Origin of the sequence: Paenibacillus sp. 2TAB23 (genome assembly GCF_052115165.1) — a bacterium.
Classification (GTDB): domain Bacteria; phylum Bacillota; class Bacilli; order Paenibacillales; family Paenibacillaceae; genus Pristimantibacillus.
Window position 1 is genome coordinate 173,015 of sequence record NZ_JBFRGD010000014.1, and the last position, 46,171, is coordinate 219,185.

Consider the following 46,171-nt stretch of genomic DNA (forward strand, 5'->3'; position numbering starts at 1 on the left):
TCGACCGCGATTATTTTTGTTCTTGAGCAAGCTGAAAGAGCGATCAATACCGTTGATTCGTTCAGCAGATATTATCATGAAATGTCATTCATCCGTATGGCGGAGCCTTGGGTTGAACATTTATATACGTTAGTTTCGGAGCTGACGCCAGCTGAGATGGAGCCGCGGGAAGAGGATTGGGCGGATGCTTTGATTGCTCACGTCAAGCTATGGGCATCCAGCACGGAACGGCAGCTTTTTGATTGGGAATACATGTATTTGGCTTTTTGCGAGAAGCTTGCTGAAAACCGAAGCTGGTTTGAAGGAGAACTTTCGGCGATGGTGCAGCAGTCGAGGGGGGAAGCCCCGGAGAGTGTGAACAAAGCATTTTTGCACACCGCGATTGGAATTATGTACTTTTTGGATAGGCAGGACAAAGAGGCAATCGAGCATTTCTCATTAACAGCCTTTGAGCGTTCACAGAAAGTGATGTATCCTTGCGCGGCACAGCGTATGGAAGAGGGGCGTTGGGAGCTTGTAGCGGATTGGATGAGCTTTCTCTTCGAACGTGTGAACAAAGGCAAAAACGGAAGGTCAGTGGGGCCTTTCGTAACCTTATGCCGCAGAGCGGATCTTGATCGTCCGGATATGCCGATCTGGTCCGAGTATATGACGCAGCTGCTGCCCCATTCCTATTCTGAATTGTCGGATCATTGGCTGGATCAGAAGCGGTATGAGGAGTGGGCGGATTTGCAAATGCTGGTAGGCTCGCGCCCTGAGGACGTTGGCGCGCATGCGCTAAGGGAAATTGCCAAGCTTGCGCCGCGTGCGTTAATGCCGCTGTATCACCAGTCCGTAGAGGCATCGATTCAAACGCGCAACCGCCAGGGCTACCGGGTAGCCGTTAAACAGCTCAAGAAGCTTGAAAAGCTCTACAAAGCCGATAAGGATGCAGCGCGGTGGGAGCAGTATATTGGCGGGCTTGTACACAAGCATCAGCGGCTTAGAGCGTTCCAAGAAGAGTTGTGGAAAGGGAAAATTGTTACATGAAAACATATATTGGCGCACGCAAATTGACGGTAGACGGATTTTGGAACGAGGATGAGAGCGGCGCCTCCGTTTTATTAAGCGCTGTTGACCGAAAGGATGCGGCAGACGGGAAGCTGCGAACGCTATTGTTCGCATGGCATAAGGCTTCGTGGTACGGGGCAGATGTCGAGGAAATCAGCGTTGGCGAACGGAAGCTGTTGAAGGTTCCTCCACTGCTCGCCATGGACTACTTGTCTTCGCCTCAACATGTCAGGCTGCTTCAGGTGGATTGGACGGATCGTTTAGGCGTTTTGATGCAAATGGCTGAACAAATAAGAACAGCGCTGCTGAACGGCTGGTTTGCGCCGGATTGGGAACGCTGGAACGACGAGAAACGAGCATGGCGGATGTCAATTCCGGAGAAAGAGCAAGCGTTCTCCCTACAATGGATCAATAATATGCAAGCTGCCCATCGGAATGGCGATATCGGCGTCGAGCATTGGATTAGCGGAGCCGTTGAACAAATGATAGAAGAAAACGAGCAGGCGATGAGTGCTTGGAAGGCGATCAGCTCAGCCTCGGGCGAAGCTGTTCTGAGACGGAAAGCTGCGGATGAGGAAGATTGGCTCATCGCGATCGGACTTCGGAAGGATGTGCTTCCGTTTCGGATCGCGCTGCAGCTTGTCGAGCCTGTGGAGTCAGCGGTTTGGCGGCTGCGCCCGGCATTGCAAGATAGGGACGGGGGCCCTTGGCTTCCTATTCGGTTCAATGAGAGGGATGGCAGCTGGGAGTCGGATACAGAGGATGAACGTGAAATTCAGACCGATTGGCTGCCGCATCTGGAGGGCAAGCTTGCTAAAGAACAGCTGAAATGGATAAATGCTCTTCCTGAGCTGAAGTCTATCGGGAATGAAAACGAGCTGAAGGATAGATTGTCCGACAACGAGGCGTGGAATTTCCTGGAGCATGCGAGCGTGCAGCTGTTGGAAGCTGGCTGCCCAGTACTTCTGCCTAGCTGGTGGGAAGCGGTACGTACGCGCAAGCTGAGGCTGAAAGCGAAGATGAAATCCTCGGTAGGCTCAGCATCGCAGCCTATGTTCGGTCTTGACCAAATTGTACAGTTTGATTGGAAGCTGGCGCTTGGCGATGTCAATTTGTCTGAAGCGGAGTTTATGCAGCTTGCTGAGCAGAACCGCCGGCTCTTCCATATAGGCGGAGAATGGGTTCATTTGGATCCGCAGGATGTCACGCAGATCAAGCAGTGGTTGAAACGAATGGGAAAACGCAAAGGCTTGTCGTTCCGTGACGTGCTTGAGATGCATCTAAGAGGCGGCATCCCGCTGGATGACAGCGGGGAGCTGGAATCGGAACTGGAAGCGGAGGTCGAGCTGAATGAGCATATGACCTCATGGCTCACGCAGCTGCAGCAAATCTCGGAAATACCGTCTGCTGAGATTCCGCCTTCTTTTTTAGGCGAGCTTCGCCCGTATCAGCAGCAAGGTGTCTCTTGGCTTCTTTTTCTAAGAAAATTCGGACTTGGCGGCGTGCTTGCAGATGATATGGGACTCGGGAAAACCATTCAATTTATGGCTTATCTCGTATATATAAAGGAGCGTAAGCTCCAGTCGAACGGACCTTCCCTGCTGATTTGCCCGACATCGGTCATCGGAAACTGGGAGAAGGAGCTTGAGAAATTTGCACCGTCGCTTCGCGTCATGCTTCACTATGGCAACAAGCGGGAGAAGGGTGAGCATTTCCGTGACTCCGTTTCTGAAGCAGATCTGGTCATAACCTCTTACTCGCTTGCACAGCTGGATGAAGAGGACTTGAGTCTGGTCGATTGGGATGCATTATGCTTGGATGAAGCGCAAAACATTAAAAACGTTTATACGAAGCAGTCAACGGCTATCAGGCGTTTGCCTGCCCAGCATCGCATCGCATTAACCGGAACGCCGATGGAGAATAGGCTGACGGAGCTTTGGTCGATCTATGATTTCATTAATCCAGGTTATTTAGGCAATATGAACGAATTCCGGAAGGAAGTCGTTGCGCCGATCGAGAAAACGCGGGACGAAAAAATGATTGCCGGCCTTCAGCGCTGGGTGAAGCCTTTTATGCTGCGCCGCGTGAAAAAGGATCCGAATATCCAGCTCTCGCTGCCTGATAAGAATGAATTCAAAACCTATATGACATTGACAGCCGAGCAAGGCGTCCTTTACGAGAATTTGGTTGCAGACCTGCTCGAAAATCTCGATAAGCTGGGCCCGATGCAGCGTAGAGGTCTTATTCTAGCGGCATTAACGAAGCTTAAGCAGCTTTGCGACCATCCTTCCTTGCTTAGCAGCGAAGAGAAACCCACTGCGTGGGAAATCGAGCGCTCCAATAAAGTGGCTAGGCTGCTTGAGATGTGCGAGGAAATTGCAGCAGAGGGTGAACGCTGCCTTATTTTCACGCAGTACATCGATATGGGGCATCAGCTTAAGCAAATGCTGGAGGAGAAGCTCGGCCTGCCTGTTCCGTATTTGCATGGCGGTGTGCCAAAGGTAAAACGTGACCAGATGATTGACCAGTTCCAGAATGCAGATGAGCCTTGCTGCGCTTTTGTCCTTTCGCTGAAAGCAGGGGGAACGGGCCTGAATCTTACTGCAGCGAACCATGTATTCCATTTCGATCGTTGGTGGAATCCCGCTGTAGAGAATCAAGCGACCGACCGTGCGTTCCGCATCGGGCAGACGAAGCAGGTTCAGGTGCACAAGTTTATTACTCTCGGCACGCTGGAAGAGAAGATTGACGAGATGATCGATCGGAAGCAATCGCTTAACGATCAAGTTGTCGGCCAGTCGGAGCAATGGATTACTGAAATGACAACCGAGGATCTGCGAGAGCTGTTTGCGCTTCGGAAAGGCTGGTTAAAGGGATGAGGGATCTAAATGATTGAAGGAAGCTTGCGGGCAAAGCAGGAGAAGCTGCAGCTTGACACCCAAAAAGCCAATCAAGCTGAGCAAACCTCACAAGATATTGAGCAATTGCCTGCTGAGGACCGAAGCCATGAGGGAGCAAATCTCGAATGGCAGCAGTTCTATGAGGTTATCAAGGGCATTACGAAGGATATGCGTTACTAAAATACAATGAACATTGACATAGCCTGTCGGGAATAATAACCCGGCAGGCTATTCATTTTTATCCCTCTTGCGAAAAATAAGAGAATTGTATCCCTAACTTATCGTTTTTTGGACCTCCTGCCCTAGGAGCAGACCCGACTATAATAAAGGTGCGAGGCAAACAAGTACGACCATAAACGAGGAGGTCTTCCGAATGAGAAAAAGATCTACAGTAATTGCGACTTTATTGGTTTCGATCATGTTGGTTGCATCGGCATGCGGCTCTAACGGAAATGCAGAGACGAACACAAACACGGGTACTAATAACAGCACGAATACGCCGGCCGAAGCGACTGATCCGCCAGTAGAAGCTAAGGACGTAACGTTGTCGCTCCGACATACGCAAATTAAAGAAACGAGCAAGACCCGTTTGAAAATTCTTGAGGATGTCGTAGCCAAAACGCAGGATGAAAACAAAGGCTTGACCTTCAAGCTTGAAGGCATCGACGAGATCGTTAACCGCGATCAGAAGCTGAAGGCTGAAATGGCTGCCGGCAACCCTCCCGATATATTTGAAGTATTCGGCGGTGCAGACCTTAACCTCTATGTGAAAGCAAATCGCATGCTCGACCTGACTCCAATCATTGATGAGCTTGGTCTTAAAGACAAATTCGCAAGCTTGGATGAGTTCACGGTAGATGGCAAAGTGTACGGCCTGCCTTTCGGCGGCTATAGCGAAGCGATTTTCTACAACAAAAAAATCTTCTCCGAGCTTGGTTTGGAAATTCCGACCACTTGGGCGCAATTGCTTGAAGTGTCCGAGAAAATTAAAGCAGCAGGCTACACGCCGTTCGGACTTGCGGCCAAAGACGGCTGGGTAAACGGCATGCTTTGGAACACGGTGATGGAACGCAACGTAGGCATTGACGCCTTCAGCAAAGTCGTATCCGGCGAAGCGAAATGGACGGATGAAAACTTCGTCAAAGGTTTTGCTTCCTACGCAGAGCTTGTGAATAAGGATTACTTCACGAAAGGCGCTCTAGGCCTTGCCTATGCTGACCAAGGCGCGCAATTGCTTTCTGGCAAAGCGGCAATGGTATTTACGGGTACTTGGGACGCTAACCGGTTCTCCGGTGACGAGGCAGGCGAGCTTAAAGGACAAATCGGCTACTTCGCATTCCCGTCCATCGATGGCGGAGCAGGCGACCAAACGTCCATTAACGCATCGTATTCGAATGGATTCGGCTTCTCTGCCAATTTGAACGAGGATCAAGTTGCGGCGGCTAAGAAGTTCATCGCGAACTTCTTCACGGAAGAAGTTCAAAAACGCACGCTGGTTGAAGATAAATTGCTGCCTTCCATGAAGCTTAGCGATTTGTCCGGCGTTGATCCGCTTACAACTGAAATTTTGACGGTCATGGCAGATGCTTCGACTTCATGGAAGGCTTATGATGCAATCGTTCAGCCGGCAGTAGGCGCGGATGTGAACGTTGGCATTCAGGAGCTTATCGGCAAAGTGAGCACGCCAGAGAAAGTAGCGGCAAAAATTCAAGCGTCGCAAGACAAAGCTAACGCAGCGAAGTAATCGCGAGACATTACAATCGATCCTGTGACGGGCGAGAGGGTGTCCTTCCTTCCAGGAGGACACTCTCTTTTCACGCCAGGGTAAAAGGAGGACATTATGAACAGAGCACTCAGAAATCCGATTACTTACGTGGCGTTCATTATTCCGACGCTTGCATTATACGCCTTGTTTTTCGTATACCCTGTTATCGTATCCTTCTTCTACGGTTTCTTTCGCTGGGATGGCATTACCGAAAAAGTGTTTATCGGCTTCGATAATTTCACGAGACTTTGGCAGGATGCGGTTTTTAGAAAAGCACTGGTCAACAACTTTTATTTCATGGCGTTTTCCTTAATCGTGAACATTCCGCTCGTCTTTCTGATTTCTATCGTTATTAGTAAAGTTAGACGGATGCGTGACTTTTACAAATCGGCCGTGTTCGTACCGGTCGTCATATCGACGGCAACGGTTGCGATTTTGTTCGGCGTGCTCTACAACTATGATTCAGGTATGATCAATCAATTTATTCGCCTCGTTGCGCCGGATGATTGGGCCCGTGAATGGTTGTCTGATCCGAAGCTTGCGATGCTTTCGATCTTGATCGCCAATGCCTGGCAAAATATCGGCTTCTTCATTGTGCTTTGTTTGGCAGCAATTCTAAACATTCCGAAAGAGATTGTCGAAGCATCCAAGCTGGACGGGGTAAACGGCTGGCAGGAAACATGGTCCATAACGCTGCCGCTCGTTAGGCCGATCCTGTTCGTCATGCTGCTGCTCACGGTTTCGGGAACGATGAAGGTGCTCGATATCGTGCAAATCATGACGAATGGCGGGCCATTCCAATCTACGGAGGTCATGTCGACCTATATGCTTAAAGTAGGCTTCCGCTCGCTGGAGCTTGGTTATGGAAGCGCGATTGGAGTTGCGATGTTCCTTATTATTTTGGTGTTGACCGGCATTCTGCAGCGCATCACGAAAAGCGAAGAGGTGCAATACTAATGGGAAAAACACGGAATTCGCAGTGGTGGATGCATACCTTTCTGTTCGGTTACGTGATCGTGTTGCTCTTCCCGCTGCTATGGCTGTTCATGTCTTCGTTCAAAACGAACCGCGAAATAACGGTCAATACATGGTCGCTGCCTACAAGCTTTAACTTTGATAATTACGCTGCTGCATGGCAAACGGCGAATATCGGCAAATATGCATGGAATAGTACGTTCGTAACGGTCATTGCATGCGTGCTTACGCTGCTGTTCGCGGCGATGACTTCCTTTGCGATCGCTCGCATGAAATACAAAAAATCGAATAAAGCGATTTATCAGTTCATATTGCTTGGCCTGATCGTGCCGCCAGGCGCGCTATTTATCCCTTTGTACCGTTTGGTACAAGGCATTAAAGTATTCGGACAGCCTTTATACGATACGCATTGGTCATTAATTTTGGTATACTGCACATATGCATTGCCTATAACCGTGTTTATCATTTATGCCTTTATGCTCTCGATCCCGAATGAGCTGGAGGAAGCGGGCATTGTGGATGGCTTGGGTGCAGTAGGCCTGTTCTTCAAGGTAATCATTCCGATTTCGCTGCCCGCACTCGTTACCGTCTTCATTCTGAACTTCATATCCAATTGGAACGAATATATATTATCGCAGCTGTTTATTACGTCCGAATCGCTCAAAACGCTTCCAACCGGCATGGCTACCTTCAATGACGGCTATCGCACGAACTTTGCGTCGCTGTCGGCTGCGGTCATTATCAGCATTATACCCGTGCTTGCCGTGTACGTGTTTTTACAGCGGCAGATTATTGAAGGCATGACGGCGGGAAGCGTGAAGGGGTAAACAAGAAGGAGCCTGCCAGATGAACCTGAGACCGAAATTGATGCTTGCTTTCATATGCCTGATCGTGATCCCGATGATTGGCCTCGGCATCTTCTCCTTCCTTAATTCAGAGACGCTGCTTGAGAAAAAATATAGCGAGCAAACGGAAATTTCGCTCAGGGCGGTTGGCGGGAACATCCGCTATTTCTTCCGCGAGCTGGATCAGCTATCTGATGGCAATCTTACGAGCTCCGAGGTTCAGGATACGCTGAAATACAGCACTTACACATCGAATGACGCCAGTACGCTCATTGCGATTAACCAAGCCGAGAAAGAAATGAAAAGAATCCTGTTTCAGCATCCAGCCGTTAGCTTCGTAGTTCTCTATGCGAAGGACGGTACGATGTTTCGCTCCTATCGCAACGATCCAACAACGTTCAAGCCGATTTCCTTCGATATGCTGAAAGCCCATTCGACGTATGATCAGGTATTAAAACTTGGGGGGCGACCGCTTTGGATTGGCCCGTATGAGCAGAGGGAGCTGACAGGCGTTGATCCGCCTCTGTTCACGCAGATGCGCGTGGTGAAGGATATCGAGACGTTCAATGATCTAGGCGTTATGATTACGCAGTACAAAACGGAAGAAGTTTCGGCGATGCTCAAAGCGTTTCAGAATCCGCAGGCGGATGCCGCCGAGACCAGATATTTGATCGTTAATAAATCAGGGCTCATCATGCTAGACAGCAAGAGCGAATTCGATGGCCGCAATATTAATGAACAGACTGATTCGCTGCCGCAGCAGACGAGCAACTACAACAGCTCCAGGGTAAAGTTCGAAGGCGTAGACAGCCTGGTGTCCTCTTATCAATTGGATCGCAACGAATGGATTCTGGTCTCTGTTAAGCCTTGGAACTCGCTAACGAACGAGAATGTTAGATTCGTGCAATGGATTGGCATGATAACGGTGCTCGGCTTATTGTCCGCAGTTTTATTTAATATCTTCTTCGTTAACCGCGTAGCCAAATCGATTATTAAAGTGGTGCGCAAGATGAGGCTTGTCGAGCAAGGCTTGCTTGATATCCGCGTGACCGCCCAAGGCAAGGACGAAACGGTGCTTCTCGCCAATAGCTTCAACAGCATGGTTGAACGGATCGGCAACCTGCTTAGCGAGGTCAGACGGGAGCAGGCTCGCAAGCAGCATGCCGAGATGATGCTGATGCAGGCGCAGATCAAGCCCCATTTCCTATTTAATACGTTGGAGTCGATTAACGCGCTTGCCGCTCAGAATGAAGGCGCCAAAATCATGCTGATGGTGCGCAGGCTAAGCAATTTGCTGCGTACGAGCATGCATCATACGGAAGAAATCAGGCTTAATCAAGAGATTGAGCATGTGCGCAGTTACTTGGAAATTCAGAAGTACCGTTTCGAGGAGCTGTTCTCTTATGAGCTGAATGTGCCGGCAGAGGCGTTGGATTTCTCCATTTTGAAGCTCACGCTGCAGCCATTGGTGGAAAACAGCATTCAGCACGGATTTGACGGCTATGAGGATGGTCAAGGTAAAATTGTGATCGATGTGTTGACCGAGCCTTATCAAATAGTCATTTTGGTCCGTGATAACGGGCTTGGCATGAGCGCAAATGTGCTCAAGAAGCTCGCGGCAGAGCAAGGCTCGTCAAACGGCCCGACAAATGCCGTTGAGGTCGGTGAGCGCAGAGGACTGGGCCTTCGCAATGTTGCCGATCGCTTGCGCATTCATTACGGCCCTGCTTTTGGCTTGTGGGTATGCAGCCAAGAGGGCAGCGGTACCGTTATTCGCTGTGTAATTCCGAAGAGCAGAGGTGATCAGCTATGACAGGTAAAGTGCTCTTAGTCGACGATGAAGCACATATAACGAGAAATTTAGAAAAGGTTATTCCCTGGGAAATGCTTGGCCTAACTGTTGGCGGGACGGCAAAAAACGGCATGGAAGCGCTGGAGCTTATGGAGCAGCATTCCTTTGATTTATTGCTATGCGATATCCGGATGCCGGTAATGGACGGGTTGGAGCTGGTACGGCATATCCGGGATAAAGCGATGCCGTGCGATATTATTATGCTCTCGGGTTATCAGGACTTTGCTTATACGCGCACAGCCATTCAGTTCGGCGTCAATGATTACGTGCTGAAGCCCATTCCGTACGATGAGCTTACCGGCGTGATCGCGCGCGTGATGTCCAGTCAGCGTAACAAACTGAAGCAGCTGCAGGAAGAGAAGCAGAAGCTAGGCCGCATGATAGATCTAGCCAGTGAAAAAATTCTATATGACATTATTATGGATTATACCGATGTGACTGCAGACAACTGGCTGCTGACCGGAGACGAACAGCAGCTGAAGCAGCAGCAGTTCGTCTTAATCGTGCTCGATCTGGATGTTAGCTCAGAGTCGACGAAGGATTGGCGGGACTGGTCGGATAAGGAAAGAAAGCTATGGAACTTTGCCGTCTGCAATGTGCTTCGCGAACGACTGCAGCAGAACGGGCTGCATTATGCAGTCATTCAAATCCGCGATGGCGAATGGTGCGTGCTTATTGAAACGGATAAGGAGGCAGCCTTTGACCTATCGGAAATTAAAGGCTGGGCGGAAATGCTGATGTCCGCCATCAAAAACCATGTAAAGCTGTCTTTGTTTGCGGGGATATTCCGGGAATTTGCTGCCGTGGCTGACTTGTCGCAAGCCTATAAGCTGGTGCAGCAAGGGATGCAGCTAACGCCGGAGCACGATAGCATTGCGGTGTATCCGTCCGAGCAGCAGAAATCATCGCAGGCCGATCAAGCTTTCTGGGATACCGCCGAGAAAATGATCGGTGCAGTCAAACGCGGTGATTCTATCGGCGTAGACAACGAGCTGCAGGGCATTACGACGCTGTTGCAGCGTATGAACGAGCCTTCTCTTAATCGCGTCAAGCCGCTGCTGCACTTCTTTGTGCTCCACCTGATGCGGGAGATGAAGGAAATGGGGATTTTCTCGCGCGAGCAGGAGGATATGCTGTGGCGAAGATTGGACCGGCGATTTGGCATTAAGGATTTGCTGTCGGTCATCCGTCAGGTTACGAATGCCGTATCGGAAAAGTCGACGGATAAGAAAAAACAATCCGAGCGTTCGATGTCGGAGGCGAAATCGTTTCTGGATCGCAATCTATATCGTGATTTAAGCGTAGAGGAGACAGCGACGCATGTCGGGCTGAGCACCTCTTATTTCAGCTTATTGTTTAAGCAAACATTCGGAGAAACGTTTATTGAATATGTTACTCGTCAGCGAATGGAGCGAGCGAAGGCGATGCTGGGTGAAACGGCCAAGAGCATAGCCCAAATTGCCAAGGAAGTCGGGTATGCGGAGCGGCGATATTTTACCAAGGTGTTCATGAAATATACGGGAGAGAACCCGACTGACTATCGAAGCAGAAGGCAGGGCGGCAATCCAGAGCATGCAACATGGAACGAATAGCCGGTTTGCGTTTCGAAAAACGAGAGGATGGGGAAATATTGACGAACGGACGAGAATGGCAAAGCTGGGGCTTGAAGAAGAAAATCGGACAATTGTTTGTATTCGGGTTTCATGGCTATGAGCCGTCTGAGCCGATCAAACAGCTGATTGAAGCAAATGGCATCGGCGGGACGATTTATTTCACCCGCAACGTGAAGGATGCGGAGCAGGTTCATCGGCTAAGCACAGAGCTTCAAAGCATTGCGAAGCAAGCAGGCAATCCGCCATTGTTCATCGCAATCGACCAAGAGGGCGGCATGGTGGCGCGGTTGGTTGAAGGAGTGACGCTTATGCCGGGCAATATGGCGCTGGGAGCGGCAGGGCTTGCTGAAGGAGCGATGGAAACGGCGCGAGTCTGCGGAGAGGAGCTCCGTCAGCTCGGCATCACGATGAATTACGCGCCATGCATTGACGTTAACAATAATCCTGACAATCCGGTCATTAATGTCCGTTCCTATAGCGATCGCTCGTCTGTCGTAGCAGAGCTCGGAGCCGCTGCGGTAGCGGGGTATCAAGCAGCAGGAGTATCCGCAACGGTTAAGCATTTTCCAGGTCACGGCGATACTGCGGTTGATTCGCATCATGCGCTGCCTATTCTGCAGCATGGCCGCGAGCGCTTGGAAGCGATTGAGCTGAAGCCGTTCAGAGCCGCCATTGAAGCGGGAACAGATTGTATCATGACCGCTCATGTATGCTTGCCTGCGCTTGATGCTACCGGCGTACCTTCTACGTTGTCCAAGCCGGTCTTGACCGGCCTGCTGCGCAAAGAGCTGGGCTATAACGGGGTTGTCGTGACAGATTGCCTAGAGATGGATGCCATTGACAAAACGTATGGACCGGAGCAAGGCGCAATCAAGGCACTACAAGCGGGAGCAGATATGGTGCTCATCAGCCACACCTTCGAGAAGCAGCGGTTAGCTCTGGAAGCGGTTGCTGCGGCAGTAGAGAGCGGAGAGCTTGACGAGGCTCGTATCAATGAAGCGCTTGACAGGGTTATGACGCTGAAAGAAAAGCGGAAGCTGGATGAAGCCCTGCAGCCTTGGTCGCAGGTTGAATCGATGATCGGTACGGAAGCGAATAAAGCGGTAGCGAGAAAATGGAGCGAGGCATCGGTCACTTTGGTGACAAATGACGACGGGCTGCTACCATTAAGCAGAGGTGAAAGCACGCTGGTGCTTTGGCCTGAGATCGTTCCCGTTTCCGTTGCGGATGAGATGCTGTCGGGCGATGGTTCACTCGGATATTTTCTGCAAGAGCTTGGCGCGAACGTCGTTGAGCGCCACATGAATGAACCGGGTCCGCTAGCCGATTTGGACCAGTTCAGCCAAATCGTTGTTGTAACCTATGATGCATCGAAGCATCCGGTGGAGCGCGATGTCGCGCGCGAGGCTGTACGCTTAGCGCCTGAACGAACAGTAGCGGTCTCGGTAAGGAATCCGCTTGATCTATTGCTATATCCTCAAGTGAAAGGGTATATCGCTGTTTACGAATGCAGACCTTTAGCGCTTGCCGCCGCAGCCAAAGCACTGCTCGGCGATCTCGTGCCGAAGGGGAAGCTGCCACTAGAAATATCGGCGGCTTATCCGTTCGGTTGGAGCGCGGAAGGCAGCAGCTAGCAGAAGCCGTTTTTCGTGCAAGGAATGCGGATGTGAATGTAAAAAGCAGACTGTCGAGGAAACTCGGCAATCTGCTTTTTTGTATTCCGACATTTCTTATTCCAACACAAGGGCTGCGTGATCTAGCTCTACGCGATCTGCCACACTTGCAGCAAGGCGACAGTCGCTATTGTCCAATTAAATTGGAGTAGGTGAGGTCATGCAGAGTATAGGCAAGAAAAAAAATAACGCAGGGATTCTCATACCGATGCTGGACTTTCAACAATTGATTATAGTAAGTGTCCGCATAATGAGGATTGTTGCGCATCTCTAAGCTCGCTTTGATCAAGGCGTCCAGCTTGTCTGCGATATCGACCATTTCACCGACATAGTCATCCGATTTGCTGTGCGCGATAAATTCGAGCATGTCCGCGTGAAACAGCTCGGGCAGCTTATTGATCATGAACAACGCGGTTTCTTTCTCATATTGCTCGAATGCGAGCTTGATATCCGGATTGTTATGCTTGAAATTCGAGACGACATCGCCAGACAGCGCCTCAGGCAAGTCGTGTAGGGTGGCTTTGGCCAGCAGCTTGTACAAATCAATGCTTTTATTGCCGAAACGCTCCCGCTCAAGCAGTCCATTGAACAAGGCAAGCGAAGCCACTCGGAACGAATGCGTTGCATCATTATCGGGTACGAGATTATAGCTGCCATTCCATCTTTGAACGGTATCCAGCGCAACGATATATTGAACAAACTCATAGAGGCCGGATTGTTTTTTGTATTCATCGAGCAGCCAAGTAACCGACGCCAGTCCAGTATCTGCAAGCGTCTGCTCCAGCTCCTTGTGCTTGGCATGAAAGAACGGGTTGGAATCGTAACGGGATTCCCGGTGGCAATACAGGTAGGCATCCAGCGTATCGATCGCATCGACCAAACGGCCGATGTACGTATCATCCTGCGCTTTTACGATATAGTCGAATGCCTGCTCCTGCAACGATTTCGACAAATAAGAAACGATCTCCTTACTAAGCTCCTGCTCATAGCTGCGAATATGATTCATGACAAGCGATTCTTTCTTGGTCACATGCTTGATGGAGCCGGTGCCCGTGTTGTTCAAATCGCCCCAAAGGCATCTGCCTAGCAGCTTGAGCTTATCGAGCGGGTTGCTGTAGACCTTCTCCTCGATAATCCCAATCATAATGGATAAAGCGGCGCATCTAAAGCTATGGGCGGATGCATTATCCTCGAAACGAGGCGCATGCTCGCTCCACCTTGGCACATATTGCATGCGAATAATCGTATTGGTGAATTTACCGTTCTTCATCTATCGGCTCCTTCGCGCGTGAAGTTCAAGAGATTCCGTTCATGTGCGGGTTGACTATGCTATTATATAGCTTATGTACAAAATCGACTAGACGAGGTAAACGAGGGATTAATTATGCGTGAATTCGGTTTGGCTTTTAATCGTCATTTTGAAAAATGGATGTTTATTATTATTCCAGGCTCCTTAGTGCTTGGTTTTATTTTTGCTGATCAGCTGCAATCCTATATTCCGTCCGTTCCTTATCTATTTGCTTACGTAACGCTGACGATGGCGATCGGCTGCGGCTTAGGCCAATTGCGGGTAGTCATGAGGCGTCCAGGCATCATGGTGCTGACCTTCCTCATTGCCCATGTGCTCTCGCCTTTAGTGGCATATGGACTTGGCATATTGGCTTTTGGAGCTGACTCTCCGTATGTGGTTGGACTCGTATTGTTTACGATCATACCGATTGGCGTTTCCACGGTGCTTTGGGTCGGCATGTCGGGAGGCAGCGTTCCGCTTATGCTGGCGATGGTTGTGCTGGACTCGGCGCTTAGTCCTCTTGTTGTTCCCGCAGGCATTCAGCTCTTTTTCAAATCGGCCGTCGAGGTGGAAGCTGGACCGATTGTGCTGGATTTACTCGTTATTATTGTGCTTCCTACTATTATAGGCGTTGCGCTGAACCAGTTCAGCCGCGGGCGCATCCAGCATGCCGTTGCGCCGTACACGTCGCCCCTCTCGAAGCTATGCTTCGTAGCGGTTGTTTCCTTGAATGCATCCGCGATCGCGCCGCATTTGGACAAGCTGAAGCAGGACATGGCGGTGCTTGTTCCATTGGTTGTTTTGCTTGTCGGTTTATGCTATGCCTTCGGATATATCGGAACAGCCTCGCTGCGCAATGACGAGCAGCAGATAACGGTTTCCTACGCAACGGGAATGCGCAATATCTCCCTTGGCATTGTGCTCGCGCTAGGCTATTTCAGCCCGCTCGCTGCGGTGCCTGTCGTTTTATCGATTCTAATCCAGCAGCCGCTCGCTACGCTTCATCATTATGTTTTACAAAAACTTAACAAAGGCAAGGGTGGCGAAAGCGCGGCGACCCATGTACGATAAACGTTGTATGTTAGGGTTAGCAGCAGACAGCGAAAGCGTTCCGTACTTGAATAAACGTAGGGAGTGAATTGGATGAACAGCTTTCGAACCAGGCTGACGCTCATTATGATCGCGATGATTGCCTTGTCGGTCATAGCAGCAGGGTTATTCATGGTCAAAACATTCAAAGAAAACCACATTAATGCGCTGGAAGACAATATGGTGCGCGAGATGCAGATCATTTCGGCCAAAATGGAGTGGAAATCCGGCGAAATATCACAGCTTCATAATTATTACTCGAAGGAAGCGAAGGAGCTTAAGCGTTATACAGGAGCAAGGGTTACTTTCATACGTAATGACGGGGCCGTGCTAGGCGATTCAGATGGCGATCCGGCGGATATGGATAATCACTTGGACCGGACCGAGGTCAAGGAAGCGCTGAACGCAGGAACGGGCAGAGCGATTCGGGCAAGCGATACGATTAAGCAAAATATGATGTACGTAGCCATTCCGGTAAAAGTCGTTCCGAATCAAGCGCCGGATGTCATAAGGCTGGCAATGAGCTTGAAAGAGGTAGACGAGAGCATCAATCAACTAACGTTGCTCTTGTTCGCAGGCTTGCTTGTGCTGTTTCTCATCGCCGCTCTAATCAGCTATCGACTAGCGCTTAGCTTGACTCGCCCGCTTGAGCAGATTACAAGAGTAGCCAAACGGATAAAAAATATGGATTATAAAGCTAGAGTAAAAGTGACGAAGCAGGATGAAATTGGCGAGCTTGGCAACGCTATTAATGCGATGGCAGATAGCTTGCAGGTTCAGATGACAAGAATTCAGCAGAACGAGAATCAGCTGGAGAGCGTGCTCGACAACATGATTAACGGAATTGTGATGATTGACCGCAGCGGGAAAATCGTGCTCATGAACAGACGCGCCGAGGAAGTACTCGGATTCTCCGCACGTGAGCTCGTTGGGCGGCATTATGCCGAAGCGAAGCAGCAGTACGAGCTATCCCAAATGATTCAAGAGGGCCTGAACAGCAAAGAGCATCTGCGCGAGGAGATTACGTTCTACTTTCCGGAGGAGAGGCTGCTTGAGCTTAATTTAGTGCCGATTCATCCAGAAGGCAATGAGTTCTCTGGCGTGCTGCTCGTCCTGCAGGACGTCTCGGCGATTCGCAGGCTGGAGCGGATGAGGAGCGAGTTCGTTGCAAACGTATCCCATGAGCTGAAAACGCCGATAACCGCTGTAAAAGGCTTTGCGGAGACGCTGCTCGGCGGTGCGGTGAATGATGAGGAAACCGCGCGGTCTTTCCTGCAAATTATATATGACGAGAGCGACCGGCTTAACCGCTTGATCGGTGACATTTTGGAGCTTTCCAAAATCGAATCAAGGCGGGTTCCGCTCGTATTCTCTCCTGTAGAGGTCGATACGTTTGTTGACAAGTCGATCACGCTGCTCGAGTCGGAGGCTGCACGCAAACGAATTGAGCTGAGCGTGAACGTTGAGCCAGGCCTGTACGTGGAAGCGGATGAGGACAGGCTAAGGCAGATCATTATGAATTTGCTCTCCAATGGCATTAACTACACCCCTGAGGGCGGTAGAGTCGCATTGATGGTGGAAGGTATTGGCGATGACTACATCCGCATTCAAATCAGCGATTCCGGAATTGGCATTCCGAAGAAGGATTTGCCCCGCATATTCGAACGGTTCTACCGTGTAGATAAAGCCCGTTCCCGCAGCTCAGGCGGCACGGGGCTTGGCTTATCCATCGTTAAGCATTTGGTCGAGCTGCATAAAGGAACGATCTCCGTAACTAGCGCGGTGGGAGTCGGCTCTACTTTTACAATTGAGCTGCCTGTCCTGCAATAGAAAAAAGATTTACCTATTCTTCATGAAACCATGATAAACTAAGTGCAAAAGGTTTAAATATGCGGAGGCGGTGCCTATGGCACTGCCATACGCCAAGCTGGAGGTAACATGTCGCATAAAGTGCTCGTAATAGAAGATGAACCGACATTAGCTAGGCTTTTGTCGTACAATTTGACCCAAGAGGGCTATGAAACGACCGTTATTGATCATGGCGGAGAAGGCTTGCAAACCGCTTTGCAGCGTAATTTCGATTTAGTCATTCTCGACATCATGCTTCCAGGCATGAATGGTTTTGAAATTCTGAACCGACTTCGTCAGAACGGCGTTAGAACGCCTGTTATTATTTTGACAGCACGCAATGCGGAAGAGGAAGTCGTGCAAGGCCTGAAGCATGGGGCAGACGACTACATTACGAAGCCGTTTGGCGTTGCTGAGCTGCTTGCCCGCGTATCTGCGGTGCTTCGCAGGACGCAGCTTGACGACAGCAAGCCGATTGAATCAACGGAAAAGGTCATTACGGCTGGGGAATTATCCATTTATCCAGAGAAATACGAGGTCATTCTAGGCGGCGAGACGATTCCGCTAAGGCCGAAGGAATTCGAGGTTTTACTTTATCTGGTGCAGCGTCCGGGCATGGTCATTACGCGGGACGACCTGATGAATGTCGTATGGGGCTTCGATTATATCGGCGGGCAGCGTACGGTAGACGTTCATGTCAGCTCCTTGCGGAAGAAGCTTGAGCTTGGCCAGCAATCCGTACAAATCGAATCGATCCGTGGCGTAGGTTATAAGCTCGTGATGCCAAAAAAGCTCGTTACCCCGAAATTATAGGGCGGACGAGCTTTTTCTATGTCTGCTCTTGCTTATTCCACACGAGCATTTTTCGTTGAAACTGTTTCGGTGAGCAGTCGTTGTATTTCTTGAACATTTTGTAGAAATGGGCCATATTCGGCATGCCGATCCGCTCGCCCACCTCCGATATACTCAAATCCTTGGTCAGCAGAATCCGCTCTGCCCACTTCACTTTTCGATAATTCACATATTCGGTAAAAGAGAGCCCGATGGTTTTCTTGAAATATTTGACGAAATAGTAGTAGCTCATATTGGCGATTTTGCAAACCTCATCTACTTGGATACGGTCCGTCAAATGGTTCTCGATGTAATCGAGCACGGGCTTCAGACGAATGCGGTCGAAATTGTCTTGTTCGATGAGCACCTTACGGCTGTCATGACGCAGCAGTATAAGCAATATTTGCTTAATGAGCACACTGACAGCCAGCTCGTAGCCGGTTTCCTTGCGGTCAGCTTCATTTAACATTTGCTGAATATACGAAGCGGTCTGCTCCTTGACGGCACGATTCTCCTGAAAAATATAATTTGCTTTGCTCAGAGGCAATTGGGTTTCCGAGAAAAAACGCATATACGGAATTGTGCTTTGATCAAAAAAGGGCTCAAGGTCGAATTGCAGCACGATGTAATCAAGCAGGCTGTGACTGCGGTCGCGGTGCAGCTCATGGGCTCCGATGATCATGACGTCACCGCTGGTCAAGTGATAGCATTCCTCGTCGATATATACGTCCAGATCGCCTTCAAGAATAAGAAGCAGCTCCAGCTGCTTATGGAAATGCCAATTCGTAAATCCATCCAGATCGCGCATCGTTTGAAAAATTCGCAGCGACAGCAATGGGTTCTCGTATGCTACCTTTTCATTGATTGCTTCCATGTTGGTGCTTCCCCCTAGACGCTGCATGACAATACCCTTATTGTATTGAAAGCGTTCGCCCTTGGCAATAAGGGGGAGAGCATTATTGATCGAATGCTGTCTGATTCTTTGAGAGTAGATGCGCAAGCGTTCATTATTCGTTAAAATAAGAATAATAGCAAATGCAAGGAGCGCTTGACTAGAGAGGGCTGAAAAAAGACATATGGAACAAAAGCCGCTGGATAAGCTGGGTCTAGACAATATATTGCTGCTCGATCGGACGAAGGAGCTTGGTGAACCTGACGTGCTGTACGCTTTTGCGCTGGATGAGCTTCTTTGCCGGACAGCGGGCAAGGGGGGGCCATCGATTCTCCATTTATGGCGACATTCCCAAGGCTTTGTGATGGGATTGCGCGACAGCAGGCTGCCTCGGGCTGCCGAAGCCGAGCGCATGCTTCAGGAGAAAGGCTGGTCGACTGCGGTCCGTAATTCAGGCGGCGCAGCTGTGCCTCTTGATCCAGGTGTCATTAATCTATCCTTGATCATGCCGAAGCCATCCGTTGATTCGTTTCATTTCCATGAGGATTTCGAGAGGATGTACGGACTAATTGGAGCGGCGCTTCAGGGAACGGGCTGCAATGTGGACAAAGGAGAAATTGCGGGTGCATACTGCCCAGGAGAATTCGATCTAAGCATTAATGGCTTTAAGTTCTGTGGAATCGCTCAGCGGCGGCAGACTCATGCTTATACCGTGCAAGCGTTCATCGTAGCGGAAGGCTCCGGTGAAGAACGTGCGCAATTCGTAAAGTCCTTCTACGACCACGCAGCGAATGGAGCGGGTTCGAACGATTACCCCGAGGTCATGGCGGGCAGTACCGCGAGCTTGGAACAATTGACGGGGCTTGGGACAGGTGCTGGACAAGCTTTTATTGATGCGATTAAACAGTGTATCGTCTCGCAGCAAACGTTAGAAGGTATGAGGGCTGCTGAAAAGAAGCTGGTGCTGCCGTCAAAGGAGCAAGTTCAGGAAATGGCGAGTATGCTGCGCTCAAGGTATGCGATTGAAGAACTGTAATAACAGTGTATCATCTCGCAGCAAACGAAGGTATGAGTGCTGCTGAAGAGAAGTTGGTGCTGCCGTCAATGGAGCAAGTTAGTTCAGGAAATGGCGGGAATGCTGCGCTCAAGGTATGCGATTGAAGAGCTATAATAACAGCGTATCATCTCGCAGCAAACGTTAGTAGGTATGAGGGCTGCTGAAGAGAAGCTGATGCTGCCGTCAAAGGAGCAAGTTCGGGAAATGGCGGGAATGCTGCGCTCAAGGAATGCGATTGAAGAGCTGTAATGAAATAATGCGTATGTAGTGCTGTAATGAAATAATGAGTGTGAAAAACCAGTGAAGTACAGTAATTTATTCGATGTTATCGAATTGAATTAATTTAGCTGATGAGGTTGATTTGAATCATTTTGGCAGATGACATATACATGCACTATCTTAGCAGATGATAAAGATATAGTTACAGTATTTAGCTGATGCCCAAATATTCAGCGCATTGCATCAGATTATCAGTCGTTTCATGCAGCTGCTGGCGAAGCTGGTCGATCTGCCAAATGCCTTTATCTGCGTGGAGATCCTTAGCGATTAGCTGGAGCATCCATAACGATAGCAGGGAGGCGTACAAGTAATAGCGATGCTTGAAGCGAGTGGCATCAAGAGAAGCGCCTATATCGTTATGAGCAGCAAGGTAATGATCTAGCAGTCGTTCGCGCATGTCCGTTGTCATTTGTTTAGGAAAAACGGGATGGGATAAATCAATCACATGATACAAATCCCAATACCGCTGGTTGAGATGTGCATGCTCCCAGTCCAGCACTTTAACCTTGCCGTTCACGCGGGCGTAGTTGCCGAGATGGAGATCGCCGTGCGAGAGGACTAGCTCTTCGTGATCGAAGCTCTCGCCTTCAAGAAGTGAGAGGATTCGGCAGGGGAGCAGCTCCGGGATGCTGGGCCAACGCTGCTCTACGTCTGCGTTTTCAATATAATAAAGTATTTCGCGTTTCATCTCAGCCGCAGATGGTTTAGGACCTTGCTCTGATAGGCCGTTCAGATGGCTGATATCACTGTTTTGCCATTGGACCGTATGGGTTAGCACCTCCATCGCAGTCGATTCCTCGAAGCGATGCGATAATGGGCCTAAGTCTTCAAAAAGCAACCATTGTTCTTTCGTTGCGTTCGCCGCAGAGCATGCAATGAGCTTCGGGTAAAATGGTGGAAAAGCGGATAACATATGCGTATTCACCTATGCTTCTGCGGCTGCTTGTGTATCGTTTGTCAGAGGCTTAAGGATCAGAGAATCGGTTTCATTTATGAAAATACGCTCGATAATATTTCCATTCATTCCTCGATAGATTTGTTCTCTCCTGAGTATGCGTGTTTCGTCCAGACTTCCGTCAGCCTTCAAAATTGGATGCATGTTTGTCTACCTTCCCTCCTATGCTTTACGCTAATGTTTCCGTTCCGATTTCCTGATGATTTGATTAATAACCTCCGAGAATACAAGCCCGATCGCGATAGCCCCCGAGATCATAAACGCTTTAACGGCAAGCTGTACCGCGATGTCGTAATTGTCCTCAACCACGTTACGCATCGCATCGTATGCAAGGCCTCCAGGTACGAGCGGGATAATTCCCGATACGCTGAAAACGATGATAGGGGTTTTATAGAGCTTGGCAAAAAGCTGGCTGATGACGGTTACGACAAAAGCAGCAATTAAGGTGGAGGGGATGGCATCCATATTCAGCTGCGTACAAGAAACGTAGATGAGCCAGCCGATCATGCCGACGGCGCCGCAGTGCAGCAAAGTGCGCTTCGGCACATTGAAGATGAGTCCAAAGGCTGCAGTAGCTATGAAGCTTGTAACAAGCTGTTCAAGCATCATCATGATGATGTACCTCCACAATTCGAATTAGTAAAAAGATAACACGGCAGCAATGCCTGCCCCAATCGCAAATGCGGTAAGAAACGCTTCAGCGCCCTTCGAGAGTCCGGATACGAGATGGCCGGCCATTAAATCGCGAACGGCAGCCGTTATATGCAAGCCGGGCACTAATGGCATGACCGAGCCAATAATGATTTTGTCCAAATCAAATCCAAAGCCTTTATGTACAAAAAATACAGATAGGGTGCCGATGAGAAGCGCGGTAATAAACTCAGCGAAAAATTTGATCGGAACCATGCGATGAAGCTGAAGGAAAAAAGCAAAGCTTATTCCGCTGGTCAGCATGACAGGCAATGCATCGGGCCAGCTTCCTTGGAACATAATGAGAAAGCATCCGCTGGCGATGGCGGCCGCTACGATTTTCAGCCAGGACGGGTAGACGAACGCGTTTGAATCAATTTCTTGCAGCAATCGATGTGCATCGCCAGCCGCCAGCTTGCCTGTGCTTATTTTTCTGGAAATATCGTTGACAAGGGACACTTTGAGCAGATTGGTCGAGCGCTCATTAATGCGAATCAGCTTCGTCATTTGGGAGGAGCCGTCAATGGCGAATATGATACCGGTTGGCGTGACGAAGCTATGCGAATTCTCAATACCGTAAGCGGCAGCGATCCGCACCATCGTATCCTCAACGCGGTAGGTTTCGCCGCCGTTTTGCAAAATGATTTTGCCCGCCAATAAACATATTTGGGTAATCTCGTGACTGTTGACGATGCTTTGGCTCAATCAGGCCAGCCTCCTTAAGCTTGCTATGTAGTTGCTGCGCACGATTTGGTTTTCGAATTCAGCATGAATGCGCGCCAACAGAGCCGGATCGGCAAAAACGTCATATGCGGTGGCATTCAGATTTTGCGCAAGGTTTGGATTTCGAATTCCGCACGAATGCGCGTCAACAGAGCCGGATCGGCAAAAACGTCATATGCAGTGGCATTTAGTTTTTGCGCACGGTTTGGTTCTCAAATTCCGAGCGAATGCGGGCCAGCAGAGCTGGATCGGCAAAAACGTCATATGCGGTGGCAGCTAGCATTTTGGCTCCAAAGAGCATGCTGTCGAGCGCGTATTCGGTCATTGCGGCATCGCGGAAAGCTTCAGTATGAAGCAGCAGCCGATCCTGAACGACCTTGACGTATGGATGTATCGCAGGGCAGCGCACCGAGACGTTGCCAAGATCAAGCGAGCCATGGTCTTTGCCAATCTCGATCTGCTCCTGGCGTATGCCTGCTTCCATAAGATTGGCATTGAACTGCTTGGACAAGGTATTGTTCGTTAACAGCTCATCATAGGAGAATTCGAACGCGTTTGTTGCAAGCGTGCAGCCCGTTTGCAAAGCCGCACCTTCTGCGCAGCGCAGCACCTTGGCCGTCAATTCATCCGTATATGCGCGAGTGGCGGATCGCACATAAAATTTGGCGGAGGCATAATCGGGAATAATGTTCGGCGCTTTGCCGCCATTGTCGATGATGCCGTGGATGCGAGCGTCACTTCGTGTCTGCTGGCGGAGCGCGTTAATGCTGTTGAACAGCTGTAGCACTGCATCCAGTGCATTAATGCCCTCCTCCGGATTGGCAGCCGCGTGTGCCGCAAGGCCTCTGTACTCGAATTGAATGGCATCCATCGCAAGCGACTCACCTGACTGTTCGAAAGTATGGTACGGATGCGCCATTAGTGCAAAATCACAATCATCGAATAATCCGGCTGCTGCCATTGGGACTTTGGCGCCTCGTGTCTCTTCGGCTGGCGTGCCGTAGATGCGGATTTTACCGCCAAGTCCGCTGCGAAGCAGTGCGGCTTTCAATCCTACGCCTGCAGCAACGCTCATTGAGCAGATCAGATGATGTCCGCAGGCGTGCCCGATCTCTGGGAGCGCGTCATATTCGCATAAGAAACCTACGGTAGGGCCTGGCTTGCCGGTATCGAATACCGCGAGGAAAGACGTTTCGATATCTAAAATGCCGCGTTCCACCTCGAATCCATATTTAGTAAGCTCGGTAGTCAACAGTTCGGCTGCGAAAAATTCCGCGTGGCCCAGCTCTGGCCGGCTTCCGACTGATCGTGAAATCGAGCGGAATGCCTCCGCGTATTGGTCTATTTCTTTAAATACTAGTATTTTGTCTGTCACGTTGATCTTAAACCTCCTTAAGTAAGTTAAAGCAACTATGTTTTATTGAAGCGGTTATTTAAATTTCGCGTGTAGACGTGGAAGTGTCGTGTGCACAATCGCGGACGAAAGGCTGAAAGAACAAATATGTGCTTACGGCGACAAAAGTAACCAAGAAGAGTGTCTGTAAGAACGTATGCGTTCTTACAGAGCAGACAGGACGTATGCACAAGCGCCGATCTATGGCTGTAAGCTAACATAGGTGCTTACAGCGTCAAAAGTAACTGATCTGAGCATCTGTAAGAACGCATACGTTCTTACAGAGCAGACAGGCGTGTGCACAAGCGTCGACGTGTGTCTGTAAGCACAAATATGTGCTTACAGCATCAAAAGTAACCAAATTGAGCGTATGTAAGAACGCATGCGTTCTTACATAGCAGACAGGGTGTGCCTAGATAGAGAAAGAAGACACAAGCGCCGACGTATGGCTGTAAGCACAAATAGGTTCTTACAGCGTCAAAAGTAACCAATATGAGCATCTGTAAGAACGCATACGTTCTTACAGAGCAGACAGACGTGTGCACAAGCGCTAATGAATGGCTGTAAGCACATATAGGTGCTTACAGCATCAAAAGTAACCAAGTTGAGTTGCTGTAAGAACGCATACGTTCTTACGGAGTAAACAGGAGTGTGCCTCGATAGAGAACAATCGCCGGTGAATGTCTGAAAGCACAAATATGTGCTTACAGCATCAAAATTAACCAATCTGAGCATCTGTAAGAACGCATGCGTTCTTACAGAGCATACAGGCGTGTGCACAAGCGTCGACGTGTGTCTGTAAGCACAAATATGTGCTTACAGCATAAAAAGTAACCAAATTGAGCATCTGTAAGAACGCATGCGTTCTTAAATAGCAGACAGGGTGTGCCTAGATAGAGAAAGAAGACACAACCGTCGATGAATGGCTGTAAGCACAAATATGTGTTTACAGCGTCATAAGTAACCAATCTGAGCATCTGTAAGAACGCATACGTTCTTACAGAGCAGACAGTCATGTTCGCAAGCGCCGATGTATGGCTGTTAGCACATATAGGTGCTTACGGCATCAAAAGTAACCAAGTTGAGCGTATGTAGGAACGCATGCGTTCTTACAGAACAGATAGGGTGTGCCTCGGTAGAGAAAGAAGACACAAGCGCCGACGTGTGGCTGTAAGCACAAATATGTGCTTACAGCGTCAAAAGTAACCAATCTAAGCGTGTGTAAGAACGCATGTGTTCTTATAGAGCAGACAGGCGTGTGCACAAGCGCCGATGAATGGCTGTAAGCACATATAGGTGCTTACAGCGTCATAAGTAACCAATCTGAGCGTCTGTAAGAACGCATGCGTTCTTACAGAGCAGACAGGGTGTGCCTCGATAGAGAAAGAAGACACAAGAGCCGATGAATGGCTGTAAGCACAAATATGTGCTTACAGCATCAAAAGTAACCAAATTGAGTGTCTATAAGAACGCATGCGTTCTTACGAAACGTCCATGCTTGAATAGTGAGCCTGCAGCTAGCGCATGCCGTGTATCTTTTTGAATTGCTCTGGACTTAATCCCTCCAGCCGCCGGAATACGGAGCTGAAATAGCTGGGAGAATCAAAGCCGACGCGATGTGCGATTTCATGCATCTTGATCTCGCTTTCGCGGAACATGAGTTCTTTGCTCCGATTGACGCGCTCTCGGTTCACATACTCCATCGGGCGCATTTTCAGCGATTTCTTGAACAGCAGACATAAGTATTGAGGCGTTACTTCCATGCAGCCTGCCAAATCCTTTATCGTAATGAGCTCGCTATAATGTGCCTCGATGTATTGCAGAACAGGCTGAAGCTTCAAATAATTCTGTTCCACGGAATTGGAGCTCACAAGAATAACCTTCATCAAATCGAGTAAAAACATGTAAACCAGCTTCGAGCATTCGAGCCCAAGGAAGGAACGTCCGGATTGAGTCATGGCGTAAATGTTTTTCATATGGGTAACAATCATATCATGATCAGCGGTTGAATAAACACCAGATTGCGTAATACCGGCCTGCTGGAACAGCTTGTTGGATAAATCGCCGCGGAAGCTCATCCATATGACATCCCATGGCTCCTGTATCGAGAAATACTGATGCTGCTCATTCGGGAATAAGCAGAATCCCTGACCGGCGCGAACCGTCATCCGCTGATCGCCAACATGCAGTTCTCCTGCGCCGCTAATGACCTGAAGCCACTGAAAATGCGGATAACCATTGGGCCGGTCAATCGACTCTTGGTTGCTCCAATGCCCGATACTTGTCAAATAAACGGGAAGCATGGTGTCTGTCTCGGTCAAAATGGGAAAAACCATCGTGTCGATGTTAATAACCTCCTGTTTCATATTTTTAAAGTGATGCGAAAATACTGTTATATAGTTACTTATATGAACAAGTTATAATATGAATATCATTATAGTATATCCAATAACCGCTGCAATCAAGATGAAACTGGAGGTCGCTGAAATGACTTTGAAATTCCCACCGATTAGCTCGAAAATTCCGCAAATGCTGCATGGTGCAGACTATAACCCGGATCAATGGCAGAAACACCCTGAGGTGCTGGCGGAAGACATTCGTCTCATGAAGCTAGCACACTGCAATGTGATGTCCGTAGGGATCTTCGCATGGATGGCGATTGAGCCTGAGGAAGGCGTATTCACATTTGAATGGCTCGATACGCTGCTGGATACATTCGCTGCAAACGGCATTTATGCACTGCTGGCTACTCCAAGCGGTGCGCGTCCGATATGGATGTCGCAGAAATATCCGGAGGTGCTGCGCGTAGCTCCGAATGGCATTCGCAATTTGCACGGCGCACGCCATAACCACTGCTTCAGCTCGCCTGTTTATCGCGAAAAGGTCACCATCATGAATACGAAGCTTGCCGAGCGTTATTCGGATCACCCTGCGGTAATTGGCTGGCATATATCCAATGAATACAGCGGCGAATGCCATTGTAATTTTTGCGAAGACGCATTCCGCGGCTGGCTCAAAAATAAATACGAAACGATCGACGCGCTTAACGATGCTTGGTGGACGACATTCTGGAGTCATACTTACACGGACTTCGGCCAAATTGAGTCTCCAACAGAGCGCGGGGAAAAAGCCGTTCATGCACAGAACGTCGACTGGAGAAGATTCGTTACGGACCAAACGGTTGATTTCTGCCGGAATGAAATTGAACCGCTTCGCGCAGCGAACAGCGAACTGCCGATTACGACGAATTTCATGCTCGATTTCGAACCGTTGAACTATTGGAAATTTACCGATCTGCTCGATATGATCTCTTGGGATGCATATCCGACATGGCATGACAATGGCGGCGACGACAGCGAGCTGGCAGCTTGGATCGGCTTCAACCATGATGTGTTCCGCTCACTAGGCGGCGGCAAGCCGTTCATGCTGATGGAAAGCACGCCAAGCATGACGAACTGGCAGCCGGTAAGCAAGGTGAAGCGTCCAGGGATGCATATGCTGTCCTCGCTACAAGCGGTGGCGCATGGCTCGGATACGGTTCAGTATTTCCAGTGGCGCAAGAGCAGGGGCTCGAGCGAGAAGCTTCACGGCGCGGTCGTTGACCATGTTGGCCATGAGCATACGCGCGTGTTCCGCGACGTTGCCGAGCTTGGTGCGACGCTTGAGAAGCTGAATGAGGTTGTCGGCACGACAGTGAAGCCGGAGGTTGCCCTTATTTACGACTGGGAGAACCGCTGGGCTGTGAAGGATTCTCAAGGTCCGCGCAACGGAGGCTTGCACTATGAGGAAACGGCGAAACGTCATTATCGTCCGTTCTGGGATTTGGGCGTTCCTGTCGATATTATCGATTCGGAATGCAGCTTCGACAACTACAAGGTGCTTGTAGCACCAATGCTATATATGGTTCGCAAAGGCGTTGGCGAACGCATCGAGCGCTTCGTTGAAAATGGCGGTATCTTCATCGCTACCTACTGGAGCGGTATCGTTGATGAGAACGACCTATGCTTCCTTACGGGCTTCCCAGGACCGCTTCGCAAGACGCTGGGCATTTGGTCCGAGGAGATTGATTCCTTGCATGACCATGACTCGAACCGAGTGGTGCTGAATGAAAATAATGCTCTTGGACTAAGCGGTGAGTATACGGCTAAGGAACTATGCGATCTGATCCATCTGGAGGGAGCAGAAGCGCTTGCGGTATACGGCGAGGATTTCTACGCCGGACGTCCGGCTTTGACCGTTAATCGTCTAGGTGCGGGTAAAGCTTACTATATTGCTTCTCGCAATGAGGCAGCCTTCACGAATGATTTGGTCACGAAAATCGTAGAGCAAGAGGGAATTAAACGCGTGCTTGAAACGGACTTGCCTGCTGGCGTTACCGCGCAATTGCGGACTGATGGCCAGAATGATTATGTATTCGTCTCTAATTTCAGTGCGGATGCAGCGTCTGTCAATTTGGATAGCCGCAGCTATTCCGATTTGCTTACCGGCGATGCTGCCGGCGAGCGTGTGGCGCTTGATGCTTACAGCGTCCGAATCTTGAAACGCAGTTCGAATTAGCTTTTAAAAGAAAAGGCTGTGTGTACCGTACAGGTTTCTGTACAGTGCGCACAGCCTTTTTTGGCGTGTTGCTACTTCATGCTTCAAGCAATAGTAAATATGGCATAGGCCGGCGCAGTGTACGGGTCGTTTTTTTACGAGATTTATTTGAAAATATGTCGAATTTAACATTCCGATAACATTTCTGCACATTGCTGTTGATGCTTCCGACCTATAGTGAGTTCAGAAGGAAATAGAAGGAAGGGTGATGGCGAGTGACATCGACTGTTCTGGAGAAAGAAAACCGTTTTGTAAATGAGCAAAATGAAGGTACTGATCCGAACGCACCACTTAACGGACACCAGGAGCAGGAAGCAGCAGCAGCTGCCGGACAAGCAGAGCAGCAGCAAGTAGCTGCCCGACAAGCAAAGGATCAACAAACAGCTGCCGGACAAGCAGAGCAGCAGCAAATAGCTGCCGGACAAGCAAAGGATCAGAAAGAAGCGGAGAAGAAAGCAAAGAAGGAAGCAAAGAAGGAAGCAAAGGATTTGTATGCTGCAAAGCAGCCAGTCTCGCAAACGGTACGTTTGATGGAGTTCTTGCGCCAAGCACCGACGATAAGCGCAGAGCGAACCTGCCGAGAAACGATCTCGGTGTTCAAGAAGCATCCGGAAAGCGAATGCATTATTGTAACGAACGAGCAAGGGGCTCCGATGGGCTTAATGATGCGCAATCACTTTTTCCTGAAGCTTGGCCATCGCTTTAGCGCCGATCTGTATGATGACAAGCCGATTACAAAGCTAATGGACGCAGCTCCGCTGCTCGTCGATCATAACGATGAACCGCAGCAGCTAATCGATAGCGCGCTAAGCCGGGATGACCGTGTACTCTACGATTGCGTAATCGTTACCGATAACCATAGACTGGCAGGAATATTGACCGTATCCGATTTGTTGAAGCTCTCCAGAATGCTTCAGCAGGAGGCGGTGGATGTACAGAAGAATACGATCCGCTCTGCTGAGAAGCGAGTGAAGGATATAGAGCACGCGGTAAGCAGCGTTCGCATGTCAACAGCGCAGGGCGAATCGCTTTCGGCGCAGATGGTCGATCTAACGCTAACCGGCAAGAATGAGCTTGATAAGGTGACGCAAGCTTTTGGAGCGATTGCCTCCCATTCACAGCAGCAGGAAAAACGCATGAATGACTTGCAGTTAGAAGCAGGCTCGATCAGCAAGGTTTCCTCGCAGATCAAGGAGCTCGCGGAGCAAAGCAACTTGCTTGCTCTTAATGCTTCTATAGAAGCAGCGCGCGCAGGCCAGCATGGGCTGGGGTTTGCGGTAGTCGCAGGCGAGGTCATGAAGCTGGCCAGCCAAACGAAGCTGTTCGCAAATGAAATTACGACATTAACGAAAACCGTCGTAGAAGCAATCTCGCAGACGACTACGCTGGCACATGCCGGTCGGAGTGAGACGATAGCTAGTGAGTCACATGTGAATGAGGCGGTAGAAGCCTTTAATCGCCTGTTTCGCGCCGCTGCGGATAACCGAAAAAGCAGCGAGCAGATCGGTTTGTTGTCCGAGCAGGCGCATCAGCAAGCGATTCATGTTGCTGACGAAATGGAAAAACTGCAGCAATCTTATTTTTAACATGGAGTTTACAAAAACAGAATACGAGGTTTACAAACGGCTAGTAGTATAAGAGGCACGGGGGATGACCCTGAGAGACAAAATAAGAGGAGTGGTAGAGTTGTTAAAGAAAAAAGGCTTTAAGGGGATCTTGATGTTGTCGATGGTGGTGCTGCTCGCATTTGCGGCTGCATGCGGTAATAATACAAACGGTGCAAATACAGGTTCAGAAAATACAGGCGCTACAAACAATACGGCTACTAACGCACCAACGGAAGAAGCAGTGAAATTGTCAGGCGAAATTAAAATCGACGGTTCAAGCACCGTGTTCCCACTTACAGAAGCTGCTGCTGAAGAATTCAACAAAGAGCACACAGACGTACGCGTACCTGTTGGCGTATCCGGTACAGGCGGCGGCTTCAAACAGTTCTGTGCAGGCGAAATCGCAATTGCAGATGCTTCCCGCACAATCAAGGAAGAAGAAGCAACAGCATGTAAGGATGCAGGCATTGAGTACACTGAGCTTTCCGTAGCATTTGACGGCTTGTCCGTAGTCGTAAGCAAAGACAATGATTTTATCGACCATTTGACGGTTGAAGAGCTTAACAAAATTTTCGTTACTGGCAGCACGGTAGCTACTTGGAAAGACGTTCGCGATACATTCCCTGCTGAGCCGATCGTTATGTTCTCACCAGGCGCTGATTCCGGAACTTATGATTATTTCAATGAAGCAATTCTTGATAAAGCCGGCATTCGCAACGATAAAGCAATCAGCTTCTCTGAAGATGACAACGCGCTAGTTCAAGGCGTAGCAGGCAGCAAATACGGCATTGGCTACTTCGGTTTCGCTTACTTTGAAGAAAACCAAGACAAATTGAAGGTTGTTCCGGTTGACGGCGGCAGCGGAGCAATTGCACCGACTTACGACACGATCAAAGACGGTAGCTATGCACCATTGTCCCGTCCGCTCTACATCTATGTAAGCAACAAAGAGCTTGAACGTCCAGAAGTTAAAGAATTCGCGAAATACTACATCAACAACATTGGAAAATTTGCAGGCGAAGTTGGCTATGTATCCCTTCCAGATGAGCAATATGCAACGGAAGCAGCAAAAATCCAATAATCATTAAAATTGTCTAAATGAAAATGTGGTGTCTCGAGGGACATCACATTTTTCACGGCACATATGTAAACGAATTGTAAAGGCAAGAAGGAGGACGCCGCAATGCCAAGGCAAGGGCTGCAAACGGTCAATAAAGCTCAAACATTAAGCAAGGAAGCCTATGACTTCAAAAATAAACGCGTTAGCATCATGAATAAAGTGATGCCGATCCTATTGTTCCTATGTGCTTCCGTATCCGTTCTAACTACAATAGGCATCGTCGTCACGCTCATCTCAGAAACGTATCAGTTTTTTCAGAAAATACCGATTTTCGATTTCTTGTTTGGGACCAAATGGTCACCGTTAATCCCGCCCAAAAGCTTCGGTGTTCTGCCGCTCTTGTCAGGCACGTTAATGATTACATTCATCGCTTGTTTAGTTGCTATTCCGCTTGGCCTTGCCAGTGCCATTTACTTATCGGAGTACGCGCCTAAACGGGTTCGCAAAATCGTCAAGCCGATCCTTGAGGTGCTGGCTGGCGTACCTACGATCGTATACGGTTATTTCGCTCTTAGCCTGATAACGCCGCTTATTCAAAGCATCTTCAACAGCGCTGGCGTGTTCAACGCGTTAAGCGCAGGAATCGTAGTTGGCATCATGATCATTCCAATGGTTTGCTCGCTTAGCGAGGACGCGATGTCTTCGGTGCCGCGTACTTTGCGCGACGGTGCGTATGCCCTTGGCGCTACCAGATTTGAAGTTGCTTTGAAAATCGTCGTGCCAGCTGCTTTCTCCGGCATCGTCGCATCAGCAGTGCTTGCATTCTCAAGAGCAATCGGCGAGACGATGATCGTTACGGTCGCGGCGGGCTCAACGCCTAACATGACAGCCAATCCGCTCGACAGCATCCAGACGATGACCGCTTACATTGTTCAGGTCAGCCTTGGAGATACGCCGCACGGAACGATTGAGTACGGATCGATCTTCGCGGTCGGCATGACGCTGTTCGTCATTACATTCCTGCTCAATATTCTTGCCCAATACATTGCAAGAAAATTCAGAGAGGAGTACTAAGATGAACATATTCCAAGATGCGAACCGCAAGCAAATTGCGGGCCGGCGTAGGACGGACTGGATGCTGCATATCCTATTCGTCATAGCGACTTCAATCGGCGTACTCGCCCTGTGCGCACTTATCATAGATATACTCATAGATGGTATATCAAGACTGCAGCCAGACTTGTTCACGAATTTCCCTTCCCGCAAAGCGGAAGGATCGGGAATGAAGTCGGCGCTCGTCGGCACGATCTATATGCTGCTAATCATGGCGCCGATTTCTTTCATCTTCGGTGTTGGCGCGGCTATCTATCTGGAGGAATACGCAAAGAAAGGCCGCATTACAAGGATGATTCAACTGAATATCAGTACGCTTGCGGGCGTTCCATCCATTGTCTACGGCATTCTCGGCTTGACCTTGTTCGTACGGCTTCTCTCGCTTGACCGAAGTCTAATCGCTGGCGCGCTCACGATGACGCTGCTAGTGCTTCCCATTATTATCGTTTCAGCGCAGGAAGCGATTCGCGCTGTTCCGAAATCGCGCCGCGATGCATCATTCGCACTCGGTGCGACCAAATGGCAAACCGTTTCCCGTTCGGTTATGCCATCGGCTCTTCCAGGTGTTCTCACAGGCGTCATTCTTGCCATGTCGCGGGCAATCGGCGAGACGGCACCGCTTGTAATGATTGGTGCGCTCACGTACGTTGCATTTTTGCCGGACGGACTCAAGGATTCCTTTAYCGTTATTCCKATTCAAGTGTATAACTGGCTGTCGAAGCCTCAGCTCGAATTCAAGGAACTCGCGGCAAGCGGTATTATCGTGCTGCTCGCGCTCTTGCTGCTGATGAACTTCTCGGCTATCCTGCTACGCAACAAATACCAGAAGAACGTGTAAGGCGCTGCCGCACAAGCTCACCATTTTAGGAGGAAAACGACATGGAAGCACTTATTAACATTAACAAGCTGAATTTATTTTACGGCGCTTTCCACGCTTTGAAGGATGTATCGCTTACAATTCCCGAGAAAGCCATTACGGCTTTCATCGGACCATCCGGCTGCGGCAAATCGACGCTGCTTCGTACGCTCAACCGGATGAACGACATGATTCCGGGCACGCGCATCGAAGGCGGGATAGCGATCGGCGGGACCGAGATTTATTCGAATGAGGTAGACGTCGAGACGCTTCGCAAAAAAGTCGGAATGGTGTTCCAACAGCCGAATCCTTTCCCGAAATCAATCTACGACAACGTGGCATACGGGCCGCGCCTGCACGGCATCACAAGCAAGCGCGAGCTCGATGAAATCGTAGAAACCAGCTTGAAATCAGCCGTGCTTTGGGAAGAGGTCAAGGATCATTTGAAGCGTTCGGCGTTCGGCTTATCCGGCGGGCAACAGCAGCGCCTCTGCATCGCACGCGCCCTTGCCGTCAATCCGAACATCCTGCTCATGGATGAGGCAACCTCTGCGCTAGACCCGATCTCCACGCTTAAGATCGAGGAGCTTGCCCAGGAGCTGAAGGATAAATATACGATCGTGATGGTTACTCACAACATGCATCAGGCAGCCCGCGTATCGAACCAAACCGTGTTCTTCCTTAACGGGGAAGTCATTGAATATTCGGATACGGAGAAGCTGTTCTCCAATCCGACGGATCAGCGCACGGAAGATTATATCAGCGGTCGCTTCGGCTAAGCCGGAGTTAGCCATAAATGCAACATAATTTGTAGGAGGAATGCCGTTGTGATGACCACACGCAAAGAGTTTGACCAGGGATTGGAGCATCTTCATAACCTGTTGATCGACATGGGTACATTCGTGGAAAAAGCGCTCGTTGAGTCAATGGAAGCGCTGAAGTCGGTTGATGTTGCCCGTGCCAAGCAGGTCATCGCGAAGGATCCGTCGCTGAACCAGATGGAAGAGAAGATTACAGAAATTGGCTCGAAGCTTATCGCTACGCAGCAGCCGGTAGCTAAGGACCTGCGTCGCATTCTATCCGCGTTCAAGATTGCAAGCGATTTGGAGCGGATGGGTGACCTGTCTGTAGATATCGCCAAGGTTGTTCTCCGCTTGGAAGGCCAGGAGCTCATTAAACCATTGATTGATTTGCCTCGCATGGCGGAAATCGTTCAGCTTATGACCTATGAGTCCATACAGTCCTTTATTCAAGAGAACGTGGATTTGGCATACAAAATGGCGAAGGACGACGATCAGGTCGATGCCCTTTACGGCCAAATTACACGTGAGCTATATTCTCTTATGATGGAGAATCCTCGAAATATTACGCAATCGTCGCTATTGAGCTTCGTTGGCCGCTATTTGGAGCGGTTCGGCGATCATGCAACGAATATCGGCGAGAGCGTCGTATACCTCGTAACGGGCAACAGGCCGGATTTGAACGTGTAGCAAAAATGTTCTTCTATAAACCGTCGAAGCAAATGTGCTTGGACGGTTTTTATATTATCAGGTCATTCGAACTATGTAATGTCGAATTTTACCGAACATTAACATATCTATGCATCTCTATTCACAATCGGCTGTTAAAGTAAGTGTCAAAGGAACTGAAATAGACGAAATTCGATCGAGGGGAATGGCATGAATGGAGTCGGGGTTGGGTTATTCAATCGAGATATGCTCCGCAGCATTAAAGAGCGCTGGCATGAAGGCGGCATAGGAGTCATTTATGTTCGGTTTCGGCTGGGGAACGCAGCGGCGGAGAACGCTTTGCAGATGTGGGAAAGCGAAGAGAAAGCTATATTTTGGCGGCAGCGGCTGGAATGGGATTACTTTTTTCTAATCGATCGCAAGCAGAAGGACGAACCGATTATCAAGGTGATCGAAAAGGCGCTCGAGCGTCTGTATGGGAAGCTTCGCAAAGTCGTGTCCAATGCGGAGAAGGAGAAGGAGCATGGAGCAGAGCATGAGGTGGAGGTAAGCATAGGCTTGTCTACCGCATTCCCCCCTGCAACAGGCCGCTCCTCGGAAGCGGTTGTATACCGGATGCTGCTCGATGCGATGGAGCATAGCGCTTATAACGTATCGCTTGGCAGGGAGAGGAAGGAAGCAAGCGCGGCTGGCGTTCTGAGCCAAGCTGGTTATGGATTATCAGCTGCGGCTAGTGAAACGGCCATCCAGCAGGATTTGACGGGATACCATGGGAGATCGGTTCGGATCGGGACGCTGGCCGTCCCGTTCCCGGTTTTTCCTGCAAGGGCTAGAGTGTCGGAAGTCGCTTACCTATTCGATACGAATGCGAAAGCGCAAGGCGCCGTTATTGTGGATCAAGGAAGGCCGATCGGCATACTCATGAAGGAAAAGCTGCATCAGATGCTTGCCGGTCAATTCGGGCTCCCTCTTTACTGGAACCGTCCAGTGGAGCGAATCATGAATAACCAGCCGCTTATCGTGGATGAACAGCTGTCCGTCGAACATGTATCGCAGCTTGCGATGGCGCGTGAATTCTCGCAGCTGTACGATGTTGTGCTCATTACGAAGGACGGTCAGATGGCAGGAGCGGCATCCATCCGCTCCATTCTAGAGTGCATGACAACGCTCCGCACGGAAGCGGCACGCACGGCTAATCCGCTTACGGGTCTGCCTGGCAATGAAGAAATTCAGCTGGAGCTGAGCCGGCGAATCGGTGAAAAGGAACCGTTCGCAGTCATTTATGCGGATCTGGATTATTTCAAATGGTATAACGATTGCTTTGGCTTCGGGATGGGCGATAACTTAATACGCTATTTGGGCGATTTATTGCGCAGGGAGCTTGATCTCCTCGGCGGAAGCGATGATTTTATCGGTCATATCGGCGGGGACGATTTCATTGCAGTAACCAAGTCCTCACTAGCCGAAAGCTTGTGCGAGGCGCTGATTAAGCGTTTCGATCAAGGTATAAAAGCATTTTATGGTGGAGTTGAGGTCACAAGCGTAGAGGACCGTCACGGAAATCCCGTTGAACAGGAGGGTGTGACGCTCTCTTTGTCACTCATGCTGTGGGATGGCATGGTACCGCTAGTAACGGAGGAGATTCCAAGACGGGCAGCCATGCTGAAGAAGCAGGCGAAGGCGCTGAAGGGCAGCATCTGCGTCATGGATCATATATCAGGAATGCATCATGGAGAGGAACGGAACCGAAATTGAGACAAGTACGAGACATATGGCGGCTAAACGGAGCGGACAACGAAAGCACCGGCCATCTTGGCATAATCTATTTGTCATGGCAGCTTTCCTCCGACGATCAGATGGACAGTATTGCCTCGTTGCAGGAGCAGTGGCATGAATTTGCGGAGCGCGAGGCGGAGGAAGCTTTTAATAGTTCACTACTGTATGAGGGGCTTCAATGGGTGAAGGAGGATCTCTTCATACATATGCGATTGCCCACAGGCAAGGTCAAACTGCTGGAGGGCTGGCTGCTTGAGCTTGCCCATAAGCATACGACGGAGTGGGAGCAGCGTTTTATCGACGGGCTGGACAAAATAGCCTCGGACAGCATGGAAGCCCGGCTTCATGTCGGTGTAGCCGTTGCATCGAATGATTCGAATACGGCTGACGGATTGGTCTGGTATGAGGTGATGAAAAAAGCGATCCTGCACGGCCAAGCAGCGGACGCAATGGAACACAGCATGAAACGGCGCGCAATCGATCAGATCATTCACGATCGGATGATTTATCCGGTGTATCAGCCGATTGTATCGCTTCAGCAGCAAGGGAAAATATTCGGATATGAGTCGCTTTCCAGAACCGAGGACCGCTCGTGGTTCGCGGGTCCGATGGATTTATTCCTCTTCGCGGAGAAGGAAGGCTTAACCTACACCTTGGATCGGCTGGCTAGAGAGAAGGCGATAGACGGCTGCATTCCGCTGGCGCCCGATCAGAAGCTATTTATCAATGTGATGGCGCAAATTATGGAGGATCCCAGCTTCTCGCCGGGTCAAACGTTAAGTCTGCTGGAGCAGCATAAGCTCTCGCCGCATCATGTCGTGTTTGAAATAACGGAGCGGAATTCGATTGCTGATTTCGGAACGGTCAAAAAAGCATTGGAGCATTACCGAAGTCAGGGCTATCAAATCGCAATTGATGACGTAGGCGCGGGTTATTCCTCTTTGCAGTCAATCGTGGAGCTGCGTCCTGATTACTTGAAGGTTGACCGTTCCATCGTCCAGAATATCCACCTCGATGAGATGAAGGAGCATATCCTGTATACATTGATCCAGCTTGCGCTCAAAATGGACATTTCGGTCATAGCCGAGGGAATCGAGTTGGAAGAGGAGTTGGCAAAGGTTCGCGAAATGGGCGTCCAATATGCACAGGGCTATTTGCTAGGACGGCCAGCACCGTTCGATACGAATAAGCAATAATCGTGAAAGATAGGCTTTCCTTAGGCAGCGATGCTTGGGGAAAGTCGTTTTGTGCTATAATGGAACGTATGAAAGCTACATAAAGAAGGTGTGATTCCTTATGGAAAAATGGATGCTCATTGATGGAAATAGTATCATTTACCGCGCGTTTTTTGCGATCCCGCCGCTGACGAATTCGTCCGGCAGCCATACGAACGCGGTATTCGGATTTACGACGATGCTGCTCAAGCTGCTTGAGCAAGAAAAACCGACGCATGTGCTGGTCGCGTTCGATGCCGGAAAGGTTACGTTCCGCCACGAAGGCTACGCGGAATACAAAGGCGGAAGACAGAAGACGCCGCCGGAGCTGTCGGAGCAATTCCCCGTGCTCAAAGAGCTGCTGGGTGCTTTTAATATTTCGCAGTACGAGCTGGCTGGTTATGAGGCGGATGACATTATCGGCACGCTTACGAAGGCTGCCGACGACAAAGGCGTCGAGACATTCGTCGTAACCGGGGACAAGGATATGCTGCAGCTTGCTTCCGATAAGGTGACGATTGCGGTTACACGCAAGGGTGTCAGCGAGGTTGATCTGTACACGCCAGAAGCCATCCAAGAAAAATACGGACTGGTGCCGATGCAGATTATCGATCTGAAGGGTCTGATGGGCGATGTCTCCGATAATATCCCTGGCGTTCCGGGCGTTGGAGAGAAGACGGCGCTGAAGCTGCTGCATGAGCACGGCACGGTCGAGAATGTCCTTGCCAACTTGGACAAGCTGAAGGGCAAGTTGAAGGAAAACATCGAGACGCATAAGGACGATGCGGAGATGAGCAAGAAGCTGGCGACGATCTTCCGCGAGGTGCCGTTCGAGAAAAGCATAGACGAGATCAGCTATGCGGGTTATGACGGGCCCAAGCTGGCCGAAGCGTTCCGCAAGCTCGAATTCAAGTCATTGATTGAACGGCTGCAGCTTGGCGCGGAAGCAGGCGATATGGAAGAAGAAGCGCAGGCCGCAGCCGCTGATCTGTCGATTCACGTGATCGAATCCGAGCAGCATAAAGACTCGCTTGACCGACTCGTGGACATACTCGCCAAAACAGATAAAAACGGCCTGTACATCGAAGCGATTGGCGAAAACCCGCATCATGCCGAGCTGATCGGTCTCGCGATTGCAGCTGAAGATGCCGTATTCGCGATGCCTTACTCCGTGCTTAAGCAGCCTTTTGCCGCTAAGCTGCGCGACTGGCTAGAGCAAGCGGACAAGCCGAAGTACGGCTTTGACCTGCATAAGGTGGAGCTTGCGCTCAAGTGGAGCGGAATTGGCTTCGAAGGTTCAGCGTTCGATGTTCAGCTCGCCGCATACCTGCTTGATCCAACCGAAGCAAGTCAGACACTGAGCGGTATCAACGAGAAGCAAGGTCTGTCCCTGTTGCCGCCGGATGAAGCGGTATATGGGAAGGGCGCGAAGTTCAAAGTACCGGATGCGGATACGCTATACCGGCACTTGTCTCTAAAGGCGGAAGCGGTTCGGAAGCTGGTGCCGCTATTAACCGAGGAGCTAAGCAAAACGGGAATGAGCAAGCTTTATTTTGACATGGAGCATCCATTGTCCCGTATTCTCGCCGGTATGGAGTTTCAGGGAATTAAGGTGAAATCCGAGGAGCTGGAGGCGCTTGGCCGCAACCTGGAGGGGCAGCTTACGACAATCATTAGCAACGTGTACATGCTTGCTGGGATGGAATTCAACATTGGTTCACCAAAGCAGCTTGGCGAGGTTCTGTTCGAGAAGCTGGGACTGCCCGCCAAGAAAAAGACGAAAACAGGTTATTCTACGGATGCAGAGGTGCTTGAGGAGCTCGCTCCTTATCATGACATTATTCCGCTCATCCTGCATTACCGCCAGCTCTCCAAGCTGCAGTCCACTTATGTAGAAGGGCTGCTGAAGGAGGTACGCAAGGAAACGGGCAAGATCCATACCTATTACCGCCAGACGATTGCAGCTACGGGCCGTCTAAGCAGTCAATTCCCGAACCTGCAGAATATTCCGATCCGCTTGGAAGAAGGACGCCAAATCCGCAAGGCATTCGTGCCGTCCGAGCCTGGCTGGTCCATTGTCGCAGCCGACTATTCGCAGATTGAGCTGCGCGTGCTTGCGCACATTGCAGATGACGAGAACATGAAGGAAGCTTTCATACACGATATGGATATTCATACGAAGACGGCGATGGATGTGTTCGGCGTAACAGCCGAAGAGGTAGACTCCAATATGCGCCGCTCAGCGAAGGCAGTTAACTTCGGTATCGTATATGGCATCAGCGATTTTGGCTTATCACAGAATCTTGGCATCACGCGTAATGAGGCCGGAAAGTTTATCTCAGATTACAAGGAAGTCTTCAAAGGCGTTCGCCAGTATATGCATGATATCGTGCAGCAAGCTAAGCGTGACGGCTATGTGGCGACGCTGCTGGAGCGCAGGCGTTATCTGAACGACATTAATGCTTCCAATTTCAACCTTCGTTCCTTTGCGGAGCGCACGGCCATGAATACGCCTATACAGGGTACGGCAGCCGATATTATCAAGCTGGCGATGGTGCATATGGATGCGACGCTGCGCGAGCGCAAGCTGAAGAGCCGCATGCTGCTGCAGGTACACGATGAGCTCGTATTCGAGGTGCCGCAGGAAGAGCTGGAGCTGATGAAGACGCTGGTGCCGGAAGTTATGGCTGGCGCGCTTAAGCTGGACGTTCCGCTTAAGGCCGATATGAGCTTCGGTGACAATTGGTATGAAGCAAAGTAACCCGCTGGCGCGCTGTTTCGGGTATAATGGTTGTTGAGGTGAGGAGAAAATGCCTGAATTGCCAGAGGTAGAAACCGTAAGAAGAACGTTAATTGAACTTGTCGCGGGAAAACGAATCCAGTCCGTTACGGTAAAACTCCCGCGTATTATACAGCGCCCTGCTGAGCCTGAACAGTTCGCAGATGCTTTGGTTGGACATACGATTCAGACCGTTGAGCGTCGCGGCAAATTTCTGCGAATCATATTGGACGGACTCGTCCTGGTCTCGCATTTGCGCATGGAAGGCCGCTACGGCGTGTTCCCTTCGGACGAGCCGATTGAGCTGCATACGCATGTGATCTTTCATTTCGAGGACGGCACAGATCTCCGCTACAAGGATGTGCGTCAATTCGGCACGATGCATCTGTTCACAGCAGGGCAGGAGCTGGAGCTGCCGCCGCTGAACAAGCTGGGCATAGAGCCGCTTGAGCCGGGCTTTACAGTTGAATTGCTGCGAAGCAAGCTGGAGAAGCGGGCTACGAAAATTAAGCCGCTGCTGCTCAATCAAGAGCATATTGTCGGACTTGGCAACATTTATGTGGATGAAGCGTTGTTTCAGGCTCGCATTCATCCCGAGCGTTCGCCTCGTTCATTGAAGCCGGCGGAGTGGAAACGTTTGTATGAGGCAATAAGGTCAACACTTGCGCATGCGGTAGAAGCGGGCGGTTCATCGATTAAGTCTTACGTGAACGGGCAAGGCGAGATGGGGATGTTCCAGCATCAACTGCTCGTCTACGGCAAGAAGGATGAGCCATGCCCGAACTGTTCCAGACCGATTCATAAATTTGTCGTTGGCGGAAGAGGCACGCATATTTGCAGGAAATGCCAGACATTGGAGGAAGCAGGACAGCTCAAGGCAAAGTAGCTTTTTGGATCGACATGCACAGACAAATACTCCCCGCATATGATAGATGTGTTACGAACAATAGGCGAATGACTACTCGGAGCTTCTGAGTGAGCCGGATATTCGCCGTGCGGGGAGGGACTTTACGATTGTTCGCGCATGTTGCTTCACTGTTAGTGCTTGCTTTTGCTGTTAGCTTGGATGGATTTGGTGTTGGCGTTACGTACGGCTTGCGGAGAATTCGCATCCCTATGCTGTCGGTACTTATCATTGCTTGCTGCTCGGGTTTGATTATTTATTTATCCATGCAGGTCGGCGGCTTGCTAACCAGCTTTCTGTCCGAATTCGCAGCGCGGCTCATCGGTGCCTGTGTGCTTATTCTCATCGGCGGATGGGCGCTGCTGCAGCTTAGAAAAGGGAAGCATGCTGACGAGTCTGTCGATACTACGGATGCTTCTCGGCTTGAGAGTGCAGCGGCGGCTGAAGGCAGTCCGCATGCCCATGCGGGCGAGATTGCGAGTGCTGCACTCGTTGTCATGGTTGAGCTGAAGCGGCTGGGCCTAGTCATACAGATTCTAAAAACGCCGCAAGCTGCCGATGTCGACAAATCAGGAACGATCTCCGCATCGGAAGCAATCATGCTAGGCGTGGCGTTGTCACTCGATGCATTCGGTGCTGGGCTTGGCGCAGCATTGATCGGCCTGCCTTCCTTGCTGACGGCTTTGACGATCGCGGCTGCAAGTGCCATCTTCTTAATAGGCGGAATGCGTTTCGGCTTTCGTTTCTCGGCTTGGAGAGGCATGCAAACATTATCTTTGCTTCCAGGCATATTATTGATCATGATGGGAATCATGAAGCTGTTATAATTAGAGGTGAAATGGATGAGAATCGGATTAACCGGCGGTATTGCCAGCGGTAAGAGCACTATCGCCAACATGCTGGTGGAACGCGGTGCGCTGCTGGTCGATGCCGATCAAGTCGCAAGAGAGGTCGTGCTTCCGGGCCAGCCGGCACTGGAGGCAATTGCCTCTACGTTTGGACAAGCTGTGATTGAAAGCGATGGCTCTCTTAACCGCAAGGAGCTTGGAGCTATCGTTTTTCAGGACAAAAGCATGCTGACGAAGCTCGAAGCCATTACGCACCCAGCCATTCGCGCAAGCATGCAGGCGACTATACATACCTACGCGGAGCAATTTCCAAACCGGCTGATCGTAGCTGACGTGCCGCTGCTGTATGAAACCAAGCAGGAAGAGCTGTATGACGGCATTATGGTCGTTTACGTGCCTGCAGAGCTGCAGAAGGTTCGATTAATGGCGCGGAATCAAGTAACGGAGGAAGAAGCCGTTCGCCGGATAGCGCTGCAGATGGATATCGAACGGAAACGCGCGCTGGCTGACTTTGTCATCGACAACAGCGGATCGCTCAAGGAAACGAAACGCCAGCTGGATGCATTCTGGGAAAGTCAGTGCTTGCTATGAAAGTGCTGCTGAAGAAAAGAGTTCTTCTGGTGCTTTTACTGGGGCTGCTGACGATTATGTTTCTGAAATCGGACTGGCTGGCCACAGTGATGTATCCCGTGAAATATAAAGACGATATTCGGGCCAGCGCATCCAATTACAAGGTTGAACCGCACTTGGTTGCCGCGATTATACGCAGTGAAACGAATTACCAGACAGGCAAGGATTCAAAGAAAGGCGCTTTGGGCTTGATGCAAATTATGCCGGATACGGCAGAGTGGGTTGTGCAAAAGGCTGGGTTTCAAGATGTTACGGAGGATACGCTCCGGCACCGCGCGGATGTCAGCATCGAGGTTGGATCTTGGTATTTAAAGTCGTTGAATCAGCAGTTTGATGAGAATATGGTCGCTACCGTTGCTGCCTATAATGCTGGGCCGGGCAACGTTCGGAAATGGCTGGATACAGGCGTGTGGGATGGATCGATGGAAAAGGTTAAGGAAATCCCATTCGGTGAGACGAGGCACTATGTACAGCGGGTTATTTATTATTATAATAAGTATAAGGATTTATATCCTAGCTTTTAATCCAAACGAGCAATTGCCCATTCGAAAATACAATGAAGCCTTGGTGGCCCGTCTCTTCATGGACGGGCCCAGCCAAAGCTTCCGTTATTCATACAACTTTTAATGAATCATTATTTGTATTGACCAGCAAGGGATTGCTCGGCAATTTGCACTAGGCGGCGGGTAATGTATCCCCCGATGGAGCCTGCGTCTTTTGTAGCCATGTTGCCGTAGTATCCGTCTTGCGGAATCGCGATGCCTAGCTCTTGAGCAACTTCATATTTCATTTGATCAAGGGCAGCTGTCGCTTGTGGCACTACCAATTGGTTACTGCTGCGGGATGCGCTCATGTATGTTCACCTCCTTGCGGTTGGTAAAAGTATTATGTGCAAAAATCCAAACTTCATTACAGGAATTACATGGAAATTAAAATTATTTCTGAATAGCCGATTTTAAGGCATTCTGCGAACAGGAAAGGAGGCAATATCCGTTATGAAATGCCCATACTGCGACTATGCCGGAACGAAAGTATTAGACTCCAGGCCAGCCAACGAGAACAAATCAATCCGCCGTCGCCGCGAGTGTGAGAAGTGCAGCCGCCGATTCACAACTTTCGAGATGATTGAAGAAACACCTCTTATTGTGATCAAGAAGGACGGAAGCCGTGAAGAGTTCAGCCGCGACAAAATTTTGCGAGGTCTCATCCGTGCGTGCGAGAAGCGGCCAGTACCAGTTGAGCGTCTCGAGGTTATCGTATCCGAGGTAGAGAAGGAGCTGCGCACGACGGCACATGCCGAGGTCGACAGCAGCGACATAGGAGCTATCGTTATGAATGAGCTGTATCCGGTTGATGAGGTAGCCTACGTCCGCTTCGCTTCCGTTTATCGTCAATTCAAGGACATCGATATGTTCATGAAGGAGCTTAACAATCTGTTGTCCAAGCATCCGCTCAACAGTATGATAGATAAGGATTGACAGATCTTAGCACCATATGCTAATATCAATCTTGTCGTCATTTGGGGCCTTAGCTCAGCTGGGAGAGCGCTTGCATGGCATGCAAGAGGTCAGGGGTTCGATCCCCCTAGGCTCCACCAAACATTAAACTTAAACCACTTCTTCGGAAGTGGTTTTTTTATTGTTTGGTGGGGCCCAATTGAACCTAGAGGTACTGTCCGCGATGCGACCACTGTTTCGGTGGATTCTTGTAGGCGTGATCTTTTTGAGCTTACATTAGAAACGTTGGGCAACTTTCTTCGCATGTGCGATTGCTTTTTCTTTTATAGATGGAGCCTGCTCCCATAATGACGTTCCTTCCACAAAAATTGCCTCAATCGATGGAACCCCATAAAACTGTAAAATCTTATTCAAATAGGTGTACCCCATTTCAAGCGTTGCAAAAGGACCTTCCGAATAAACGGAACCGCTCGCTTGTATGTGCAAAGCTTTCTTTTCGGGCAACAAGCCTACAGGGTCATTTTGGGTATATTTGAACGTCTTCCCCGGAATTGAAGTCGCATCCGTGTATGCTTTCAAAACCGGCGGGATCGAGAAGTTCCACATTGGTGATACGTATACGTACTTATCAGCGGTCACGAATTGATCAACAATCGTCCTAAGATGATAGCTTACGTATGGAAACCTTAGTTGATCGAACGAAGTGGAATTTCAGGGTCCCCGCAAAGTCATACGGATGAGCTTCCAGCCTGGATCTATTGCAAATTTTCATATCCAACTGCACTAGCGTTGCATAAATGTTATCTGAATATTCTATGTTTTCTGTAATTAATGTACCTAGACATAAAAAAGATCTTTTACGATGGAATGGTAGGTAGTTCCTGTCCATAGTTTTGAACAGAGAAATTAATTTCTGAATTTTCCAACTAAATAGGTATGAAGGTTTATGCAACACTAGTAATCAAACTAACATTTTATGAGCGAATTTTACAATTTACGCAGGATTATTGAGCTGATTAATCGAATTTATAATGTTGAATGGAAAATTTTTATATTAATGAAAGCTAGGGGGATCCTATTATGGTACTTTCGGTTAACAGGGCAAAGAAGGTGCTTGCGGTTTTATTATGCATGGCACTTATCATTTTCGGGAATTTATCGTTGAGCGGTATTACGAATGTTACCTATGCAGCAGATTGCGAACCTTTAACCTTTGAACCAGCTGACGAAGATTTGGTTAATTGGGATCAAACATCGATTACTAGAACGGTGTGCGATCAAACTTTTACGTTTTCAGGTGGTTCAGTTTCAGGTAATGGGTTAGGTGTGGATGCCGGAGGGCTCTATGCATATACCGGTATCGAGAACGCTGTTAAGTTGACAATTAGTCTCGAATCCGGTGATTCATTCAGGATTTCGCAGTTCAGCGCAATTGCGCCTTATACGGAATCGGTTTCAATTGAACTTACCTATGCGAATAATACGACAGATATATTTGATCAAATTGCTAGTCCATCACAACTCTCACCAATTACTCTTTCAACAGGTGATGTTAAACAAGTTGTAATAAGCGCGACAGATTATGCTTCATTTCAAGACTTCGTATTTTCGGAAGCCTCGGGGGCTGCGCCGACGATTACGAGCATTTCGCCGACGGCGGGTCCGACGTCCGGAGGCACGACCGTCATTTTGAYCGGAACGAATCTGTCTGGTGCAACAGCGGTGACGTTTGGTGCAACGGCGGCGACAGGCTTTACTGTAAATTCGGCAACGCAAATCACGGCAACCGCTCCGGCGGSTAGCTCGGGAACCGTAGACGTAAGGGTAACGACGCCRGGCGGCACATCCGCGACATCAGCGGCTGACCAGTATACGTACAAAGCTGCGCCGACGATTACGAGCATTTCGCCGACGGCGGGTCCGACGTCCGGAGGSACGACCGTCATTTTGAYCGGAACGAATCTGTCTGGTGCAACRGCGGTGACGTTTGGTGCAACGGCGGCGACRGGCTTTACYGTAAATTCRGCAACGCAAATCACGGCAACCGCTCCGGCGGGTAGCTCGGGAACAGTAGACGTAAGGGTAACGACGCCGGGCGGCACATCCGCGACATCAGCGGCTGACCAGTATACGTACAAAGC

General features: G+C 49.7%; 38 protein-coding genes, 1 tRNA gene and 1 pseudogene (1 of these 40 only partly in view). 30 read left to right on the forward strand and 10 right to left on the reverse strand.

Annotation, left to right across the window (positions count from 1 at the left end; genetic code table 11):
* The 9 genes from AB4Z29_RS20190 to AB4Z29_RS20230 form a co-directional block, all read left to right on the forward strand.
* Positions 1-1,029 carry the 3' portion of an SWIM zinc finger family protein gene (locus tag AB4Z29_RS20190; RefSeq protein ID WP_441944790.1) on the forward strand. Its footprint begins 588 nt before the window's first position, so 1,029 of the gene's 1,617 nt are visible here — the last part of the coding sequence; its start codon lies beyond the left edge, outside the window; the stop codon is at positions 1,027-1,029.
* A complete protein-coding gene (locus AB4Z29_RS20195) occupies positions 1,026-3,929 on the forward strand; it encodes a DEAD/DEAH box helicase (RefSeq protein WP_441944791.1) in 2,904 nt (967 codons plus the stop codon). Before AB4Z29_RS20190 ends, AB4Z29_RS20195 begins: the two co-directional genes overlap by 4 nt.
* Positions 3,930-3,938: 9 nt before the next feature.
* A complete protein-coding gene (locus AB4Z29_RS20200; RefSeq protein ID WP_441944792.1) occupies positions 3,939-4,130 on the forward strand; it encodes a hypothetical protein in 192 nt (63 codons plus the stop codon).
* Positions 4,131-4,323: 193 nt separating this feature from the next.
* Positions 4,324-5,694: an extracellular solute-binding protein gene (locus AB4Z29_RS20205; RefSeq protein ID WP_441944793.1), complete on the forward strand. Its 1,371-nt coding sequence runs from the start codon at positions 4,324-4,326 to the stop codon at positions 5,692-5,694.
* A gap of 96 nt (positions 5,695-5,790) precedes the next feature.
* The gene (locus AB4Z29_RS20210; protein ID WP_441944794.1) at positions 5,791-6,672 is read left to right on the forward strand and encodes a carbohydrate ABC transporter permease; all 882 of its coding nucleotides are present in this window, start codon (positions 5,791-5,793) and stop codon (positions 6,670-6,672) included.
* On the forward strand, positions 6,672-7,517 hold the full coding sequence (locus tag AB4Z29_RS20215) for a carbohydrate ABC transporter permease (protein ID WP_441944795.1): 846 nt from the start codon (positions 6,672-6,674) through the stop codon (positions 7,515-7,517). Before AB4Z29_RS20210 ends, AB4Z29_RS20215 begins: the two co-directional genes overlap by 1 nt.
* Positions 7,518-7,536: 19 nt before the next feature.
* Complete coding sequence (locus tag AB4Z29_RS20220) at positions 7,537-9,348, forward strand: cache domain-containing sensor histidine kinase (protein ID WP_441944796.1); 1,812 nt, start codon at positions 7,537-7,539, stop codon at positions 9,346-9,348.
* Positions 9,345-10,979: a response regulator transcription factor gene (locus tag AB4Z29_RS20225; RefSeq protein ID WP_441944797.1), complete on the forward strand. Its 1,635-nt coding sequence runs from the start codon at positions 9,345-9,347 to the stop codon at positions 10,977-10,979. The genes AB4Z29_RS20220 and AB4Z29_RS20225 overlap by 4 nt, the downstream gene beginning before the upstream one ends.
* A gap of 38 nt (positions 10,980-11,017) precedes the next feature.
* Entirely contained in the window at positions 11,018-12,634 is a 1,617-nt protein-coding gene (locus tag AB4Z29_RS20230) for a glycoside hydrolase family 3 protein (RefSeq protein ID WP_441944798.1), read from the forward strand.
* A gap of 166 nt (positions 12,635-12,800) precedes the next feature.
* On the opposite strand, the gene AB4Z29_RS20235 is transcribed toward AB4Z29_RS20230, so the two are convergent.
* On the reverse strand, positions 12,801-13,943 hold the full coding sequence (locus AB4Z29_RS20235) for a YfbR-like 5'-deoxynucleotidase (protein ID WP_441944799.1): 1,143 nt from the start codon (positions 13,941-13,943) through the stop codon (positions 12,801-12,803).
* A 114-nt stretch (positions 13,944-14,057) separates the two neighbouring features.
* On the opposite strand from AB4Z29_RS20235, the gene AB4Z29_RS20240 reads away from it, so the two are divergent.
* The 3 genes from AB4Z29_RS20240 to AB4Z29_RS20250 all read left to right on the forward strand — a co-directional run bounded on the left by AB4Z29_RS20240 (position 14,058) and on the right by AB4Z29_RS20250 (position 17,714).
* Positions 14,058-15,035, forward strand: a complete 978-nt coding sequence (locus AB4Z29_RS20240) for a bile acid:sodium symporter family protein (RefSeq protein WP_441944800.1) — start codon at positions 14,058-14,060, stop codon at positions 15,033-15,035.
* A gap of 72 nt (positions 15,036-15,107) precedes the next feature.
* Positions 15,108-16,883, forward strand: a complete 1,776-nt coding sequence (gene pnpS, locus AB4Z29_RS20245) for a two-component system histidine kinase PnpS (RefSeq protein ID WP_441944801.1) — start codon at positions 15,108-15,110, stop codon at positions 16,881-16,883.
* Positions 16,884-16,991: 108 nt separating this feature from the next.
* Entirely contained in the window at positions 16,992-17,714 is a 723-nt protein-coding gene (locus AB4Z29_RS20250; protein ID WP_183569165.1) for a response regulator transcription factor, read from the forward strand.
* 16 nt (positions 17,715-17,730) lie between these two features.
* Here the strand turns inward: AB4Z29_RS20250 and AB4Z29_RS20255 are convergent, their stop codons facing one another.
* Positions 17,731-18,606 (reverse strand): AraC family transcriptional regulator, encoded by an 876-nt coding sequence (locus tag AB4Z29_RS20255; protein WP_441944802.1) that lies wholly within the window; start codon positions 18,604-18,606, stop codon positions 17,731-17,733.
* A gap of 202 nt (positions 18,607-18,808) precedes the next feature.
* On the opposite strand from AB4Z29_RS20255, the gene AB4Z29_RS20260 reads away from it, so the two are divergent.
* Positions 18,809-19,660: a lipoate--protein ligase family protein gene (locus tag AB4Z29_RS20260; RefSeq protein ID WP_441944803.1), complete on the forward strand. Its 852-nt coding sequence runs from the start codon at positions 18,809-18,811 to the stop codon at positions 19,658-19,660.
* Positions 19,661-20,111: 451 nt separating this feature from the next.
* Here AB4Z29_RS20260 and AB4Z29_RS20265 read toward each other — a convergent pair whose 3' ends face one another.
* From AB4Z29_RS20265 to AB4Z29_RS20290, 6 genes are all read right to left on the reverse strand, one after another.
* Positions 20,112-20,873: a phosphotransferase family protein gene (locus tag AB4Z29_RS20265; protein WP_441944804.1), complete on the reverse strand. Its 762-nt coding sequence runs from the start codon at positions 20,871-20,873 to the stop codon at positions 20,112-20,114.
* Positions 20,874-20,885: 12 nt separating this feature from the next.
* Positions 20,886-21,059, reverse strand: coding sequence for a hypothetical protein (locus tag AB4Z29_RS20270; protein WP_441944805.1), 174 nt, complete (start codon positions 21,057-21,059; stop codon positions 20,886-20,888).
* 30 nt (positions 21,060-21,089) lie between these two features.
* The gene (locus tag AB4Z29_RS20275; protein WP_441944806.1) at positions 21,090-21,527 is read right to left on the reverse strand and encodes a threonine/serine exporter family protein; all 438 of its coding nucleotides are present in this window, start codon (positions 21,525-21,527) and stop codon (positions 21,090-21,092) included.
* A gap of 24 nt (positions 21,528-21,551) precedes the next feature.
* Positions 21,552-22,310 carry a threonine/serine exporter family protein gene (locus tag AB4Z29_RS20280; RefSeq protein WP_441944807.1) on the reverse strand — a complete coding sequence of 253 codons (759 nt, stop codon included), beginning with the start codon at positions 22,308-22,310 and terminating at the stop codon, positions 21,552-21,554.
* A 205-nt stretch (positions 22,311-22,515) separates the two neighbouring features.
* Complete coding sequence (locus AB4Z29_RS20285) at positions 22,516-23,703, reverse strand: M20 family metallopeptidase (protein WP_441944808.1); 1,188 nt, start codon at positions 23,701-23,703, stop codon at positions 22,516-22,518.
* 1,535 nt (positions 23,704-25,238) lie between these two features.
* Positions 25,239-26,087, reverse strand: coding sequence for an AraC family transcriptional regulator (locus tag AB4Z29_RS20290; protein ID WP_441944809.1), 849 nt, complete (start codon positions 26,085-26,087; stop codon positions 25,239-25,241).
* A 121-nt stretch (positions 26,088-26,208) separates the two neighbouring features.
* On the opposite strand from AB4Z29_RS20290, the gene AB4Z29_RS20295 reads away from it, so the two are divergent.
* From AB4Z29_RS20295 to AB4Z29_RS20360, 14 genes are all read left to right on the forward strand, one after another.
* Positions 26,209-28,278, forward strand: coding sequence for a beta-galactosidase (locus tag AB4Z29_RS20295; protein ID WP_441944810.1), 2,070 nt, complete (start codon positions 26,209-26,211; stop codon positions 28,276-28,278).
* A 254-nt stretch (positions 28,279-28,532) separates the two neighbouring features.
* Positions 28,533-29,903, forward strand: a complete 1,371-nt coding sequence (locus AB4Z29_RS20300; protein WP_441944811.1) for a methyl-accepting chemotaxis protein — start codon at positions 28,533-28,535, stop codon at positions 29,901-29,903.
* Between the two features lie 100 nt (positions 29,904-30,003).
* Positions 30,004-31,005 (forward strand): PstS family phosphate ABC transporter substrate-binding protein, encoded by a 1,002-nt coding sequence (locus tag AB4Z29_RS20305; protein ID WP_441944812.1) that lies wholly within the window; start codon positions 30,004-30,006, stop codon positions 31,003-31,005.
* Positions 31,006-31,194: 189 nt separating this feature from the next.
* Positions 31,195-32,058, forward strand: a complete 864-nt coding sequence (gene pstC / locus AB4Z29_RS20310; RefSeq protein ID WP_246431658.1) for a phosphate ABC transporter permease subunit PstC — start codon at positions 31,195-31,197, stop codon at positions 32,056-32,058.
* 1 nt (position 32,059) lies between these two features.
* Positions 32,060-32,935 (forward strand): phosphate ABC transporter permease PstA, encoded by an 876-nt coding sequence (gene pstA / locus AB4Z29_RS20315; protein WP_441944813.1) that lies wholly within the window; start codon positions 32,060-32,062, stop codon positions 32,933-32,935.
* A gap of 41 nt (positions 32,936-32,976) precedes the next feature.
* The gene (gene pstB / locus AB4Z29_RS20320) at positions 32,977-33,732 is read left to right on the forward strand and encodes a phosphate ABC transporter ATP-binding protein PstB (protein WP_138755402.1); all 756 of its coding nucleotides are present in this window, start codon (positions 32,977-32,979) and stop codon (positions 33,730-33,732) included.
* A 51-nt stretch (positions 33,733-33,783) separates the two neighbouring features.
* Positions 33,784-34,443, forward strand: a complete 660-nt coding sequence (gene phoU, locus AB4Z29_RS20325) for a phosphate signaling complex protein PhoU (protein ID WP_441944814.1) — start codon at positions 33,784-33,786, stop codon at positions 34,441-34,443.
* Positions 34,444-34,632: 189 nt separating this feature from the next.
* On the forward strand, positions 34,633-36,177 hold the full coding sequence (locus AB4Z29_RS20330; RefSeq protein ID WP_441944815.1) for a GGDEF domain-containing protein: 1,545 nt from the start codon (positions 34,633-34,635) through the stop codon (positions 36,175-36,177).
* Positions 36,174-37,394, forward strand: a complete 1,221-nt coding sequence (locus AB4Z29_RS20335) for an EAL domain-containing protein (protein WP_441944816.1) — start codon at positions 36,174-36,176, stop codon at positions 37,392-37,394. Before AB4Z29_RS20330 ends, AB4Z29_RS20335 begins: the two co-directional genes overlap by 4 nt.
* Before the next feature lie 100 nt (positions 37,395-37,494).
* The gene (gene polA / locus AB4Z29_RS20340; RefSeq protein ID WP_441944817.1) at positions 37,495-40,173 is read left to right on the forward strand and encodes a DNA polymerase I; all 2,679 of its coding nucleotides are present in this window, start codon (positions 37,495-37,497) and stop codon (positions 40,171-40,173) included.
* A 49-nt stretch (positions 40,174-40,222) separates the two neighbouring features.
* A complete protein-coding gene (gene mutM, locus AB4Z29_RS20345; RefSeq protein WP_441944818.1) occupies positions 40,223-41,077 on the forward strand; it encodes a DNA-formamidopyrimidine glycosylase in 855 nt (284 codons plus the stop codon).
* Positions 41,078-41,205: 128 nt separating this feature from the next.
* Positions 41,206-41,922, forward strand: a complete 717-nt coding sequence (locus AB4Z29_RS20350; RefSeq protein WP_441944819.1) for an MntP/YtaF family protein — start codon at positions 41,206-41,208, stop codon at positions 41,920-41,922.
* A gap of 15 nt (positions 41,923-41,937) precedes the next feature.
* On the forward strand, positions 41,938-42,534 hold the full coding sequence (gene coaE, locus AB4Z29_RS20355; RefSeq protein ID WP_441944820.1) for a dephospho-CoA kinase: 597 nt from the start codon (positions 41,938-41,940) through the stop codon (positions 42,532-42,534).
* The gene (locus AB4Z29_RS20360; RefSeq protein WP_441944831.1) at positions 42,531-43,097 is read left to right on the forward strand and encodes a lytic transglycosylase domain-containing protein; all 567 of its coding nucleotides are present in this window, start codon (positions 42,531-42,533) and stop codon (positions 43,095-43,097) included. The genes coaE and AB4Z29_RS20360 overlap by 4 nt, the downstream gene beginning before the upstream one ends.
* 110 nt (positions 43,098-43,207) lie before the next feature.
* Here AB4Z29_RS20360 and AB4Z29_RS20365 read toward each other — a convergent pair whose 3' ends face one another.
* On the reverse strand, positions 43,208-43,426 hold the full coding sequence (locus AB4Z29_RS20365; RefSeq protein ID WP_053377233.1) for an alpha/beta-type small acid-soluble spore protein: 219 nt from the start codon (positions 43,424-43,426) through the stop codon (positions 43,208-43,210).
* Positions 43,427-43,568: 142 nt separating this feature from the next.
* Between AB4Z29_RS20365 and nrdR the strand changes: the two genes are divergently transcribed.
* Both nrdR and AB4Z29_RS20375 read left to right on the forward strand, forming a co-directional pair.
* Positions 43,569-44,051: a transcriptional regulator NrdR gene (nrdR, locus tag AB4Z29_RS20370; RefSeq protein ID WP_183560458.1), complete on the forward strand. Its 483-nt coding sequence runs from the start codon at positions 43,569-43,571 to the stop codon at positions 44,049-44,051.
* Positions 44,052-44,094: 43 nt separating this feature from the next.
* Positions 44,095-44,170, forward strand: a tRNA-Ala gene (locus AB4Z29_RS20375).
* A gap of 136 nt (positions 44,171-44,306) precedes the next feature.
* Here the strand turns inward: AB4Z29_RS20375 and AB4Z29_RS20380 are convergent.
* Positions 44,307-44,693 (reverse strand): annotated as a pseudogene (locus tag AB4Z29_RS20380) (NAD(P)H-dependent oxidoreductase); the annotation flags it as partial.
* Between the two features lie 417 nt (positions 44,694-45,110).
* Here AB4Z29_RS20380 and AB4Z29_RS20385 point away from each other — a divergent pair.
* Positions 45,111-46,171: IPT/TIG domain-containing protein (locus AB4Z29_RS20385; protein WP_441944821.1), on the forward strand; the 1,061-nt coding region annotated here is incomplete at its 3' end.

Coding starts and splice junctions, on each gene's coding strand:
- AB4Z29_RS20195 (WP_441944791.1), top strand. CDS start 1,026: ATGAAAACATATATTGGCGCACGCAAATTGACGGTAGACGGATTTTGG.
- AB4Z29_RS20200 (WP_441944792.1), top strand. CDS start 3,939: ATGATTGAAGGAAGCTTGCGGGCAAAGCAGGAGAAGCTGCAGCTTGAC.
- AB4Z29_RS20205 (WP_441944793.1), top strand. CDS start 4,324: ATGAGAAAAAGATCTACAGTAATTGCGACTTTATTGGTTTCGATCATG.
- AB4Z29_RS20210 (WP_441944794.1), top strand. CDS start 5,791: ATGAACAGAGCACTCAGAAATCCGATTACTTACGTGGCGTTCATTATT.
- AB4Z29_RS20215 (WP_441944795.1), top strand. CDS start 6,672: ATGGGAAAAACACGGAATTCGCAGTGGTGGATGCATACCTTTCTGTTC.
- AB4Z29_RS20220 (WP_441944796.1), top strand. CDS start 7,537: ATGAACCTGAGACCGAAATTGATGCTTGCTTTCATATGCCTGATCGTG.
- AB4Z29_RS20225 (WP_441944797.1), top strand. CDS start 9,345: ATGACAGGTAAAGTGCTCTTAGTCGACGATGAAGCACATATAACGAGA.
- AB4Z29_RS20235 (WP_441944799.1), bottom strand. CDS start 13,943: ATGAAGAACGGTAAATTCACCAATACGATTATTCGCATGCAATATGTG.
- AB4Z29_RS20240 (WP_441944800.1), top strand. CDS start 14,058: ATGCGTGAATTCGGTTTGGCTTTTAATCGTCATTTTGAAAAATGGATG.
- pnpS (WP_441944801.1), top strand. CDS start 15,108: ATGAACAGCTTTCGAACCAGGCTGACGCTCATTATGATCGCGATGATT.
- AB4Z29_RS20250 (WP_183569165.1), top strand. CDS start 16,992: ATGTCGCATAAAGTGCTCGTAATAGAAGATGAACCGACATTAGCTAGG.
- AB4Z29_RS20255 (WP_441944802.1), bottom strand. CDS start 18,606: ATGGAAGCAATCAATGAAAAGGTAGCATACGAGAACCCATTGCTGTCG.
- AB4Z29_RS20260 (WP_441944803.1), top strand. CDS start 18,809: ATGGAACAAAAGCCGCTGGATAAGCTGGGTCTAGACAATATATTGCTG.
- AB4Z29_RS20265 (WP_441944804.1), bottom strand. CDS start 20,873: ATGTTATCCGCTTTTCCACCATTTTACCCGAAGCTCATTGCATGCTCT.
- AB4Z29_RS20270 (WP_441944805.1), bottom strand. CDS start 21,059: ATGCATCCAATTTTGAAGGCTGACGGAAGTCTGGACGAAACACGCATA.
- AB4Z29_RS20275 (WP_441944806.1), bottom strand. CDS start 21,527: ATGATGATGCTTGAACAGCTTGTTACAAGCTTCATAGCTACTGCAGCC.
- AB4Z29_RS20290 (WP_441944809.1), bottom strand. CDS start 26,087: ATGAAACAGGAGGTTATTAACATCGACACGATGGTTTTTCCCATTTTG.
- AB4Z29_RS20295 (WP_441944810.1), top strand. CDS start 26,209: ATGACTTTGAAATTCCCACCGATTAGCTCGAAAATTCCGCAAATGCTG.
- pstC (WP_246431658.1), top strand. CDS start 31,195: ATGAATAAAGTGATGCCGATCCTATTGTTCCTATGTGCTTCCGTATCC.
- pstB (WP_138755402.1), top strand. CDS start 32,977: ATGGAAGCACTTATTAACATTAACAAGCTGAATTTATTTTACGGCGCT.
- phoU (WP_441944814.1), top strand. CDS start 33,784: ATGACCACACGCAAAGAGTTTGACCAGGGATTGGAGCATCTTCATAAC.
- AB4Z29_RS20330 (WP_441944815.1), top strand. CDS start 34,633: ATGAATGGAGTCGGGGTTGGGTTATTCAATCGAGATATGCTCCGCAGC.
- polA (WP_441944817.1), top strand. CDS start 37,495: ATGGAAAAATGGATGCTCATTGATGGAAATAGTATCATTTACCGCGCG.
- mutM (WP_441944818.1), top strand. CDS start 40,223: ATGCCTGAATTGCCAGAGGTAGAAACCGTAAGAAGAACGTTAATTGAA.
- coaE (WP_441944820.1), top strand. CDS start 41,938: ATGAGAATCGGATTAACCGGCGGTATTGCCAGCGGTAAGAGCACTATC.
- AB4Z29_RS20360 (WP_441944831.1), top strand. CDS start 42,531: ATGAAAGTGCTGCTGAAGAAAAGAGTTCTTCTGGTGCTTTTACTGGGG.
- AB4Z29_RS20365 (WP_053377233.1), bottom strand. CDS start 43,426: ATGAGCGCATCCCGCAGCAGTAACCAATTGGTAGTGCCACAAGCGACA.
- nrdR (WP_183560458.1), top strand. CDS start 43,569: ATGAAATGCCCATACTGCGACTATGCCGGAACGAAAGTATTAGACTCC.